General features: G+C 63.0%; 41 protein-coding genes. 10 read left to right on the top strand and 31 right to left on the bottom strand.

The window, feature by feature from the left end; all coding sequences use genetic code 11:
- Positions 1-19: 19 nt before the first annotated feature.
- Positions 20-307 (top strand): gamma-glutamyl-gamma-aminobutyrate hydrolase family protein, encoded by a 288-nt coding sequence (locus tag HGEM_RS03055; RefSeq protein ID WP_051008432.1) that lies wholly within the window; start codon positions 20-22, stop codon positions 305-307.
- A 215-nt stretch (positions 308-522) separates the two neighbouring features.
- Here HGEM_RS03055 and HGEM_RS03050 read toward each other — a convergent pair whose 3' ends face one another.
- On the bottom strand, positions 523-2,346 hold the full coding sequence (locus HGEM_RS03050) for a DEAD/DEAH box helicase (protein ID WP_019127933.1): 1,824 nt from the start codon (positions 2,344-2,346) through the stop codon (positions 523-525).
- Between the two features lie 369 nt (positions 2,347-2,715).
- Here HGEM_RS03050 and HGEM_RS03045 point away from each other — a divergent pair, with 369 nt between their 5' ends.
- The 6 genes from HGEM_RS03045 (at position 2,716) to HGEM_RS03020 (ending at position 8,904) form a co-directional block, all read left to right on the top strand.
- Positions 2,716-5,082, top strand: coding sequence for a heavy metal translocating P-type ATPase (locus HGEM_RS03045; RefSeq protein WP_019127932.1), 2,367 nt, complete (start codon positions 2,716-2,718; stop codon positions 5,080-5,082).
- 269 nt (positions 5,083-5,351) lie between these two features.
- Positions 5,352-5,567, top strand: a complete 216-nt coding sequence (locus HGEM_RS03040) for a heavy-metal-associated domain-containing protein (RefSeq protein WP_019127931.1) — start codon at positions 5,352-5,354, stop codon at positions 5,565-5,567.
- On the top strand, positions 5,568-5,840 hold the full coding sequence (locus tag HGEM_RS03035) for a metal-sensing transcriptional repressor (protein ID WP_019127930.1): 273 nt from the start codon (positions 5,568-5,570) through the stop codon (positions 5,838-5,840).
- 263 nt (positions 5,841-6,103) lie between these two features.
- Complete coding sequence (locus HGEM_RS03030; protein ID WP_019127929.1) at positions 6,104-6,577, top strand: hypothetical protein; 474 nt, start codon at positions 6,104-6,106, stop codon at positions 6,575-6,577.
- A gap of 543 nt (positions 6,578-7,120) precedes the next feature.
- Positions 7,121-7,891, top strand: a complete 771-nt coding sequence (locus HGEM_RS03025) for a hypothetical protein (protein WP_019127928.1) — start codon at positions 7,121-7,123, stop codon at positions 7,889-7,891.
- A 2-nt stretch (positions 7,892-7,893) separates the two neighbouring features.
- On the top strand, positions 7,894-8,904 hold the full coding sequence (locus tag HGEM_RS03020) for a hypothetical protein (RefSeq protein ID WP_051008431.1): 1,011 nt from the start codon (positions 7,894-7,896) through the stop codon (positions 8,902-8,904).
- A gap of 440 nt (positions 8,905-9,344) precedes the next feature.
- On the opposite strand, the gene HGEM_RS03015 is transcribed toward HGEM_RS03020, so the two are convergent.
- The 4 genes from HGEM_RS03015 to HGEM_RS03000 form a co-directional block, all read right to left on the bottom strand.
- Entirely contained in the window at positions 9,345-10,850 is a 1,506-nt protein-coding gene (locus HGEM_RS03015; protein ID WP_019127926.1) for a glutamate synthase subunit beta, read from the bottom strand.
- 198 nt (positions 10,851-11,048) lie between these two features.
- The gene (gene gltB / locus HGEM_RS03010; protein ID WP_019127925.1) at positions 11,049-15,740 is read right to left on the bottom strand and encodes a glutamate synthase large subunit; all 4,692 of its coding nucleotides are present in this window, start codon (positions 15,738-15,740) and stop codon (positions 11,049-11,051) included.
- A gap of 230 nt (positions 15,741-15,970) precedes the next feature.
- Positions 15,971-17,185 carry a tyrosine--tRNA ligase gene (gene tyrS, locus HGEM_RS03005; RefSeq protein WP_019127924.1) on the bottom strand — a complete coding sequence of 405 codons (1,215 nt, stop codon included), beginning with the start codon at positions 17,183-17,185 and terminating at the stop codon, positions 15,971-15,973.
- Between the two features lie 219 nt (positions 17,186-17,404).
- Complete coding sequence (locus tag HGEM_RS03000; protein WP_019127923.1) at positions 17,405-19,087, bottom strand: hypothetical protein; 1,683 nt, start codon at positions 19,085-19,087, stop codon at positions 17,405-17,407.
- Between the two features lie 186 nt (positions 19,088-19,273).
- Between HGEM_RS03000 and HGEM_RS02995 the strand changes: the two genes are divergently transcribed.
- Positions 19,274-21,460 (top strand): transglycosylase domain-containing protein, encoded by a 2,187-nt coding sequence (locus HGEM_RS02995; RefSeq protein ID WP_035100611.1) that lies wholly within the window; start codon positions 19,274-19,276, stop codon positions 21,458-21,460.
- Between the two features lie 125 nt (positions 21,461-21,585).
- Here HGEM_RS02995 and HGEM_RS02990 read toward each other — a convergent pair whose 3' ends face one another.
- The 26 genes from HGEM_RS02990 to HGEM_RS02855 all read right to left on the bottom strand — a co-directional run bounded on the left by HGEM_RS02990 (position 21,586) and on the right by HGEM_RS02855 (position 44,859).
- Positions 21,586-22,023: an arginine repressor gene (locus HGEM_RS02990; protein WP_019127921.1), complete on the bottom strand. Its 438-nt coding sequence runs from the start codon at positions 22,021-22,023 to the stop codon at positions 21,586-21,588.
- Positions 22,024-22,221: 198 nt separating this feature from the next.
- On the bottom strand, positions 22,222-23,292 hold the full coding sequence (locus HGEM_RS09920) for a glycosyltransferase family 2 protein (RefSeq protein ID WP_143349785.1): 1,071 nt from the start codon (positions 23,290-23,292) through the stop codon (positions 22,222-22,224).
- A gap of 220 nt (positions 23,293-23,512) precedes the next feature.
- Positions 23,513-24,331 (bottom strand): tRNA pseudouridine(38-40) synthase TruA, encoded by an 819-nt coding sequence (gene truA, locus HGEM_RS02980; protein WP_035101114.1) that lies wholly within the window; start codon positions 24,329-24,331, stop codon positions 23,513-23,515.
- A gap of 78 nt (positions 24,332-24,409) precedes the next feature.
- On the bottom strand, positions 24,410-27,439 hold the full coding sequence (locus HGEM_RS09665) for an energy-coupling factor transporter ATPase (protein WP_019127918.1): 3,030 nt from the start codon (positions 27,437-27,439) through the stop codon (positions 24,410-24,412).
- A 271-nt stretch (positions 27,440-27,710) separates the two neighbouring features.
- Positions 27,711-28,214 carry a 50S ribosomal protein L17 gene (gene rplQ / locus HGEM_RS02965; protein ID WP_019127917.1) on the bottom strand — a complete coding sequence of 168 codons (504 nt, stop codon included), beginning with the start codon at positions 28,212-28,214 and terminating at the stop codon, positions 27,711-27,713.
- 32 nt (positions 28,215-28,246) lie between these two features.
- Positions 28,247-29,191 (bottom strand): DNA-directed RNA polymerase subunit alpha, encoded by a 945-nt coding sequence (locus HGEM_RS02960; protein WP_019127916.1) that lies wholly within the window; start codon positions 29,189-29,191, stop codon positions 28,247-28,249.
- A 33-nt stretch (positions 29,192-29,224) separates the two neighbouring features.
- The gene (gene rpsD, locus HGEM_RS02955; protein WP_019127915.1) at positions 29,225-29,821 is read right to left on the bottom strand and encodes a 30S ribosomal protein S4; all 597 of its coding nucleotides are present in this window, start codon (positions 29,819-29,821) and stop codon (positions 29,225-29,227) included.
- 21 nt (positions 29,822-29,842) lie between these two features.
- The gene (gene rpsK, locus HGEM_RS02950) at positions 29,843-30,250 is read right to left on the bottom strand and encodes a 30S ribosomal protein S11 (RefSeq protein WP_019127914.1); all 408 of its coding nucleotides are present in this window, start codon (positions 30,248-30,250) and stop codon (positions 29,843-29,845) included.
- Positions 30,251-30,264: 14 nt separating this feature from the next.
- Entirely contained in the window at positions 30,265-30,639 is a 375-nt protein-coding gene (rpsM, locus tag HGEM_RS02945; protein WP_019127913.1) for a 30S ribosomal protein S13, read from the bottom strand.
- 15 nt (positions 30,640-30,654) lie between these two features.
- On the bottom strand, positions 30,655-30,768 hold the full coding sequence (rpmJ, locus tag HGEM_RS02940; protein ID WP_006363204.1) for a 50S ribosomal protein L36: 114 nt from the start codon (positions 30,766-30,768) through the stop codon (positions 30,655-30,657).
- Between the two features lie 123 nt (positions 30,769-30,891).
- Complete coding sequence (gene infA, locus HGEM_RS02935; protein ID WP_019127912.1) at positions 30,892-31,110, bottom strand: translation initiation factor IF-1; 219 nt, start codon at positions 31,108-31,110, stop codon at positions 30,892-30,894.
- Positions 31,111-31,285: 175 nt separating this feature from the next.
- Positions 31,286-32,074 (bottom strand): type I methionyl aminopeptidase, encoded by a 789-nt coding sequence (map, locus tag HGEM_RS02930; RefSeq protein WP_019127911.1) that lies wholly within the window; start codon positions 32,072-32,074, stop codon positions 31,286-31,288.
- Positions 32,071-32,697: an adenylate kinase gene (locus tag HGEM_RS02925; protein WP_019127910.1), complete on the bottom strand. Its 627-nt coding sequence runs from the start codon at positions 32,695-32,697 to the stop codon at positions 32,071-32,073. Before HGEM_RS02925 ends, map begins: the two co-directional genes overlap by 4 nt.
- 18 nt (positions 32,698-32,715) lie before the next feature.
- Positions 32,716-33,984: a preprotein translocase subunit SecY gene (secY, locus tag HGEM_RS02920; RefSeq protein WP_019127909.1), complete on the bottom strand. Its 1,269-nt coding sequence runs from the start codon at positions 33,982-33,984 to the stop codon at positions 32,716-32,718.
- The gene (gene rplO, locus HGEM_RS02915) at positions 33,978-34,427 is read right to left on the bottom strand and encodes a 50S ribosomal protein L15 (RefSeq protein ID WP_019127908.1); all 450 of its coding nucleotides are present in this window, start codon (positions 34,425-34,427) and stop codon (positions 33,978-33,980) included. The genes secY and rplO overlap by 7 nt, the downstream gene beginning before the upstream one ends.
- A gap of 3 nt (positions 34,428-34,430) precedes the next feature.
- The gene (gene rpmD, locus HGEM_RS02910; protein WP_019127907.1) at positions 34,431-34,613 is read right to left on the bottom strand and encodes a 50S ribosomal protein L30; all 183 of its coding nucleotides are present in this window, start codon (positions 34,611-34,613) and stop codon (positions 34,431-34,433) included.
- A gap of 2 nt (positions 34,614-34,615) precedes the next feature.
- On the bottom strand, positions 34,616-35,146 hold the full coding sequence (rpsE, locus tag HGEM_RS02905) for a 30S ribosomal protein S5 (RefSeq protein ID WP_019127906.1): 531 nt from the start codon (positions 35,144-35,146) through the stop codon (positions 34,616-34,618).
- 14 nt (positions 35,147-35,160) lie between these two features.
- Positions 35,161-35,523: a 50S ribosomal protein L18 gene (rplR, locus tag HGEM_RS02900; protein ID WP_019127905.1), complete on the bottom strand. Its 363-nt coding sequence runs from the start codon at positions 35,521-35,523 to the stop codon at positions 35,161-35,163.
- Positions 35,524-35,592: 69 nt separating this feature from the next.
- On the bottom strand, positions 35,593-36,129 hold the full coding sequence (rplF, locus tag HGEM_RS02895) for a 50S ribosomal protein L6 (protein WP_019127904.1): 537 nt from the start codon (positions 36,127-36,129) through the stop codon (positions 35,593-35,595).
- Positions 36,130-36,161: 32 nt separating this feature from the next.
- Complete coding sequence (gene rpsH / locus HGEM_RS02890) at positions 36,162-36,560, bottom strand: 30S ribosomal protein S8 (RefSeq protein WP_019127903.1); 399 nt, start codon at positions 36,558-36,560, stop codon at positions 36,162-36,164.
- A 120-nt stretch (positions 36,561-36,680) separates the two neighbouring features.
- Positions 36,681-36,866 (bottom strand): type Z 30S ribosomal protein S14, encoded by a 186-nt coding sequence (locus HGEM_RS02885; RefSeq protein WP_022349923.1) that lies wholly within the window; start codon positions 36,864-36,866, stop codon positions 36,681-36,683.
- 80 nt (positions 36,867-36,946) lie between these two features.
- A complete protein-coding gene (gene rplE, locus HGEM_RS02880; protein WP_019127901.1) occupies positions 36,947-37,504 on the bottom strand; it encodes a 50S ribosomal protein L5 in 558 nt (185 codons plus the stop codon).
- 1,026 nt (positions 37,505-38,530) lie between these two features.
- Positions 38,531-40,396 (bottom strand): ATP-binding cassette domain-containing protein, encoded by a 1,866-nt coding sequence (locus tag HGEM_RS02870; protein WP_019127899.1) that lies wholly within the window; start codon positions 40,394-40,396, stop codon positions 38,531-38,533.
- Positions 40,397-41,188: 792 nt separating this feature from the next.
- A complete protein-coding gene (locus HGEM_RS02865; protein WP_019127898.1) occupies positions 41,189-42,214 on the bottom strand; it encodes a dipeptidase in 1,026 nt (341 codons plus the stop codon).
- Between the two features lie 134 nt (positions 42,215-42,348).
- Positions 42,349-43,644, bottom strand: a complete 1,296-nt coding sequence (locus HGEM_RS02860; protein WP_019127897.1) for an MFS transporter — start codon at positions 43,642-43,644, stop codon at positions 42,349-42,351.
- Positions 43,645-43,653: 9 nt separating this feature from the next.
- A complete protein-coding gene (locus tag HGEM_RS02855; RefSeq protein ID WP_019127896.1) occupies positions 43,654-44,859 on the bottom strand; it encodes a MalY/PatB family protein in 1,206 nt (401 codons plus the stop codon).
- Between the two features lie 310 nt (positions 44,860-45,169).
- Here HGEM_RS02855 and HGEM_RS02850 point away from each other — a divergent pair, with 310 nt between their 5' ends.
- Positions 45,170-47,689: a U32 family peptidase gene (locus tag HGEM_RS02850; RefSeq protein ID WP_019127895.1), complete on the top strand. Its 2,520-nt coding sequence runs from the start codon at positions 45,170-45,172 to the stop codon at positions 47,687-47,689.
- A gap of 86 nt (positions 47,690-47,775) precedes the next feature.
- Positions 47,776-48,543 (top strand): RluA family pseudouridine synthase, encoded by a 768-nt coding sequence (locus HGEM_RS02845; RefSeq protein ID WP_019127894.1) that lies wholly within the window; start codon positions 47,776-47,778, stop codon positions 48,541-48,543.
- Positions 48,544-48,867 lie beyond the last annotated feature (324 nt).

Below are 48,867 nucleotides of genomic sequence, written 5' to 3'. Positions count from 1 at the left end.
GTCCATAACGAATATATGGATGGGCGAATTTCGCACATGGTCGAGGATCAAAGGCGAAAGCGTGTTGGGAGGTATCCTCGGCGAGAGCGAGCTCGCCGTGAATTCTCTCCACCATCAGGCGATTCGAGACCTCGGCGCGGGCTACACCGCGAGCGCCATCGCGCCCGACGGCGTAATCGAGGCCATCGAGCGCCCCGATGCCCCCTTTATGTTGGGCGTGCAATGGCACCCTGAATACTATGCGAGCAAAGAGCCCATGGCGCGCCTCTTCAACCGGTTTGTCGAAGCGTGCGCCCAAGCAAGATGATTCGCAGCGGAAACCGGCCCTAGGACCCGCAGTCCGCGGGGCAATCACGTGGCATGAGTCCACGGGGTGCAAACTTTCCTGCACCCCGTCGCTGCTTCCGGACCATCCAATCGCCGCAACCAAGGTATTCGCACATCGTCACGGTATGCAGGCCGCCCGCACTTTGTCGCGGCATCATAGACTAGCCGTTCTCCGTCGCTGCTTCCGGGCCGTCCCTACTTCCGTCGGCCGCCAAAATCGCCGGGACGGCGCGAATGGCCCGCGGGCTTACCCATGCGGCCCGAACGAGAGACGGTACCCGCCGCATGGCCACCCCTGCCGCCGCGACCCCGACGCTCATCGGGAAAATCGCTGTTACGCCAATCGTGGGAGAGCGCATCGCGCGACGAGGCGCCTCGCTGCGCGCCGCGGGCCCTGCCGCCGCGACTCTTCTTGGTCATCGCCTCGCCAGCCCCGGCGCCGCTTTGTCGGTTGGTGCGAGCGCCCCGGCCCGAACGATTCGCCCGGGCGCTGCGCGGCTCGTCATGGACGAGCTTTTCATCGTGCCCGCGCCGTTCGGAATCTGCATCGTTCGAGCGAACGCGCGCTCTACCAGGGCGTTTGGGACGGGCTGGACGCGGCGCCTTCTCGCCCGCACCCGCGGCGGGGGCGGCAACCTTTGACCTAGAGCCATCCCGCTGCACGCCCTCGCCGCTCGCATCCGAACTGCCCGGGGCAGTGCGGCCGTGCGCGCCGCGCCGAGCGGAACCGTGCGAACCCGTGCTGGAGCGCTTCTTCTTGGACGTCGACTTGCCGCGCTTCGTCTTCTTCTTGGCGCGCGAAGCCGGCACGCGACCGGGATCGATGATGGGCGGATGAGCGCCCAGCTCGAGCCCATCGGCGTCGTAGAGGTCTGCCGTCTTTCCCATGAGCGCTTCGATGTCGAAGAACTCCTCTACATCGAGCTCCGTCACGAACGTAAGCGCCCAACCAACCTCGCCGGCGCGACCGGTCCTGCCGATACGGTGGATGTAGTCGGTCGGCTCGCTCGGCACGTCAAAATTCATCACATAGCGAACGTCGGTGATGTCGATACCGCGCGCGAGCACGTCGGTCGCCACGAGCACGTCGACCTCGCCATCGCGGAACGCCTTGAGTGCGCGCTCGCGCTGCGCCTGGGTACGGTTGCCATGGATGGGCGCCGCCTTGATGCTTGCACGGGCGAGGCGCCGGCAGCAGCCGTCCGCGCGATGCTTGGTGCGCATGAACACGATCACGCGCTCCGGCCCCTCGCGCTTGAGAACGTTCGCAAGCAGGGCGTTTTTCGCTTCGGAGGATACGGGCAGCACGTACTGATCCACCGTGTCGGCAGTGCTGCGCGGCGGTGCGATCTCCACACGCGCAGGGTCGCGCACGAGGTCGGTTACCGCACCCACGGCCTTCTCGTCCAACGTGGCAGAGAAGAGCAGGGTTTGGCGATCGTCCGGCGTGGCCCCCACGATCTTGCGCATATCGGGAAGGAACCCCATGTCGAGCATGCGATCGGCCTCGTCAAGCACGAGCACCTGCACCTCGCTCAGGCTGCAGCTCCCTTCGCCAAGAAGGTCGACGAGACGCCCCGGCGTGGCCACGAGGATATCGCAACCGTTTTTGAGGGCGCTCCTCTGAGGGTTGTAGCCAACGCCTCCCACGACGGTTACCGCGATATGCCCCGTATGCTCGGCCACGCGCGCGCAAACATCTTCAATCTGCTGGGCAAGCTCGCGCGTCGGCGTCACCACGAGCATGAGCGGCCCGCGACCGCGAGCACGCCGACGGCGCTCGCCGCGCGGAGCCACATGGCCCAGGCGGCACATGGTCGGAAGCAGGAACGCCGCAGTTTTACCCGTGCCCGTCTGCGCAGCGGCAAGGAGATCGCGGCCAGCGAGCACCTCGGGAATTGCCGCTGCCTGCACCGGGGTGGGCTCGGTGTAGCCGAGGTCGTGCACGGCGGCGAGCACCTCGTCCGAAAGGCCGAGGCCATCGAAGCCGAGGAGCTCGGCTGCGTTACTTGAATCCATGTTGTATGTCCATTCTATGCGCCATGCGCGACGCCGCATGGACGACGCGGGCAGAGCGCCGAACGGGCAACGGCGCATGGGCGCGTCGGTAGCAGATGTTGTATCAATCGGGCGAATCGCAGGGCGCGTGGATGCGGTCGCGCCGTAATCTGCGATGGAGCAGGTTCGCCGCAGGCAAGTATAGGGGGCGAGACGGCCGCGCGGCGCGAAAACCAGATTGCCACATGTGAAGACCATAGCAGCATGGCGGGGCGGGCGTTGTGCCGGCAAATGAGAAAGCTATTGTCCCCTAGTGCTTGACACCCCCAGGGGGTATAGGTGTATAAAGAGTATGACATGGATAACATGCCTCAATTGAAGGGACGCCCCATGGCACATGAAGCATTTGACGTGGGAGGCATGACCTGCGCGGCATGCCAAGCCCATGTGGAAAAAGCCGTCTCAAAGCTACCAGGCGTGACGAATGTCGCCGTCAACCTGCTATCTGGCTCGATGACCGTAGATTTCGACGAGAGCGCACTCACCGACGACGACATCTGCACCGCCGTGGATCGCGCCGGCTACTCCGCTGCGCCCGTCGCGGAGGCAGCCGGCCCCGGTAGCGCAGCCGCCGGCACCTCCCCCGCCCGCGCGGCGCGCCTCGAATCCCCCACCAAGAAGCTCGAGGCCACCGCGCGCGCCATGAAGACGCGGCTCATCGTCTCGCTCGCATTCTGGATCCCGCTCTTCTACATCGGTATGGGGCACATGCTCGGCTGGCCGGTGCCCGCGGTCTTCACCGACCCCGCACACGGCATGACGCTCGCCCTCACCGAGCTCGTGCTCACCATTCCCATCGTCTTCATGAACCGCTCCTACTTCGAGAACGGCTTTAGATCATTGGCACACGGCGGCCCCACCATGGACACACTCATCGCTATCGGCGCCGCGGCGAGCATCGCTTGGTCGGTCTACGCAATGTTCCTCATGGCCGACCAGCTTGCCGCAGGCACGTCCGCGGGGCTCCACGCAGCGCATGCGACGGCGATGGACAACCTCTACTTCGAGAGTGCGGGCACGATTCTCTCGCTCGTCACGGTGGGCAAGTACCTGGAGACGCGCAGCAAGTCCAAGACCGGCGGCGCGATCGAGAAGCTCATCGACCTCGCACCCAAGACCGCCACCATCGTGGACGAGGAGGGCGGCGAGGCCACCGTGGCCGTTGAGGAGATCCAGCTCGGACAGACCATCCTCGTGCGTCCCGGCGAGGCGGTGCCCGTCGACGGCGTGGTGCTCGAGGGGTCCTCGGCGGTAGACGAGAGCGCGCTCACGGGAGAATCGATACCCGTGGAAAAGGCGCCGGGCGACACGGTGAACGCAGCGACCATCAACCGCACGGGCTCGTTCACCTTCCGAGCCACCCGCGTGGGCGCAGACACGGCTCTAGCCCGCATCATCCGGCTCGTCGAGGACGCCAACGCCACCAAAGCGCCCATCGCGCGCCTGGCCGACAAAGTCGCCGGTGTGTTCGTACCCGTGGTCCTCGGCATCGCGGCGGTTACCTTCGTCGCGTGGCTCGCCCTCACGGGCAATCCCAATGAAGCGCTTACCTCGGCCGTTGCCGTGGTGGTCATCAGCTGCCCATGCGCGCTCGGACTTGCCACGCCGCTCGCCATCATGGTGGGCACGGGCAAGGGCGCCGAGATGGGCGTGCTATTCAAGAGCGCGGAGGCGCTCGAGACGCTGCAAAAGGTCGACACCGTGGTCCTCGATAAGACGGGCACTATCACCAAGGGCGCGCCCGCGGTAACCGACATCCTGCCCGCCGAGCGCCCAGACGGCACCCCCGCCATGAGCGAGAAGGCCCTCATGAAGCTCGCCGCGGCACTCGAGAAGAAAAGTGAGCACCCCCTCGCCGAGGCCATCATGGCGCGCGCGGACGAGATGGGCATCGCGGCGCGCACGGTCGAGGACTTCACCGCGCTTCCCGGGCGCGGCGTGACGGCGCGTGAAGGGGCGAGCATCGTCGCAGCCGGCAACGCCGCCCTTATGGAGGAGCTGGGTATCGAGGTGCCGACGGAACAGCTCGAACAGTTCGCGCGAGCCGGAAAGACGCCGCTCTTCTTCGCCCGCAACGGGCGGCTCGCGGGGACCATCGCCGTCGCCGACGAGGTCAAACCCACAAGTGCCGCTGCCGTCCGCGCGCTCGAGAGCCTCGGCATCAAGACGGTCATGCTCACCGGCGACAACGCCCTCACGGCAGGCGCCATCGCGCGCAGCGTGGGCGTCTTAGATGTGGTGGCCGACGTCATGCCCGCCGACAAGGAACGTCATGTGCGCGCCCTGCAAGACGAGGGGCGCAGCGTGGCCATGGTGGGAGATGGCATCAACGACTCCCCCGCACTCGCCCGCGCCGACGTGGGCCTCGCGATTGGAACGGGAGCGGACATTGCCAAGGAGGGCGCCGACGTGGTGCTCATGAGGAGCGATCTCATGGATGTGGCGCGGGCGATCGAGCTCTCGCGCGCGGTGATCCGCAACATCAAACAGGACCTCTTCTGGGCGCTCTTCTACAATGCCTGCGGCATCCCGCTTGCGGCGGGCGTGTTCTTCCCGCTGCTGGGCTGGCAGCTCTCGCCCATGTTCGGCGCGGCAGCCATGAGCCTCTCGAGCCTCTGCGTCTGCGCGAACGCGCTTCGCCTACGCAGGTTCAAGCCGAGCGCGACCGACCGCATCGCGCCAATCGCGAGACACTAGGCAGCGCCGCTGCACGGATTGCCGTCTCGAACGGGAGCTGGCGACTCGTGCGGGAGAAGCCCGTCGCCCGAGAAGCCTCTTCTGGGTACCTTCGTTTCACTTTTGGGAATATCTTTTTTCGAGAGGGACGATATCGGCCAGATAGAGAAGCGTTTTCCCAGGTCGCCGATACGCGGTCTGCTCGTATCAGCGCCGTGCCCAAAACGAAGTTCCCAAAAGTGGAACGAACTATTCATCGTCGTGTCGTACTGAAAAGAAAGGACGTTACCATGCAGTACATCATCAAGACCGAAGGCCTTCACTGCGGCCACTGCGACGCAAGCGTCGAGACCGAGCTCATGAAGGTCGCGGGCGTCACCGACGCCGATGCAGACCACGAGACGAACACTGTGCAGGTCGAGACTGAGGGCGAGGTAGCGGCCGAGGCGCTCGCCGGTGCCGTTGTCGCGGCGGGGTTCAAGGCTCTTTCCGTCGAGGCCGCCTAGATGCAGGCCGACCGCGACAAAACCCTCCGCCTGCTCAAAACCGCGCGCGGGCAAATCGACGGCATCATGCGCATGGTCGAGCAAGACCGCTATTGCATCGACATCTCGACCCAGCTCATGGCCACCGAGTCGCTGCTCGCACGCGTGAACGCCGATGTTCTCAAGTCTCATATCGAGCACTGCGTGCGCACGGCAGCAGAAAGCGGCACGCCCGAGGAAAAGGAAGAGAAACTCGAAGAGATCGCGCGCATCATCGATAAGCTCAATCGGTAGCCGAGAGACGGCAGCGCGAGGGGTGCCCTGGAGAGTGCCCCTCTCGGGGGCGAGCGCGCGGCAAGACGCCACGCTCAGAGGCTGGCGCATGACAGGTTTCCCCGGACGGCAGGCCCGCAGTAGAAGGCATCGCCTTTTTATTAAGATTTGGTTCATCTGCCGCCTCGTGGGTAGAACAGAGCAAGACATGCCGCGCCCGCGCCCATCTCGACGCGCGGGCGCGCTTGACACACGCGAAGCAAGACTGGAGAGGAACCCTCGGCATGCAAGATTTCATGAAGGATCGCTATGGCGTCGACGACCTATCATGCGCCCTCGGCGCGCTTGGTGTGGTGCTTACGCTTGTTGGGACCATATTCAACCTGCGCGCCGTCTCGATCGTCGCACTCGCTATCCTCATCGTTGCCCTCCTGCGCTCCTTCTCCAAGAATCGCGTTGCGCGGCGCGGTGAGAACGCAGCGTTTCGCCGCATGATGGCCAAGCTTCCCATCGTAGGGGAGCGTTTCGGCGGCGCCGGCAGCGGATACCGTGGGGGAGGCTCTTCGCGCGGCGGTGCGGGTTCTGCCGAGCAGCTTAAGCGCCAGGCGCGCACCGCCAAGAAGATGTGGAAGGAACGCAAGACGAAGGCCTTCCTCAAGTGCCCCAACTGCGGGACGATGCTCTCGGTTCCCCGCGGCAAGGGGAAAATCATCGTCACCTGCCCTAAGTGCCACGCACGCATGGAAACCAAATCGTAGTATTCGAAGTACAGCGTTTGCGAACAGAGACGCGAGCATAGCCGGCGCCGGAACTACCGGAGCCGGCTTTTTCCGTTTGCCCGCCCCCGGCGTCGCGCTCACAGTGACGACGCGCCCGCCAGCATCTCTGCGCTTGGCCGTTCTCCACATTCACCTGATCTCGCTCTTCTCAGCGCTGCCGCACCCATGCACGTTGCTTCGCCTGCCTGTTTTTCGCACTCCCAACGACGATGCGCACGCCAGTACTTCCGCACCTACCCGCTTTCCGCATTCCGTTGCTTTTTCTATGGATGAGAAGTGGCAACACACCAACTGTTGCGCATGACGCAGTGGCTCAACCTTGCGATTTGCCACACGGGACCAGCTATTTCACAGACGGTGTTCAGAAAATGCAGGAAGCATCCGCGCCATTTGTTCACCTGCCCCATAGAAGCTATGGGCATGCAAGGCCGGTGAACCTGATGCGATTCCTTTGCAACGCGGGATCAATCACGCGCGAATCTGCGCGCGGGACCGGCATCGAGGTGGTGCAAGGAGCAAACCATGGACGAAAAACGAACAGCAAGCAATGCCACTGCAGGGCGACGCGACATGCAGAAGCAGGCGGCGTGCGTAGCGGGTGATATCGACGCCGTGGCCCGCTACTGGGCAATCCGTAAGCAAGAACTGCTGGCCGACGCTGCCAGCGCGTTCATCTCGTTCGTGGAGCCCGCGTTTCTCTACGACATGCCTCCCTTCATCGAACCGGATTCCTTCAACGTCATGTTTACGGAATGGATGCTCTTCGAATATCCCTTCCGTAACGACAGAACGCCCCTTGAGGAATATGCAGCCCATCCCCCGGCGGGAGCGAAGGCCCTGCACCTTGACCACGTGCGGCAAATCTGCGAGACGCAGATCTTCTCTCGCTTCATCATCCACGACAAGGACACATGCAGCGGTATAGCCGCACTCGAAGATATCCAGACCGCTCGACGCTACGACGTCTACGACCCCGAGCTCTGCAAACGAGCCCGCTGGAGGAGCGGAACCATTGGCGAGAGAATTGCCTGCGTCGACGGGCTCTGGGTTCCCCTAGCCAACACCAGGCTTTACGACCGCGCCGCACCTGCAGACACCACCCTCGATGGACCCGGGTTCTTCCATCCCGAAGACCGTGTGCGCAAGCCCGAGGCGGAGCATGCTTCGTTCTACCTGCGCCTCGTCCGCGACATCATCGGCATCGACGGAAGATACCGGCACACCGCAACCATTCCGCCAGATGAAACACGAGATAGGCCGGCGAACGTCGGCACGCAACCGCAGGGTGAGTGACCATGGGCGGTCTGCATGCTTCGGTTCAGCGACGAATCGACGCGCTGCTCGACGTCGCGGAAGCCTCGCGAACGATTGTCGTGGCGAGCCACGGAGATGCTGATGCGCTCAAGCGACGGGCGAGCCGCGGGCAGCTTGCCTCGCCAGCGAAGAACCTGTACGCGCGAGATGCATACTGGAGCGGCCTCGATCCTGCAGAGCGAGCCCTCCACCTCATGCGAGCGGAGGCCTCACGGCATCCCACCTGGCGCTTCCGTTCGTACAGCGCGGCGCTCGTATGGGGCCTCGATGTTCCGCATGCGCTCGTCGATGCGCTGCACATCATCGCGGACCGTCCTCCGAACGCGCCCCATTGCCGGGCACGCAGGCCATCCTCCCGCGACGACTATGCGCTGCGCGACGGCATGAACGTCACCTCCTTTTGGCAAACGGTTGCCGAGTGCCTCTGCGAGGCGCCCTTTAGCTACGGGCTCGCCATCGCGGACTCCGCCCTCCACATGCGCGGCACGACCAACGAGGAGCTTCTCGACCGGCTCTCCATCGCCGACGATCGCGCCGGCATCGCCCAGGCGCGCCTCATCGCTTCCTGCGCGGACGGGCGCGCGGAAAACGGCGGGGAATCCCGCGTGCGCGCCTACCTGATCGCGCAGGGTTACCAAATACCGGAGCTTCAAGTCGAGTTCCCCAACCCCACCGATCCCGCGCATCCCTATCGTGTCGATTTTTTCTGGGGGCTGATCGGGCCGCGTGGCACCATCGGCGAGTTCGACGGCATGGGAAAGTACCGGGATCCTCAGCTGCTCAACGGTCGAACCACGATCGAGGTGCTGGTCGCCGAGCGTCAGCGCGAATCCCGGCTGACCTTGTTGGGGCATCCGGTCCTACGGTTCACCTATCAGGACCTTCTCCATCCCATCCGGCTAAGTCGGGCGCTCGAAAGCGCTGGCATACCCCGGGACCACGTGGAGGCGCGTCGCTGGCACGATGCCTGGGATCAGGTAAAGCGTCACTGAACACGGCACCGGATCGAGGCGGCCCTAGTCGGCGCACGTTTTCTCGTCGCGTTTGCCGCTGCGCCTCCGTCTGGGCTTTCGCCCGCGCCTCCCGCCGCGCCGTCCGCCGTGTACATTTTGCAAGAAAAGATTGCAACATTCTGCAAGACAGGGCGCTCAAAACCAGTCCTTTTCTTGCAAATCGTTGCAGTCTTTTCTTGCATTTTGTCAGGCGGATATCGCCGAGTGAAAATGGCTGCGCTGCGCACCGCGCGCATCTGGCACGATGACAGGCCAAGGCACAGCATGTGGCCCGGACATGGCACTAGGACCAAACGCGTCACCTGGCTCGGACACGGCACTAGGGTCAAACGCAGCACCAAGCCCAGGCCGGTGCCAGAGCCAAATACGACGCCAGGCCAAGGCGGGGCCCTGTTCGAGATGTCTCCAGGCCGATTCTGTTACAGGCCAAGATGCTCGACAACCTCGGCAACGCATGTGAGGGCATCCGCGATGGCAGAAACGACGAGAGACGAGCCGTTGCGAGCGTCACCGGCGGCATAGACCGCAGCCGAGGCGGGCGAAACGGCGTCAACAAGCTCGCAGCGATGGCTCTCGGCAGACATCATCCGAGGCAAGGGGCGCCCCTTCCCCGGCGCGGGCATCGCCACGCCGAAAGCATCGAACACGCCGCGCTCCGGACCGGTGAAGCCGCAGGCAATCAAGACGAGCTGCGCGGGCAGCTCCCGCTCGCTCCCCGCAAGGCGCTCGGGCCTACCTGCGGTCCAATCGAGATCTGCGACCCGCAAGCCGCGCGCGGCACCCGCATCGTCAAGCAGCACCTCAAGAGTGTCGACACCCCACGAGCGCATCTCTTCGCCCATGAGGTCGATAGCCTCTTCCTGGCCGTAATCCGTCTTGCGGACGTTTGGCCACTCAGGCCAAGGATTGCCCGGCAGACGGCGCTCCGGCGGCGCGGGCATGAATTCGAGCTGGCGCACGCTCTTGGCGCCCTGGCGCACCGCGGTGCCCACGCAATCGTTGCCCGTATCGCCGCCGCCGATGACCACGACATCCAAGCCAGCGGCCGAGATGGCAGGTGTAGCGGGCGCATCGGGGGTGCCTTCGAGCACGGCGCGCGTTGCAGCGGTCAGGTAGTCGACGGCGTACACGACTCCCGGCGCATCGATGTGCTCGGCGGGAAGCCCGCGCGCAGCCCGAGCGCCCGCCGCCACGACCACGGCATCGAACTCGGAACGCAGATCGGCGGCGACCGTCGGATCGGAGGCATCGACTCCCAGGCGGAACACGATTCCAAGCTCGTTCATAAGGGCCACGCGGCGCTCGACCACGTCTTTCGGAAGCTTCATGTTGGGGATGCCGTACATGAGCAGCCCGCCGGCGCGGTCGTCGCGCTCAACGACCGTCACCTGCGCCCCGCGCCGCGCGAGCTCCCATGCGGCAGCAAGTCCCGCAGGCCCCGAGCCCACCACGGCAACCCGCGGCGCATCCTTGGAAGCCGGCTCAAACCGGCGCGGACCACCGTGCGCCCATTCCCAATCGGAAATGGCGCGCTCGTTGTCGTGGATGGTCGTGGGCTCGTCGCTCACCCTGCCAAGGTTGCACGCAGCCTCGCAAAGGGCCGGGCACACACGGCTCGTGAACTCCGGCAACGGAGAGGTAAGCGCGAGACGCTCGGCGGCCTCGGCCCATCGTCCGCGATACACGAGCTCGTTCCACTCCGGGATGAGGTTGTGGAGCGGGCAGCCGCTTGGGCGAGCGACGCCAAATGCACCGCCCATCTGACAAAACGCAACCCCGCACATCATGCAGCGGCTCGCCTGTCGGCGCTGGGCATCTTCATCGAGGTTCACGTAGAGCTCGTTGTAGTCGTGAACGCGCTCGCGCACCGGGCGCAGCGTATGCGCCTCGCGATCCCGCTCAAGAAATGCTCCGGGCTTCCCCATCGATATCCCCTCTCAAACCTTATCGACTGCGGGCAATCCGCCCCGCATCAAATCCGTCCCCTTGTGACGTCCCCTTGTGGCCGAAAACGGTCAAAATGAACCCGTCCCATAATGACCGACCAAAAACGGTCAAAACAAACCCGTCCCATAATGACCGACCAAAAACGGTCAAAACAAACACGTCCCATAATGACCGCGCTACGCCGTGATGGCCTCGAAAGCCTCCTCCAGCGCTTGCTCACGCGTGGCGCCCCGGCGCTCGGCCTCCTCCACGATCTTCAGCGCGCGCTCGTAATCGGTGGGAACCACCTTGACGAAGCGCCTCGACGCCGTGGCGAACTGGTAGAGCAGCTTGATGCCGCGCGGGCTCGCCGTATAGCGGACGTGCTCCTCGATGAGGGCGCGAATCTGCTCGAGCTCGGCCTCCGATGGCGTGCAGAGCCGCACCATCTCGGTATTGCAGCGGGCGGCGAGCGTGCGACGCTCGTCATACACATAGGCGACACCGCCCGTCATGCCCGCAGCGAAATTCTGCCCGACCTCGCCTAAGATGAGCGCGCAGCCGCCCGTCATGTACTCGCACCCGTGTGCGCCCACGCCCTCCACCACGAGCGTCGCACCGGAGTTGCGCACGCCGAAGCGCTGGCCGGCGAGGCCGTTCGCAAAGCCGCGCCCTCCGGTTGCGCCATAGAAGGCCACGTTGCCCACGATGATGTTCTCGTCGAACTTGAACGTCGCGCCCTCCGGAGGACGAACCGAGACGACGCCTCCCGAGAGCCCCTTGCCAAAGTAGTCGTTCGCATCGCCGCGAACGTTGAGCGTGACGCCCGCTGGCAGGAAGGCCCCGAAGCTCTGCCCGGCAGAGCCGTCGCAATCTATGGTGATGGCGCCGTCCGGCAACCCCTCGGGATGGGCCTTCGTGACCTCGTGGCCCAGAAGCGTGCCCACGCAGCGGTTGACGTTGGCAATGTCCGCGCGGAAGTGCACCGGGCGCAGGTGCGCGCGGGCATCCTGCGTATACGGCACGAAGAGCGTCGCGTCGAGCGTGCGCTCCACCCCTTGGTCCGCAGCCATAGCGGGCAGGTAATGCGGGGCGTCGGCGCCCGGGATATCCGCGCCGAACTCGCACACCGCGGGCGCGAGCACCGGAGCAAGGTCGATGAGCCCGGCCTTCCAATTGCCCGGCGCCTCAACCTGGCGCAGGCACTCCACATGGCCCACCATCTCGTCTACCGTGGCGAAACCAAGCCGGGCCATGACCTCGCGCAGCTGCTCGGCCACGAAAAGCATGAAGCGCTCCACGTGCTCCGGCTTGCCCGCGAAGCCCCGGCGCAGGCGACAGTTCTGCGTGGCGATGCCCGCAGGGCAGGTGTCCTGCTGGCAGTCGCGCTGCATGAGGCAGCCCATGGCGATGAGCGGCATGGTGGCGAAACCGAACTCCTCGGCACCCAAAAGACACGCGACCGCGACGTCGGTGCCATCCATGAGCTTGCCATCGGCCTCGAGCACCACGCGCGAACGCAGACCGTTGCGCACGAGCGTCTGCTGAGCTTCCGCGAGGCCGAGCTCGAGCGGCAGGCCCGCGTGCCAGATGGAGTCGCGCGGAGCGGCGCCCGAGCCCCCGTTGTGGCCCGAGATGAGGATCTTGTCGGCCGCGCCCTTGGCCACACCGGTCGCGATGGTGCCCACGCCGGCCTCGCTCACCAGCTTCACGCTCACGCGCGCACCGGGATTGGCGCACTTGAGGTCGAAGATGAGCTCCGCCAGGTCCTCGATCGAATAGATATCGTGGTGCGGCGGCGGGCTGATGAGGCCGATGCCGGGGGTCGACCTGCGCACCTCGGCAACCCAAGGGTAGACTTTCTTGCCAGGCAGGTGCCCGCCCTCACCGGGCTTGGCGCCCTGAGCCATCTTGATCTGAATCTCCGTCGCCGAGCACAGGTAGCGGCTCGTCACGCCGAAGCGCCCCGAGGCCACCTGCTTGATAGCCGAGTTCTTCGAGTCGCCATTGGCGAGCGGGGTCTCGCGGCGCGGGTCCTCGCCGCCCTCGCCGGAGTTCGATCGGCCGTGCAGGCGGTTCATGGCAATCGCCATGCACTCATGCGCTTCTTGGGAGATGGACCCGAACGACATGGCGCCGGTGTTAAAGCGACGCACGATTGAGCGGGCGCTCTCGACCTCGTCAAGCGAGAGGGGCGCGCGGGCACCCGCATCGAAATCGAGCAGGTCGCGCAGGCGCACTGGGCGCCCGGGCACGTGCAGCCGTTCGCTATAGGAACGGAAGAGCTCGTAGCTGTCCTCGCGGCAAGCGCGCTGAAGCGTGTAGATGACCTGCGGGTCGATGAGATGCTCCTCGCCGCCGAGCGGCCGCCACTTGGTGAGGCCCAAGGTGGGCAGCTGGCCGGGCGCGGGGCTCTTCTCGGTTGCGAGCGCCTCGTCATAGCGTTGGCGCAGCTCGCGCTCCACCGCTTCCGCGTCGAGCCCGCCCACGCGGCTCACCGTACCGGTGAAGTAGCGGTCGATGAACGCGGGCGCAAGGCCCACCGCTTCAAAGATCTGGGCGGAGTGGTAGCTCTGTACCGTGGAAATGCCCATCTTGGACATGATCGAGACGATGCCCGCCGTCGCCGCGCGGTTGAAGTTCGCCACGCCCTCTGCTGCCGTGAGCGCACGCCCGTCCTTGGCAGTAAGGTCGCCCGCGTCCGCAAGGCGCCCGATCACCGCATGGGCGGCATACGGGTAGATGCCGCTCGCCGAGTACCCCACGAGCGCCGCGAAGTCGTGCGCGCTGACGGCGTCTCCGCACTCCACCACGAGGTCCGCGAACGTGCGCACACCCGCCCGGATGAGGTGGTTATGAACAGCCGAGACCGCCAGAAGCGACGGGATGGGGACCTCGCCCTCCCCTGCTCGGTCCGAAAGCACGACGATGTTCACGCCATCGCGTACCGCAGCCTCTACCTCGCGCGCCAAGCGGTCGAGCGCCTCCTCGAGGGCGCAGGCCCCGGCGGGCGCCGCGTTCGCGCTGCCGAGCACCTCGCCCGCGCCACGCTGCGCTCCGCGGCCATACACGAAGACGGCGCGGAAGCGCTGGGCACGGAACCCCACGCGGTCGATGGTGCAGATGCTCTCGAACTCTTCGCGCGTAAGCAGCGGCCGTTGCAAGCGCACGAGCTGGCAGGATGCGCGCGAGTCTTCGAGCAGGTTGCCGTGGTTGCCCAGATAGAGCACCGTCGAGGTCACGAAGCTCTCGCGCAAAGCGTCGATCGGCGGGTTCGTTACCTGGGCGAAGAGCTCGTAGAAGTAATCGAAGAAGGACCGGTTCTTCTTGGAGAGGCATGCAAGCGGCGCGTCGATGCCCATCGAGGCGAGCGGGGTCGCACCCGTGCATGCCATGGGGCGCAGCACCTCGTCCACGTCGTCCCAATGGTAGCCGAGCTTCACGAGGCGCACCGTCTCGGGCACGGCGGCATCCTCGGCAATCGGCGCGCGCTCAGCCGAAGGAGCCGCGAGGTCGCGGACGTCGATCGTCTCCTCGGCGATCCAGTCGCGATACGGCTTCTCCTTGGCGAACGCGCCGCGGAGCTCGTCGTTATAGACCACGCGGCCCGCCGCCATATCGACCTCGAGCATCTCTCCCGGCCCCAAGCAGCCCGCGGTGAGCACGTTGGCGGGATCGACCTCGATGGTGCCGACCTCGCTCGAAAGCAGGAACCGGTCATCGCGCGTCACGTAGTAGCGAGCCGGGCGCAACCCGTTGCGGTCGAGCGCGGCGCCGAGCGTGCGGCCATCCGTGAAAGCAATGGCAGCAGGCCCGTCCCACGGCTCCATGAGCATCGACTGGTAGGCGTCGTAGGCGCGACGCTCCGCCCCAAGCGCTTCGTTATGGTCCCATGGCTCGGGAAGGAGCATGCTCACCGCACGGGAGAGCGGGCGGCCGTTCATGACGAGGAACTCCAGCACGTTGTCGAGAATCGCGGAATCGGAGCCCTCGCGATTGATGATGGGGAGCACCCGCGCAAGATCGCTCTGCAAAAGCGGCGAGTAGAGGTTGGGCTCCCGAGCCCGAATCCAGTTGACGTTGCCCTTCAAGGTGTTGATTTCGCCGTTATGAATGATGATCCGGTTAGGGTGAGCCCGCTCCCAACTGGGCGTGGTGTTGGTGGAGTAGCGCGAGTGCACAAGCGCCACGGCGGTCTTGACGGCGGCATCGTTGAGGTCGATGAAGAACCGGCGCATCTGCGTGGCAACGAGCATGCCCTTGTAGACGATGGTGCGGCTCGACATGCTGCAGATGTAGAAGATCTTGCCCTGGAGCGCATGCTCCGCGTCACCCGCCTTCTCGATGGCGCGACGACACACGTAGAGCCGCCGTTCGAAGGCGTCTCCCGGCTCCGTTCCCTCGGGCAGGCCGAGGAACGCCTGGAGGATCGTGGGCATGCATGCACGCGCCGTGTTGCCGAGGTCGTGCGGGTCAACGGGGACCTCGCGCCAGAAGAGCACGGGAACGCCGCAAGCCGCGCAACCGTCCTCGAAGACGCGCCGCGCATCGCGCACGCCCTGCTCATCCTGCGGGAAGAAGAGCATGGCCACGGCGTAGCGTCCCTCATCGGGAAGGATGTGGCCGCACTTCTGAGCCTCCTTGCGGAAGAAGTGGTGCGGCACCTGGAAGAGGATGCCCGCACCGTCGCCGGTGTTCTTCTCGAGGCCCGTGCCCCCGCGATGCTCGAGGTTCACGAGCACCGAGAGCGCGTCGTCGAGCATCTGGTGCGACCGCTCTCCCGTGATACTCGCCAGCGCACCGATGCCGCATGCATCGTGCTCGAACTCAGGGCGATAAAGGCCGCTTTCCGCGGCGTTCGATAGGGTGGCTGTATGGCACGTGGGCATGGCGACCCTCCCGGTTCTGCATGGATCGAAAAGCGCAGGGCAAGCCGGCGCGTCGTGGCATCATACGGCGCGCGCGTTGCGCAACCGTTGCGCCGGCGTTTCGACCATGTTTCGAAACCGAGTGGCAACATGGCGGTACATTCGCATGAAAAAGCGGGCCCGAACCCGTCGCGATGACAGGTCCGGGCCCGCTCGAAACCGCTCGTTGCAGGCAGGCTGGGCGAGACGCGTTAAGCGAGACGCGCGTACTTGCGCTTGCCCACCTGGAGCACGCAGCCGGAGTGCAGAAGCGCCGGATCGATGTTGTAGGTCTTGGGCGCGACCGGCTTCTGGTCGATCTTCACGCCGCCGCCGTCGATGAGCCGGCGCGCCTCGCCGGCAGACGGGGCGAGCCCAGCCTCCTTGAGCACGCCCGGAAGGTAGATAAGGCCTTCATCGTTGGGGGTCAGGTCGACCGAGACCACGGCGATGTCCTCGGGCAGCTGGCTCTCCTTGAACACCCGGTCGAACTCGGCCTGCGCCTCATCGCCCGCGCCTGCGCCATGGTAGGTATCGCAGAGGTCGCGACCGAGCGCGCGCTTGAGCTCGTACGGATCGGCGGAGCCGTCGGCGAGCGCAGCCTCGATGGCATCGACTTCCTCGGGAGTCTTGGAGCTGGCCAGGCGGTAGTACTTCGCGATCATCTCGTCGGGAATGGACATGGTCTTGCCGAACATATCGGCCGGCTCGTCCGTGAGGCCGATGTAGTTACCGTAGCTCTTGGACATCTTGCGCACGCCATCAGTGCCCTCCAGCAGCGGCATGGTGAGCGCGACCTGCGGCTCCATGCCCATCTTCTCCATGAGCTCGCGACCGGCGAGCAGGTTGAAGAGCTGGTCGGTACCGCCCATCTCAACGTCGGCCTTGATGACCGTGGAGTCGTATGCCTGCATCACGGGGTAGAGGAACTCGTGGAGCGCGATGGGCGTCTGCGACTGGTAACGCTTGGTAAAGTCGTCGCGCTCTAGGATGCGCGCCACGGTGAACTTGCTGCAGAGTTCGAGCAGGCCCTTGAGGTCGAGCGAGAGGATCCAGTCGGCGTTGTGCACGATGGTGGTCTTCTCGGGGTCGAGGATCTTCATGGCCTGGTTGACGTAGGTCTGCGCGTTTGCCTCGACCTGCTCCTGCGAAAGCTGCGGACGGGTGGAATTCTTACCGGACGGATCGCCGATGAGCGCGGTGCCGTTGCCGATAATGAGCGTGACCGTATGGCCCAGGTCCTGGAACTGGCGCATCTTGCGCAGGGGCACTGCATGGCCCAGATGGAGGTCGGGGCTCGTGGGGTCCACGCCCAGCTTGATGTTGAGCGGCACACCCCGCTCGAGTTTCTTCTTAAGATCCGCCTCGGGCACGATCTGCGCCGCTCCCGAGGTGATGATCCGCATCTGCTCTTCGACTGACAGCACTTCTGTCCTCCTGATATCTAGCACCCTCGCCGACGGCATCCCATAGGTCTTCTGCGCGCTGGCGGTGCTTGTTTTCTCGGTAACTGTATTAGTGTAGCCGAAAACCGGGCAACGGGACACGATGACTCCGCACGCCGAGCACAGCCCGCCACAACATGTTTACGGGCAGGATTTCGATGTATGGCGCCACGTAAAGGACGGCGGGCGAGATCCGAAGCATCACTCCTTGGAGCTCGAAGGCGTGTAGCCGATCACGGAGTCGCGCCCATACCACTGAGCTAGGCGGAAGTTGATGTAGTTATCCATGTTGTCGCGGATATCGCCCATGAAGAGCACCTTGGGACCCACGGTGTAGAACGGCACCTGGATATCTGCCGATGGGCTCTCCGTGAGCGTGGTAATGCGTGCCCACACCTGGTCGTCGTATTCCTGAGCCTCCCCCGAGATGAGCGACGACGCGGCAGAGATCGAGACGAAGTCGTCGCGGTGCCTCTCGTCGATGGCGAGCGCACCGACCATGAGCGCAAGCACCGCGAACATGAGTGCGGCGTATGCCGGCCAGACCCGCCCCAAGCTCTTCCAGGGCACCGCAGCCGTGCGCCCCGACCGCTCGAGACGACGAACGCACCATCCGCAAAACCAGCCGATGCAGAGAAATGCGAGCACCACGAAAAGGTCGTAGCGAATGTTCTGCACGCGGCCCGGGCCCACCGTGCCCATGGAGTAGAACGTTGGCGCGAAGCTCGCCATAAAGAGCAGCACGGATGCCACGGCCGGAACGCCCGGCAGCGCGAAGGAACAGGCCGAGCGCCGCGCCGTCCACACCATCACGGGCACCGCGAGGGCAAGCGCCAAGACGAACAGGCCGTTGGTCCACAAGACGATGTACTCGATACCCGCAAAGGCGCTCCGCAGAAGCGTCATGAAGACGCCGAGATTATCACCGGGAAACTGACTCACCTGACGCTCCACGTTTCCCGGTGCCGCCATCGAGAGCGCGAAGCCGGCAGCGAAGACCACGAGCGCCGGAACGAGGGCGAAGCCGCGTCGGTTGCCCCGTGCGATGCACGCCACCGTGGCGGCAAAGAGCGCCGTGCCCGCGACGAGCCCCGTTACGAAATTACCGCCCGCCAGTATCGCCGCGAGGAGCGTGAGCCCCATCGCGCGGCCCACCAGCCCAGCTCGCCCGATGGGCCCCCGGCGCGTGCGCCCTCGAACAATGCGCACCGATAGCGCCGCAGCCACAAGCATAAGCGCATGGTAGAAGGTGTAGTAGATAGCCGAGTTGTACCACCAGAACCCTTCAACGGGGCTCGGTAAAAGCTGCGTCTGCAGCAAAAGAACGAGACAGGTGAGGGCGACCCACACCGCGGGCGGCGCGCCGAGCAGATCGCACACGACGACACTCGAGGCATACGCCGTGGCGAGCACGAGCGCAACGATGATGAACACCGCGCCCAGGCCGTAGAGCTCCTCGGCGAACACGCCCGGCTGAAGCGCCATGAGAAAGATTGCTGAGTAGGTTCCCTGCCAGGAGAAATAGGTATCGACGACCTCCTGGGCCGCCGCCGCAACGGCTCCGAACACGCCGCGCCCGGCCTCGAGCGCAAGGTGAGCATCGACGCCGTAATGCCAATCGTCGGCATAGCTGTGATCGAAAAACGAGATGGCGACCATGATGCCCAACGTGACCACAAGGGCAAAAGCGAGCACGGCGGCTATGGCCACGAGGGCATGGGGCTCGGCTCCGCTCCCCCGCCCTGGGCGGTGAGCAATCGCGGGCCGTGCTGCATGGCTGGCAGCCGCTTGCCGCGGTGCCACCATGTGCGCCGGCTGCGCCTCACCGCCGACAGGGCTTCGCGTGCCTCCGTGCGCCGGCTGCGCGCCCTCGATCGAACCCATTGGTCGCTCCCATCTAGCCTTGCGAACACGCCGCAAGGTATGCAGTCGGTCTGGAATTTGGCTTGAACAAGCATACCCAAATTCCATCAACGAGCGTGTTGAGGTAATGTGTGCTCTATCTATGTTTGACGATTTGCCCGCATCTGCGCGCAAGCACACGCGAAGCTTCAGCAACAGGAGGTCTATATGGGTCCTCGTCAACGCCATAGTCGAAAGCGCGCGAAGACGCACGCTTTGCCCATCATCATCGCGTCGTTCTTCGGGTTCCTGCTCCTTGCGGGTACCGCTTTCGGCATCGGCATGATCGGCGTCGTGGACACCTGGCTCCAAGACCTGCCCGACTACACCGACACCGACCTCTACCTCATGAGCGAGCCCACGACGGTCCTCGACGCCGACGGCAACGTGATCGCCAGCTTCTATACGCAGAACCGCACCACGGTCTCGCTCGACCAGATTTCCGACTATGTGATCAACGGCACTGTCGCCACCGAGGACGAGCGCTTCTACGAGCACGGCGGCTTCGACCTCGTAGGCATCATGCGCGCTGCGGCCTCGCAGATCACCGGCGGCTCCGAGGGCGCATCGACCATCACCCAGCAGCTCGTGCGCAACACCATCCTCTTGGACGAGCAGTTCGACATCACCCTCGAGCGCAAGGTGCGCGAGATCTACCTCGCCGTCAAGATGGAGGAGATCTATTCCAAAGACGAGATCCTCAACATGTACCTCAACGTGATCTACTACGGTCACGGAGCGTACGGCATCGAGGCCGCCGCGCAGACCTACTTCTCCAAGAGCGCGAGCGACCTAACCCTGGCCGAGGCGGCCCTGCTCGTGGGCCTGCCGAATGCCCCTTCGCAGTACGATCCCACCATCAACCCCGAGCTCGCCGTCCAGCGCCGCAATACGGTACTCGACCGCATGCTCCGCAACGGCTACATCTCGCAGGAGGAGCATGACGCCGCGCAGGCCGAGGAACTCCAGCTCAACGTATCCGAGACCTCGGGCACGGGCGTGGATATCAACGCCTACCCCTACTTCGTCGACTACGTGCGCTCCCTGCTCTCGGATGAGTTCGACTACGACCAGATTTTCTCTGGCGGCCTCACCGTTAAGACCACCATCAAGCCGAGCGTGCAGCAAGCAGCCGAGGCATCGGTGCAGGACCAGCTCAACAAGTTCGACGAGGACGGCCTTGAAGCCGGCATGACGGTGATCGATAACGACAACGGCTACATCGTGGCCATGGTGGGCGGACGGGACTACTACGCCGACAATCAGCACACCAACCATGCCATCACGCAGCGCCAGACGGGCTCCGCATTCAAGGCATTCACCCTTGCCACCGCCATTGACCAGGGCATGAATCCCAACATCATCATCAACTGCAACTCACCGCAGGCCTTCGACGACGGCTCGTACAAGGTGAGCAACTACGACAACCACTCCTATGGTTACATTTCGCTCGCGCGGGCGACCGAGGTTTCGGCGAACACGGGCTACGTGCAGGTTGCGAAGGCCGTGGGTATACAGAACGTGATCGATATGTGCCATAACCTGGGCATCGACGACGAGATGAATGCGTATTCGTCGCTCACGCTGGGCACCAAGGAGCTCTCGACGCTTCAGATGGCCGAGGCATACTCCACCTTCGCCATGGGTGGCGAGCATCGCGATGCCGTGGCGATCACCGAGATTCAAAACCGCAACGGCGAGGTTATCTACCAGCATGAGGACAGCCCCGAGCGCGTCCTCGATGCGAGCGTTGCCGCCGAGATCAACGATATCTTGCAGGGAGTCATCTCCAGCGGTACGGCCACGGGTGCTCAGCTCTCGGTGAACCAGCCCTTCGCCGGCAAGACCGGTACCACCGAGGCCCCGTCCGACTTGTGGTTCTGCGGATACACCCCGCAGTACACCATGGCCGTTTGGACAGGCCATAGCGGCAGCAACCAGCGCATCACCGTCAACGGACGGCGCGGGCGCACCTCCGACCTGCCCATCCCTATCGCGCGGAACTTCTTCAACACCGTGCTCGACGGCGTTGAACGCGAGGAATTCCCGGCAGCCGACGGCCAGATTACCTATCAGGACAACTCGGTTTGGGAGGTTGACGGCAAGCCGCTTTCCGGCGGCGGATCCGAGGCTATAACGCCCGAGACCGAGACCGTGGTGGAAAACGAGAATCCTTCGACCGATTCCGGCACGGGCGACGGTGGAGACGGCGGGAACACGGGCACCGAAAGCCCCACCTCCCCAACCAACCCTTCCACCGGCGAACCGGAATCGCCTACGCCACCGACGTCGGTCACTCCGCCAACGACCGATAGCGGCGGCGGGAATGAAGAAGGCGGCAGCGTCGTAGAATAGAGCCAAAATGAGACAGTTGTGCCAGGTACAAGTGTCTCATTGATAGCAAAACGGGGAGCTCGCAGGGGCTCCCCGTTGCTTTTGGGTCCTAAACACATGAGACACTTGTACCTGGCACAACTGTCTCATCGATGAGGGTTGCAGAGCTTCGAAATGAGGGTCTCGAACCGCTCGCCGTCGTCGTCGGTCCGCGCGACCACCAGAATGGTGTCGTTGCCCGCGAGCGACCCGAGCACGGCGGGAAGTTCCGCGGCATCGATAGCGGCGGCGATACCGGACGCCGTACCCGGCTGCGCTTTCACAAGCACGAGATTGCCCGTGCGCACGACCTCTACGACGAGCTCCGAGACCATGCGCTGCAGATGCAGATCCTCGGCAAGCACGTATACGCCCTCGGGAAGCTTGCGCAGCCCCATATCGGCGATATCGCGCGAGACCGTGGCTTGCGTGCAGTCAAAACCAAACGTCTTCAACTCGTCGACGAGCATGCGTTGCGTGCGAACGTTCTTGTTGCGAACTATTTCCCGGATGGCATCCTGCCGGCCGTTGCGCTTCTTCGCCATTTCGCTGCACTCCCCTTTGCCACGTTCCTGCTAGATATGCGTGAAGTACGCATAGTGTACTCAATTACGCAGGAGAATGGCGATGTGTAATCAAATTGAAGCATATCCTATACGATTTATGCTTCTTTTCATGCGCTGAAGGTCATTTGAGGGGACGCTTTGGCAACGATTTCCCGTACGCGACGTACGACGGAGCGATCAAGCACACGAAAGCATGACGCCCGTTCGCGCTGCGAAGGGAAGATGCGAGATGCGCGCGAGTATCGAAAGTCGGGCGCTCAGACAGCAAGCGGTCACGTTTTTGCGGACGATGGAACCGTAGATGAAGCCGAATTCACGGCTCGTATCACCGAGCACTGCCACCGAAGCCCGCGTGCTCGGCGCCTCGATCATGTCGCGAACGCGCGCGTTGCGCTCGATAGCAGAAATCTCGCGCGACGAGCAGACGCCTTCAATGCAAGAGATAATCCCGCGCAGATGTAGGCGATGGACCGCAGCCAGAAGCGCTTCGTCGCGGTCACGGTGCCATGTCGAAATGAGTTGCAGGTACCGCTCGTGGTTCCGCTCACAGCAGGCATATGCGGCCATGTTGAAATGATCTAGCATCTCTTGTTGAGCCACATGGCAGACGGCTTGACCCGCCACGCCCACGCGCTCGATGTCCTCAAGGTAGGCGGCAAGATAGGCGACCTCGTTACCGCAAAGCTGCATACGCAAACCGAGCGCGTCGGCACGGTCGCGGTCCAAGACCTTGCCCTTGAGCGCGTTGAAGATGCCGTCCGCCAAAAACAAGGGCGCTTGATCGCGAAACTCATCTTTCGTGCGCGTCGGCGTAACATCGAAGCTTAGGCGATGCGAGCTAAGCTCGCCGTTGCCAGAATCTTCGTCAACCGAAAGCGCGAGGATGGCAAGCTCAAGATCATGCTCGGTAAGCAATGCGTGAAGGTGCTCGAGAGCGCGCGGGGCCAGCCAATCGTTCTGTCCGAGTACGAGCACATAGCGGCCACGCGCCACGCCAAGAGCACGGTCGAAAGCAAGGGAACGGTCGGTATCTTCGAGCTCGATGACGTCGAGCCTGATCTCGCGCTCCGCACAGCGACGGCAGATGGCAGCAGTCCGATCATGGGAGGCGCAGTCGCACACCACGAGCTGAACGTCGTCGAAGTCCTGGTCGAGCACGCTCTCCAGGGTGCGCGGCACATGGCGCTCGGCATCGTGGGCAAGCACGATAACCGAGATGAACGGGCGCTTCACCATACGACGTGCCACCGCTCAACCTCCCCCGGGAGTCCTGGACTGCAAGTCGTATTACATGGTATCACCGGGCGTTTTCACCGGACTCGAAGTGCTTGGCTGCACGTTCTGTACAAATGTTCTGCAACAACACAACACATCGCGACGGTCTATGAAAGCGGTGTGGCGTGCAATTGGTGTGCACCATGCGCACGGGGCACCAAGCAATCAGCGCGCCCCGTCCGGACAGCGCACCCTATGCGAGCGGCGTGAGGATACCCGGCGGGTAGGCAACGTCCACGAACGTGAGCCCGCACGCCGGCGCCGTTGGGCCCGCTGCTCGGCGGTCACACGCTGCAAGCACCTCAGAAACCCAGCTGGGCTCGCGCCGATGGAGCCCCACCTCCACAAGCGTCCCTACGATGGTGCGCACCATGGAATGCAAGAAGGCATTGCCGGTGATGGTGAACGCGAGCACTTCTTCCCCAAGCTCCTCGGTTCGCTCAAAACCCACGCTCATCACATTTCGACAGGTCGGTTTCCCCACCGCAGAAGCCATCTTGCAAAAGCTCTTGAAATCATGTTCCCCTACGAGATGCTGCGCCGCAATACCCATGGCCTCTTCATCGAGCGGCATGCGCTGCCACCACACATGATCGCGCGTGAGCACCGGGCGATTCGGCCGATCGGCGATGCGATACGTGTAGGTGCGTGCCAAAGCATCAAAGCGAGCGGAGAAATCCGAATGCGCCTGAAAGACCTCCTGAACGGCGATATCGCGCGGCAAGAGCGCATCCATGGCGCGCAGCCAGCGCGTCTGGGCAATCGAGAACTCGCCATCGATGGCAGGGAAGCTCACATACTGGCTGAGCGCGTGCACACCAGCGTCTGTACGGCCGGCGCAGGTAAGGTCCACCTCACGGCGCAGGAAGGTTTCCAGCGCCTTCCTGAGCTCTCCCGCGACCGTGCGCACCTCGGGCTGCGTCTGCTCGGCAAACCCGCTATAAGCTTCCCCTGAATACCCCAGGCGCAAAACAATGGCGCCCGCGCATGAGGGCAACCCATCATGGTCCATGGCCTCCTGTGCCCTCGCCTTGTCCTCCATCGCGCCCCCTATCGTCTCGCGCGCCAGCATATCGGCACGCCTTTCCTATCAGATACTATACGAAAGCACCGTGAGCACCGCCATGACTACGAGCCCGCCGAGAAGAACGAGCTTGTCCGCAGGTTGCAAAGATACGCGTCTATGCTGCCCAGAGCTCCGCTGGCCGTAGCAGCGGGCATCCATAGACTCCGCCACGCGATCGGCGCGCCTGAAGAGCCCGACCACGAGCGGCGTGAGCACCGCCGCCCATGCCCGCACGCGCCTGAGCACCGACCCTTCGTCGAAGTTGACACCGCGTGCCCGCTGCGCGAGCCTGATGCGCCCCGCCTCTTCGGAGACAACGGGAATGAACCGCAGGGCCATCGATAGCACAAGCCCGACGTCTTCGATCGGCACCCCGATATGACCGAGCGGCCTCATGAGACTCGTGCAGGCGTGTGCGAGCTTGGTTGGCGTTGTAGATGTCGCGACCGAAAGCGCAAGACATACGAGCATGATGATCCTCGCCACGGCGGTGGCGGCGCGCGCGGCACCCACCGTGCTGATACCAACACTCCCCGCGATGGCAACGTCGGCGCTTCCGTCGCAAGAGACAAGATTTGCGCAGACGATGAACGCGAAGAGCAGGGCGACCGGCTTCAGGGCGTGTGCAACGGCCTTGCCCCCGATGCCGGATGCGCGCAGTACCAACAGACAGAGCATTGCCCACATGACAAGTGTCCAAGGAGCCCTCGCGGCAAAGAGCGCGGCCGTCGCGACAAGCAGAAGGGTCACTTTTACGCGCGCGTCGACGCCTTCCAGCCCACGCCCTGCCGTGTCCTTCCGGCTTGGCCTGGCCGCGACATCCGATCCGTGCGAGGATGGCTCTTGTGTGGCAGCGCCTTTCAGCGTCCGCGCGACTGTGGCCTTCGGTCCTTGCGCTGCCGTGCTCTTCGAATCTCGCGCCGCCGTTGCCCTCGGCTCTTGCGCCTCCACGCCCTCCGGGCCGCGCGCGGCACCGGCCTCTTGGTCCCGTGTGGCTGTTTTCGCTGACGTGGCCCCGTTCACGCCTGCAGAATCGCGCTTCTCCGCTTGTGCGAGCAGCTCACGAAGCTGCCAGGATTCTGGCGGCTCAAGCCCCGCCCGCGCAAACGCATCCATATCCGAAGCGAGTGCGCCTGGCGTCCCTTGCCATGCAATCGTGCCGTCTGCAAGCAGAACCACCTGATCTGCGGCAGCGAGCCACTCTTCAAGATCATGACTCACCACGAGAACCGGAAGCCCCTTGCAGGCAAGATCTTGCACCAAGCGGTGGAGCGCCGCGCGAGCCGGAGCGTCGAGACCGGCTGTGGGCTCGTCGAGAACAACCGCGCGGGGGCTGAGCGTGAGAATGCTTGCAAGCGCCACCCGGCGAGCCTGGCCCCCCGATAGGCAGAACGGATCGCTTGGCAGCAGTTCCTTAATCTCGAGCTGTGAGGCCGCATCGCTCACGCGCCGAGCAACCTCCTCATCCGAGCAGCCAAGATTACGCGGTGCGAAGGCGAGTTCGTGCTCTACCGTCTCGAGAAAGAGCTGCTGTTCGGGATTCTGGAACGCTAGGGCAACTTCGCCCGGTACAGGTGCGGTGCCGCCAAGCAGTACTGAGCCCGACTGCGCCTTGGTGAGTCCGGCCGCCAGACATGCGAGCGTAGTTTTGCCCGCACCTGAACGACCTGCGATAAGCGTCACCCGTCCGGATGGAATCGAAAGCGAGATATCGTTCAGCACTTCCGCGTTTTCATAGGCAATGGAGACGTGGCTGAATGCCAGGGAGCTCGCTTCGCGCGCAGGCTCGCCTTCAGTTCCACGATCGTTTCCGGATATCGCGCTGAAAGCCCCGGCGCCATCAGACGGAATCGAGGAATTGGAAGCGTACTCGGGCATGATTCGGATATTGATTCCGTTGTCGGGCGAGATTCGTACATTGGCGCCGTTTTCGGGCGGAATTCGGACACCGCCCCCGTTGTCGGACTGAATTCGGACATTGGCTCCCTTGTCGGGCGAAAAATCGCCATTTTGAGACACCTGAGTGTCCGATTTACGCCCGGAAACGCTGTGAGTGTCCGAATCTCGCCCGGAAACGCCGCAAGCGTCCGAATTGTGCCCGAAAACAGAGGCGCTGTCCGAATCTCGCCCAGCAACGATGACATCGTCCAGATTTCGCCCGACAACGATGTGGTCGTCCAGATGCCGCCCGGCAACGCGACCGATACCAGAATCTAGGTCGGCATCGAGAGGGGACCCCGCACCGGAGCGCACATCTGCTCGAACGCTGCGAAGCCACGTGGCAAGGTGAGCCGGAGCAAACCCACCGGCAAGATCAAAACCATCGGCAACGGCACACCGCAACGCGTCGGCATAGTCATTCGGGGGCAAAACCCAATCCCAGAGATCACGATAATTGACCAGAAGCGAACCCGGAGCCCCCGACCAGATCACCTTGCCAGCATCGAGCACGAGCACCCGGTTGCACGAAAGCACCTCAAGCGGATCATGGGTGACGAGAACCACGCCAACGCCACGCCCAGCAAAACGCGCCACCAGGCTCCTGAACTGGGACCGGAAGGTGCTATCGATCTGAGAAGTCACCTCATCGAGCACGAGATAGCCAGGCTCCATTGCGAGCACAGAAGCCAGCACGAGGCGTTGGAGCTCTCCGCCAGAAAGCGATGACACCTCACGGTCCTCGAAGCCCGCAAGCCCCACAGCATCAAGCGAACTCGCAACTCGCTCTGCAATCTCCCCTTCCGCGCAACCGATATTCCATAGACCAAAAGCGAGTTCGTCACTCACGATGGTCGACACGGTCTGGTCAGCAGCATTTTGGCCAACATACCCAACCAGACGGCGCACAAGGGCACGCCCCGGCACATTGGCGGTAGACGCCCCATCGACGCAAACTGTACCGGATTGAGGCAACTGGGCCCCACACACAAGTCGCCCGAGCGTCGATTTGCCGGAACCATTGTGTCCGATGAGCGCAACGACCTCGCCGCGCTCGACGCAAAGCGAGACGCCGTGAAGTGCGCCGTCGACAATGGCATCTACTACCTCAATCATTCGACGCCTCCCTCCAGCATCGAGCGAGCTTTTCATCTTTTGAGCCATGAGCGCAATCGCGCGCCCGCCCATCCATCACCTATTGCATCGAACACGCCGACAGTATGAAATGAAGCGCGACCGCGTTTGAACTTCGGCATGCAATAACTCAACAGCAACAAAACACCAACGCCGTTACCGTCGCCAACGCAGAAGCAAGACGCCACCACCGTTAATGTGAAAAAGGCCCCGCAGAGCGGGGCCTTTGCAAAAGCTCACATGAGCCTGGGCGCTACTCGGCAGCGCTCTCCTCGGCGGGAGCCTCGGTCTCGGCGACCTCAGCCTCAGCGGCGGGAGCCTCCTCGACAGCCTCGGCCTTCTTGGGGGCAACGGGCTTCGGGGCGGGAGCAGCCTTCTTCACCTTGGGGGTGCAGGGCTCGGACACGATCTCGATGATGACCATCGGAGCGTTGTCGCCCTTGCGGGGGCCGAGCTTCATGATGCGGGTGTAACCGCCGTTACGGTCGGCCCACATGCCCTGAGCGGCCTTGTCGAAGATCTCGGCGACGAGGTCCTTGTCACCGAGCTTGGCGATGGCGAGACGACGGGAGTGCAGGTCGCCCTTCTTGGCCCAGGTGATGATGGGCTCAGCATAGCTGCGGAGCGCCTTTGCGCGGGTCTCGGTGGTCTTGATGCGATCGTTCTCAAAGAGCGCCTTGGCAAGGCTCTTCTTCATGGCCTTGGTGTGGCTCGCATCGGTGCCGAGCTTCAGGCCCTTCTTCTTGTTGTGACGCATGGTCTCGTATCTCCTCTATATGAAAGCTCGAGCTACTGCTTCAGGCTTAGGCCCATAGACTCAAGCTTGTCCTTGACTTCCTCGATCGACTTGACGCCGAAGTTGCGGATGTTGAGCAGGTCGTTCTCGGAGAACTCCACGAGCTGGCGCACAGAGTGAATGCTCGCGCGCTTCAGGCAGTTGTAGGAGCGAACCGAGAGGTCGAGATCCTCGATCTGCTTATCGAGCTCGGCGTTGTCGCTCGCGGCCTCAGGGGCGAAGATCGAAACCTCTTCCTCGACCTCGGGGGTCTCGGCAAGGTTCATGAACGCAGCCATGTGCTGGTTGATGATGTTGGCAGCCTGAACCACCGCGTCGCGCGGGGAAAGGGCGCCGTTGGTCTCGATCTCAAGCACCAGACGGTCGTAGTCGGTGTGCTGACCCACGCGGCAGGCCTCGACGAGCTTGGCGCAGCGGCGCACCGGCGAGAAGAGCGAGTCGACGTGGATGATGCCGATGGGATCGGAATCGCGCTTGTTGCCCTCGTACGACACATAGCCGCGACCATGACCGATGCGCATGGACATCGTAAGGTGCGCGCCCTCATTCAGGGTGGCGATGTGCTGCTCGGGGTTGACGAGCTCGAAACCAGCCGGAATGAAGAAGTCGCCGCCGTTGACATCGCACGGGCCCTCGACGTTGATGGTGGCCTCGGCCTCGGACACCGAGGTGCCCGTGGCGCGGAAGACCAAGCCCTTAACGTTGAGGACGATATCGGTAACATCCTCAACCATGTTGGGGATGGTCATGAACTCGTGCTGGGCGCCATCGATCTTGATCGCCTCAACTGCCGCACCCTCGAGAGAGGAGAGCAGGACGCGACGGAGCGAGTTGCCGAGGGTGTCGCCGTAACCACGCTCGAGCGGCTCGACGGAGACACGAGCGGACGTCTCGTTGATCTCTTCGACCTGAACCTGAGGCCTAATGAATTCTGACATGTATTAACCTCCAGCCTCAGCAGCCCTGATGGACTACTTAGAGTAGAGCTCGACGATGAGCTGCTCTTGGATATCGGTGCTGATCTGCTCACGCGTGGGCAGCGAGAGCACGTTACCAGAGAGCTTCTCGATATCGACCTCAAGCCAGCCGGGGACCTCGAAGCGCTCGGACTGGATGAGAGCCTCCTTGATGGGGAGGAGGTCACGGTACTTCTCGCCCACCGCGATGACGTCACCGGGCTTGACGAGATAGGAGGGGATGTCGACGCGGCGGCCGTTCACGGTGAAGTGACCGTGGGAAACCGTCTGACGGGCCTCGCGGCGGGTGCGGGCGAAGCCAAGACGGAACACCACGTTGTCGAGACGGGTCTCGAGGAGAACCATCAGGTTCTCGCCGGTGACGCCGTTCATGCGACGGGCGCGCTCATAGTAACGGTGGAACTGCTTCTCGAGCACACCGTAGATGAACTTAGCCTTCTGCTTCTCGCGCAGCTGGATGCCGTACTCGGATTCCTTGCGGCGACGCTTGGGCTGACGCTTCGATTCCTTCTTGCTGCTGTAACCGAGCTCGATGGGATCGACCCCGAGCTGGCGGCAGCGCTTAAGAACAGGAGTCCTGTCGATTGCCATAGTAATGCGATCCTTTCAGAGTTACACGCGGCGACGCTTCTTGGGGCGGCAGCCGTTGTGCGGGATGGGGGTCTTGTCCTGGATGCTCGTGACCTCGAGGCCGGCGGCCTGGAGGGAACGGATGGCGGTCTCGCGACCGGAGCCCGGGCCCTTCACGAACACGGCGACCTTGTGCATGCCGTGCTCCATAGCGGCCTTGGCGCAGGCCTCGGCAGCCATCTGGGCGGCAAACGGAGTGCTCTTACGAGAGCCCTTGAAGCCCACCTGGCCCGCCGACTTCCAGGCAATGACGTTGCCCTGCGGATCGGTGATCGAGATGATCGTGTTGTTGAAGGTGGAACGGATGTGAGCCTGTCCCACGGAGATGTTCTTGCGGTCGGCGCGCTTGACGCGAGTAGCGGCGCCGCGCTTGTTCTTAGCAGTAGCCATCAGTTAAGCGCTCCTTATTTCTTCTTCTTGGCACCGATCTGGCGCTTCGGACCCTTGCGGGTACGAGCGTTGGTGTGGGTGCGCTGGCCGCGGACGGGAAGACCCTTGCGGTGACGCAGGCCACGATAGCAGCCGATGTCCATGAGGCGCTTGACGTTCTGGTTACGCTCGCGACGGAGGTCGCCCTCCACCATGATGTGGTTCTCGTCGATGTACTTACGGATGACGTCGACCTCTTCTTCGGTAAGGTCCTTGACGCGGGTATCCGGGTTGATGTTCGTGTCGGCGCAAATCTTAGACGCCGTGGTGCGGCCGATGCCGTAGATGTAGGTCAGACCGATCTCGACGCGCTTCTCACGCGGCAGATCGACACCGCTAATACGGGCCAACTTGGATCTCCTCTCTTAACCCTGACGCTGCTTGTGACGCGGGTTCTCGCAGATAACGAGCACCTTGCCATGGCGCCTGATAATCTTGCACTTGTCGCACATCTTCTTGACCGAAGGACGTACCTTCATCGTTCTTCCTTTCGGTTGTGCTCAAACCAACAAACCTACTATGTACTCGTCCAGCCGCAGACGTGAATTACCTGGCTGGTTGCGCACACGACAGCTGAGCGGTCTGTCGCGCGCGTGCGCTGCCTATTTATAGCGATAGGTGATGCGACCACGGGTGAGATCGTAGGGCGAAAGCTCCACCACGACCTTGTCACCGGGAAGGATGCGGATATAGTTCATACGGATCTTGCCCGAGATGGAGCAGAGAACCGTGTGACCATTACCCAAATCGACACGAAACATCGCATTGGGAAGCGGCTCGGTGACCGTACCCTCGAGTTCGATTGCGTCTTCCTTCTTCACAAGCACATCTTTCTCTCGAAACGACAGCAGCGACTAATGATACCGCAGAGCGGTACCACCTCATGTATTTTTCGTCAACGCTCCACATTCTTCCTGCAGAGCGCCCTTTCGCACTCCCCTAAACAGATGCTGGGGAGGTTCTAGAGTGATAAAACGAACCGGGTTCGTTTTATCACTACATCACACCGCCCTGCAGGCTACACCACGGGCCCTGAGCATCTTGGGTGAGAACAACCGGTCCATCGTTGGTGATGGCGATGGTGTTCTCGTAGTGGGCAGCGGGCAGATGGTCGTTCGTGGTCACGATCCAGCCATCGGGCCCCACGCTCACGCGATGCGTGCCGAGCGTGATCATCGGCTCGATCGCGATGACCATTCCGGCTTCGAGCGTGATGCCCCTCCCCTTCTTGCCGTAGTTGGGAACGTTGGGCTCCTCGTGCATCGCACGGCCCACGCCATGTCCCACGTACTCGCGAAGCACGCCGTAACCATGGCTCTCGGCAAGGCTTTGAACGGCATGACCGATGTCGCCGATGCGGTTCCCCGGCACGGCCTGCTCGATGCCCGCCTTGAGGCAGTCGAGGGTGACTTCGCACAGCGCCTTGACCTCGGGTGCGGGGTTTCCGACGTAGAACGTCCAGGCGTTGTCGCCCACCCAACCGTCGACGATGGCTCCGGTGTCGATGGAGAGGATATCACCATCGCGCAGGATCACATCGGGATTGGGGATACCGTGCACCACGGCATCGTTCAGCGATGCGCAGATGGTGCCCGGGAACCCGCCGTACCCCTTGAACGCGGGCGTGCCGCCGTGCATGCGAATGATCTGCTCGGCAAGCTGATCGAGCTCAAAAGTCGAAACGCCAGGGCGCACCATGGCACCGACGTGCCGAAGCACCATCTTGGACAGTGCTCCGGCCTTCTTCATCTGCTCGATCTCTTCAGGGGTCTTGATCTTGATCATAGACCGAGCGCTTCCTTTACGTCAGCGTAGACCGCTTCCATGCTCTGGGCGCCGTTGACGCTCTTGAGCAGACCCTGGCCGCGATAGTACTCCACGAGCGGGCTCGTGTTCTTCTCGTACACATCGAGGCGGTTCTGGATCGTCTCGGGCTTATCGTCATCGCGCTGGTACATCTCGCCACCGCAGGCGGGGCAGACGGTCTCGGTCGCGGTACCGGTATGGCCGCAGGCGCGGCAGGTGCGACGCGACGAGAGGCGCTCGATGATGATCGCGGGCTCGACGTCGATGAGCAGAGCGCAGTCGATGGTGCGACCGAGCCCGGAAAGCTCGGAGTCGAGCGTCACGGCCTGCATGGTGTTGCGCGGGAAGCCGTCGAGGATGAAGCCCTTCTGGGCATCATCGGCAGCGAGGCGCTCCTTCACCAGATCGATCACGAGCTGATCGGGCACAAGCTCGCCGGCATCCATGTACTGCTTCGCCTGGAGGCCGAGCTCGGTGCCGCCCTTCACGGCAGCACGCAAAAGATCGCCGGTCGAGATGTGCGCGACGCCGTAATCGGCGACGAGCTCCTGGGCCACGGTGCCCTTACCGGCGCCGGGCGCGCCCAACAGAACGATATTCATGGGTGACTCCTCTCCGCCCTACTTGAAGAAGCCGTCGTAGTTATACATCTTGAGCTGGCTCTCGACCTTATCGACCGTATCGAGCACCACGCCCACCATGATGAGCACCGAGGTGCCACCGAAGGCCTGAATGAGCTGGTTCCCCGTGAAGGAGAAGATGATGGACGGCACGATCGCGATGACCGCCAGGAAGACGGCGCTCGGAAGCGTGATCTTGTTGAGCGCGTTCTTGATATAGGCAGCGGTGGCACGGCCCGGGCGAACGCCGGGGATAAAGCCACCCTGACGCTTGAGGTTCTCCGCGGTGTCCTCGGGATTGAAAATCATCGAGGTATAGAAGTACGCGAAGAACACGATCAGAACGACGTTCAAGATCCAGTTGATCCAGCCCGAGGCAAGCGCGTTAGCCACGGCCAGCACCCAATCGACGTTGGGGAAGAAGACCGCGATCTGCGCAGGGAAGTACAGAAGCGCACTCGCGAAGATGATCGGCACCACGCCGGCGGTGTTGACCTTGATGGGAAGGTAGGTCGACTGACCACCCATCATGCGACGGCCCACAACGCGCTTGGCGTACTGCACCGGAATGCGGCGCTGGCCGCGCTCGAGGAAGACGATGAACGGGATCACGCACAGGATCACGACGAAGATCACGACGGTGACGACGATGCCCATCGTGCCCTCGCCAAGCGAGGAGAAGATGGACTGCGGCAGGCCAGCCATGATGTTCGCGAAGATGATGAGCGACATGCCGTTGCCGATGCCGCGCTGCGTGATGAGCTCACCGATCCACATGATGAGCATCGAGCCCGCGGTGAGCGTGCCGACGACCATGATGTCGAAGATGACCTCGGGAGCGCTGGCCTCGGCGAAGCTGATGCCGTAGCTCTTGAACAGGAACAGGTAGCCGATCGAGTTAAGGATGGACAGGCCGAGCGTGAGATAGCGAGAATACTGCGTGATCTTGGTCTGGCCGACCTCGCCCTCTCGGGCAAGCTCGTGGAGGCTCGGAATCACGCTCTGCAGGAGCTGCATGATGATGGAGCTCGTGATGTAGGGCATGATGCCAAGCGAGAAGACCGAGACGTAGCTCAGCGCGCCACCGGAGAAAAGCGTAAGAAGCCCCATAGCGCCATCGGTCGGCAAAAGGCCCGCCATCCCCTGGAAGGGGACGCCGGGCACAGGAACATGTGCACCGATGCGGTACACAATGAGCATCGCTATGGTGAAGAGAATCTTGTCCCGAAGATCTTTGATCCGGAACGCGTTCTTCAGGCCAGTTAGCACGGGAGCTCGACCTTTCCGCCGGCCGCCTCGATCTTGGCCTGCGCGGCAGCGGAGACCTTGTCGACGCGGACCGTGAACTTCTTGCTGGTCTCGCCCTCAGCAAGAATCTTCACCGGCTGGAATTCCTTCTTGATGATGCCGGCAGCCTTGAGCGCTGCGCCGTCGATCACCGCGCCGTCCTCGAACTTCTCGTCGAGGCGGGCGATGTTCACGGGAGCGAACTCGATGCGACGCGGGTTACGGAAGCCCGGGAGCTTGGGCAGGCGCATCGCGAGCGGGGTCTGGCCGCCCTCGAAGCCCGAGCCCTTGCCGCCGCCGGAGCGGGAAAGCTGGCCCTTCTGGCCGCGACCCGCCGTGGTGCCGTGACCAGAGGAGTTGCCGCGGCCGATGCGCTTGCGGCGGTGAGTCGACCCCTCTGCGGGGGTGAGGTCATGAAGCTGCATTGCTTACTCCTCTACAATCTCAACAAGGTGCTTGACCTTGAAGATCATTCCGCGGACAGATTCGTTGTCGGGAAGCTCGCGGGTGCGGTTGATCTTCCCGAGGCCGAGGGCCTTGATGGTCCTGACCTGGTCCTGCTTGCAACCGTTGGTGCTGCGGACCTGCTTGACGGTGATGGTATCGGCCATGCTTACTGCTCCTTCTTGCCCACGAACATCTCGCTGACCGTGAGGCCGCGGCGAGCCGCGACGTCCTCGGGGCTTGCGAGCTCCTTGAGGCCCTCGGCAGCGGCCTTGATGATGTTGAGGCCGTTATCGGTGCCGAGCGACTTGGAGAGAACGTTCTTGATGCCAGCAAGCTCGAAGAGGGGGCGCACAGCGCCGCCGGCGATAACGCCGGTACCCTCGACAGCGGGCTTGATGATGATGCGGCCGGCGCCGAAGTGGCCCTCGACCTCGTGCGGAATGGTGCCCTCTTCGGTCACCGGCACGTGGAACATGTGCTTCTTGGCATCGAGCGACGCCTTGGAGATGGCCAGGGGCACCTCAGCGGACTTGCCCATGCCGATGCCGACGTTGCCCTTGCCGTCGCCAACGACGACGAGCGCGACGAGGGACATGCGACGGCCACCCTTGACGGTCTTGGCGACGCGGTTGATGAAGACGACGCGCTCCTCGAACTCGGAGGCCTCGCGCTGCTTGTTATCTCGATTACGAGCCATGTGCTTCTAACCTCCTAGAACTCGAGACCGGCGGCACGAGCGCCGTCGGCGAGGGCCTTGACGCGCCCATGATAGATACGGCCGCCACGGTCGAAACGGACCGCCTTGATGCCAGCCTCGATGGCGCGCTTGCCCACGAGCTCGCCGACCTTCTCCGCAGCCTCCTTGTTGGAGGTGTGGGTGCCCTTGAACTCGGCCTCGAGGGTCGAAGCGGACACGAGGGTCTTGCCCTGGGTATCGTCCACGATCATGGCATAGATGTTGGCGTTCGTGCGAACCACGCGCAGGCGCGGGCGCTCGGGCGTGCCGAAGATCTTCCCGCGAACGCGACGCTGACGGCGCTTGAGGCCGGCTGCCTTCGCTTTGTTCTTATCCATCTGATAACTCCTTAGAGGATCTTGCCCGTACCTAACGGGGTACGGGACTTACACGGTGTGCGTCTGCTACTACTTAGCGGCCTTACCGAGCTTGCGACGGATGTGCTCGCCAACGTAGTGGATACCCTTGCCCTTGTACGGCTCGGGCGGACGCTTGCCGCGGATCTCGGCGGCAACCTGGCCGACCTGCTGCTTGTTGATGCCCTTCACGTTGATGTGCGTGTTGTCGGGCACCTCGAAGGTAATGCCCTCGGGGGCATCGTACAGGACGGGGTGCGAATAACCGAGCGACATCTCGAGGTTCTTGCCCTTGAGCTGCACACGGTAGCCGACGCCAGCGAGCTCGAGCTGCTTGGTGTAGCCCTCGGACACGCCGATCACCATGTTCTGGATGAGCGCGCGGGTGAGGCCGTGACGGGCGCGGGTCTCGCGCTCATCGTCGGGACGGCTCACGACGAGCTCGTTCTCCTCGATGGAAATGCTGAGCTTCTCGTAGAAATCAAGCTCGAGCTGGCCCTTGGGGCCCTTGACGGTCACGTGCTGACCATCGACTGCCACCTCGACTCCGGCGGGAATCTGGACAGGCTTCTTACCGATACGGGACACGGTGTTCTCCTTCCTTCTACTCGCCAGTCGTCTTACCAGACGAACGCGATGATCTCGCCGCCGACGTTCGCCTTGCGGCAGTCGCGGTCGGTCATGACGCCCTTGCTGGTGGAAACGATAGCGGTACCAAGACCACCGCGAACGCGGGGGATGTCGGCGACGCCGGCATACTTGCGAAGGCCGGGCTTGGAAATGCGGCGGATGCCGTTGATGACCTTCTGCTTCTTGGGGCCGTACTTAAGCGTGATGGTGAGGGTCTTCTGGGGCACGGTATCCTCGACCGTGTAGCCCTCGATGTAGCCCTCCTCATGCAAGACGCGCGCGATCTCGATGAGCTTCTTCGAGCTCGGCATGGAGACGGCGGCCTTGTTCGCAGAGTTGCCGTTGCGAATGCGCGTAAGCATGTCTGCAATCGGGTCTGTCAGGTTCATGCAGATTCTCCTTCGTTCTAGATGAACTCGTGCAACCGGTCCTCGGTCACCCATAGCGACCGAGCCTGCCGTACACGATCTTCCCTGCCGGGGCTGCACACCCCGTGCACTGGTAGTGACTTACCAGCTGGCCTTCTTGATGCCGGGAAGCTCGCCCTTGAGCGCCAGCTCGCGGAAGCACACACGGCACAGGCCGAACTTGCGGTAAACCGAATGCGGACGGCCGCAACGCTGGCAGCGGGTGTACTTGCGGGTCGAGAACTTCGGCTCGCGCTGCTGTTTGACGATCATCGATGTCTTAGCCACTTACTTACCTCCTATCACGGATTATCATGCACCGGTCGGGCCGCACACGAACCGCGCGGCCCGGAGCCGGAGCGAATGAACTACTTCTTGAACGGGAATCCAAAGCCGTCGAGAAGGGCACGGCCCTCTTCGTCGGTCTTGGCGGTGGTGACGATGGTGATGTCCATGCCGCGCTGGCGGTCGATGGAGTCGAAATCGATCTCGGGGAAGATGAGCTGCTCGGTCACGCCCATGGAGAAGTTGCCGCGGCCGTCGAAGCTATCGGGCGAGATACCGCGGAAGTCGCGGATACGGGGGATCGCCACAGCGGTGAGACGGTCGAGGAACTCCCACATGCGGTCGCCGCGCAGGGTGACCTTGGCACCGATCGGCATGCCGGCGCGCAGGCGGAAGGACGCGATGGACTTGCGGGCGCGGGTAACCATCGGCTGCTGGCCGGTGATGGCACGCAGGTCGCGCACGGCACCGTCGATGGCCTTGGAATCGGTGGCCGCCTCGCCGACGCCCATGTTCACGACGATCTTCTCGATCTTCGGGATCATCATGACGTTCTTGTACTGGAACTTCTCCTGAAGCTGGCCCTTCACCTCGTTGAGGTACTTGGTCTTAAGACGGGGCACGTACTTCTCTTCAGCCATGTTCACTCCTTTGGGGTTTTAAGCACGGGGCTTGGCCACTCCCAGATGCGAAAATAGGACAGAGGAAATTTTGCATCCAGTCGGGTTGTCCTCGTGCCTCCTGCCGTCATCGGACCGCGCTGGCTGTCGCGGCACGACGAATCACCGACAGGAGCCGGGCAATACGGTCGCTATGATACGCGTCTGCGGGACGAATTGCCAGAAGAACTTCTGAAGCCCCTTGGCAACCTGCGGAAATCCACATTTTCAAGATGCTTGCAGTGTGGAGGTTGCTGAGCTGGCAGCCCCTCGGTGCTCATCCCGGTGCATGGCGCGAACGGGGCCTCCCGATGCGCCCCCTAGCGCGCTGCTTCTCGGGCGAGATTTGACGCTCGCGCGGTTGTCGGGCGCAATCCGGACACTCCCTCCGTTGCCGGGCGACATCTGGACGTTTTCGAGCCTCCGAGCGTACGAAAGTCGCCCAAGAAAAGCCTCCCATCTCCAGGGCTTTTTAGTCCAAGAAATGGGAGACGGTTCACTTCAGCACGCTGCTCCAATATTAGCGCTGTATCGCTCAATAGACTGTACTACGCCTCATATCACCCCGTACGCCTACCATACAGAATACGTATATTGATAGATATAGACGGTACCCGTGTGATTGTATTGGCACTGACCGCTCACAGACCAGCTGTTTGTCAAGCGTGATCCGGTGCAAGAATATCCGTTGCTATAACGAAGAGATTTATAGCTAACGTTGTACTTTGACCCATTGTGAGCTCCGTTGTTGTGGCATAAGTACACACGATAAGTGTCTTCCACCGTATCTATGTATGCGCGGGGCTCAATGGTTCCCGAATCCTCCGCCACACTATCCAAGCCTACCGCAACTTGCGGCACCATGAAGCCGAAACAGATGGCCAACAAGAACACGGATACAATCCCAAAGGCTTGCTTCTTCAAGTACAGCAACATCCGCATTATAGTTCCTTCCATCGTTTCCTTTTCCTCCGCATTTTTTCTTGTGTCTAACCCTCCCTCCTCACTTTACGGAAGCACGTTTCCAGAGGCCTTTTCAAACGTCTCCGCATAGTAATCTGCCACGGTGCCATCAGGGCGCTTTGAGCAAACGGCGCCATCTTCAATAAATAGGTAATCGTCGCAGAGGCCCTCGAGCGTGCTGAGAATATGGGATGAAATGAGCACCGTTCCCCCTGCATTCGCATACTGACGAAGCGTATGGGAATGCCACTTTACATGAGTGGGGTCAAGGGCGTTCATGCTTTCGTCCAAAAGAAGGCAGCGGGCGCCCGAAACATATGCAAGGGTCAAGGCAACTTGCTGTTTCATGCCCTGCGATAGCTTGCGAACAGCTTTATGTCCAAACTCTGCAAGTTCGGAGCACGCATCATCGTAAACACGACCCGCCGCCTGCCCCCAAAAGGCTGTGACGAGCGCCAGATGCTCATCCGGCGAAAGGTGTGAGTACATCCAGTCGGCATTCCCCGGGACAAGAAACACACACTGCATGTATTGGGGATTGCGCGAGCAGGGAACACCGGCTATTTTGATGCTTCCGGATTTCAACAATGACGCGTTGCCAGCCAGAACCTCGAGCAACGTCGTTTTTCCGCATCCATTAGGAGCGACCAGCCCAACGACATGCCCGGGGTCGAGGGAGAACGATGAATCGCTGAGAACGGCTTGGCGACCCCGCGCTACCGTTATCCGAGACGCACGGACAAATCCGCGGGAAGCGTCCGCACCTGTCGCCTGGGACCCAAGCCTGTCGCGACGAATAGACACTCCTCGAACGAAAACGTCAGCGATAAAGGCGGCTATCAAGAGAATCGCGATGAGAGCCACTATCAGCATAAGGCCACGCCCGAAGCTTGCGCCTTCGACGGGAAAGACATCCGATGAAGGATTGTAGCTAAAGAAGCCCGCAGACGATGGCATATAGAAATAGATAAACGGACACCAGAGAATCCAATCGCCCCCCTCTTGAGCAAGCAAAGCCTGCAGGAGCATCGGGGAAAGGAACACTACCGCACCCGTCAAAGCTGCCACAGTAGAGTGGTTCACCATGCAATGAACAAACTGACAAAACAGAGATATAGCAATGGTCAGAAGCAGGTAGAGCAGAGCCACGCGCGCCGAAGACTCTAACGCGGTAAGATGCATAAGCTCGCCGCCTTGGTAGAACACGACGGGATACGACACATCGCCGAATCCATTCCTCAGCAACGCGAAAACAAGCGGCACCAGCAGCGTGATGGCGACGCACGCCGCACCAAGCACCAGCTGCAACGTGAGCAGGATCGCAAAACGCTGCACGCCGGATACGGGTGCCCTGCTAAGCAAACGGCCCGCATCGAATAACCGCAATGTAATGAGGCCGACAAAGACGCCCGGTAGCAACCAGACAATATAGGGAACGTGCGCGCTTATGAAGCTTAGAACCAATACAGCCGGCAACTGCGAGGAGGTATCGTACGCCTGCGGGCTCGCTAACCGGCTCATCCCATCGAAAAGCTCTGCAGATTGGCGCAGCGCAGGCTCGTCTGCCACCAGATACCCCGCATCGAGCATGCGTAGCTCAACGTCATAACATGCGCTTGCAGAACGAATCAAATTGGCATCCGACTCAGCAGATGCCATCCGCTCGAGTGCATCTATACGTTCCTGTGTAAGTTGTTTAAGGTCATCTGGCATGGTTGGATCGTCCAGGCTTGCCCGTGATTGGCCAACAAACTGAATGTTGGATTCGAACTCAATGCGCCGCCCTGCAAAACCAGTTTGGAAGTCAAGCAGAATATACATAGAAAACGACAGGGAGACGAACAAGAGCATCGCATAAAGCGCGAGCTGTTTGCCCGAGCAACGAATCAATAACGCAATCTGACGTCCCATAAGATGACCCCCATCAATGCGCTAACTTACATTTTAGACTATCATATATTCAGATATATGTATATATCTATGCAGCATTTCTTTGCGCTTGGCAATTCATTCCGAACGCAGTTGTCCTTGAGCAGAGGCTGTCCACGGCACCTTGACACGATGAAGCTTGCAGCCACGGCTTCATCAGGAGACAACCGTCACCGAGCGTTGCCTCCGTCCACCGCACCGACCGTGAGATTGACGGGGTCAACGAGAACGACAATGAGCCACTGAGGCAACACTTACCCAAGGACATCTTAGCCTCGACAACGTATTCGGCGAGAAGGCCGCGGTGGCGCACGTTTTCAAGATACTCGTAGCATGGAGCTTGCTGGGTCAGATGAATCCATCGGCGCTCATTCCGGCGCATCGCGCGGACGGGGCCTCCCGATGCGCCCCTAGCGCGTGGCTTCTCGGGCGCAATCCTGACACTTGTCCCGTTGCCGGGCGCAATCCGGACACTCCCTCGGTTGTCGGGCGATATCTGGACGTTTTCGAGCCTCCGAGCGTACGGAAGCCGCCCGAAAACGGAATGGATGTCCGAAAGTCGCCCGGCAACGGAGCGGGTGTCTGAAAGTCGCCCGAGAAGCACGCAGATGGCGGAAACCCGCCCGAGAACGGGGCGGGCGTCCGAAATATGCCTGAAAGCGAATCAATCGTTTAAATCTCGCCCGAAAAAGCGCCTACGAACAAGCTCGACAACACGAGCAAAACGACGACGCCGCGCCCGGCAAGCGACGGGCCTGCGCCGGCAGCGCCTCCTTACCGCCCGAACCGTTCAAAGAACGCAAGCGCGTTTCCGCCGCAGAGCGCCTCGGTTACCTCGGCGCCGAAGCGCTGCTCAAGGTGCTCTTGGAAGGCGGGCATCTTATCCGCGCTCGCGATGTCGGGCACCGGGTCGCACCCGTCGAAGTCGCTTCCCAGCGCCAGCACCCGCTCGCCGCCGAGGTCGAGCCAATGCTCGATGTGGCGAGAAAGGTCGTCGAAGGTGGGTGGCATGGCCGCAGGGTCGTCCACGACGAACAGGTCCGCATAGTTGAGCCCCACGATGCCACCGCGATCGCGGATCTCGGCGAACTGGGCATCGGTGAGGTTCCGCTTGTGCCCGCAGACGGCCCGCGCGTTGGAGTAACTCGCTACGAAAGGACGCTCGGCCAGGCGGGCAACCTCGTCGAAGCAAACATCGTTGAGATGCGAGACATCGAGGATGACGCGCTCCTCCTCCATGCGGCGCAGGGCTTCGCGACCAGTTGCGGTGAGCCCGCGCTCCGGAGCATCGTGGCCGCTCGCAAGCGGACCCGGGGCATTCCAGCTGAGGGACGCCATGAGCAGGCCCCGCTCGGCGCAGGCGTGCACCAGTTCGATATCGTGCGCGAACAGCCGAGCGTTCTCGATGGTGCGCACCGCCGCGATACGACCTTCCGCAAGCGCTGGTCGAATGCCGGCCGCCGAGCGCACGCCCGAGAAGCGATTGCCGTACCGCATCAGTTCGCGGTCGAGGCAGCCGGATACGTGCTCCCAGAGCGCCGCGGCAGAGGCGGGCTCGAAGGCGTCGGGGATGAAGCAGGCAAAGCACTGTGCCCAAGGCGTGGCACCGATCTTTTCCGCGGTGAGCTGAAAACCGCCGGCAGAAAGGTCCACGGCGGCAGGCGGCTTGGGAAGATCGGGAGACGCGGGCGGCTCGCCCTGCCCCGACATGCCAGCTGAAGCCGCGAGCTCTGCGGGCATGTTCTGGAACGCGAGCATGGTCGCGGTATCGCAATGAAGATCGAATACGGGATAACTCATGATGCCTCCTAAAGGTTGATGTTCGACTCCAGAACCGGCGCGTGCGCTGCGCCCGCGGCCGAGCGCTGCGCTTGCGGCCGCTTGCTACGTCCATAGCCGAACGCCACATCCGCGCCGCTCGCTACGCCCGCTTGCTACGCCCGCTCGCGCAATCGCACCACGCCGTTCAGGCGCTCGCCCGCCACCACCATGACTACCAGGAAGAGCACGAGGTACCACGGATAGACCCATGCGCCGACGAGCTGCGCGAGCACGCCGAAGAGCGGCGACATGGCGAGCGACCCGATATAGGCGAACGCCATCTGCATGCCCGTGAGCTCGAGCGCGAGCTCCTCCCCGAACCGTGCCGGCGTAGCGTGGATCGTCGAGGGGTAGATGGGAGCGCATCCGCAGCCCATGAGCACAAGCCCCGCGAAGAGCGCCGTGTCGTCCGGCATGAGCACGCATACGAACGCAACCGCGATGAGCGCCTGACCGAGCCGGATCATATTGCGGTCGTTCACCTTGAGCGAAATGAAGCCGCTCACGGCTCGGCCTGCGGTGATGCCCATATAGAAGAGAGCGGCCCAGCTCGCCGCTGTCTGCGCATCGATGCCACGTGCAAGCGTGCAGAAGGTCGCCGCCCAGTTGCCGCAGGTGGTCTCGAAGGCGCTGTAGCAGAAGAAGCTGACGAGCACTGCCTTTACACCGGGAATGCGAAGCAACTGGGCATGGGTGCGCCGAACAGGGCGTTCCCCGCTCGCACCGCACTCCCCGCCGCCTCGCCCGGAGGGCTGCACGCGCGCGCCGCTCGCCCGGGGTTCCCCGCCTCCGCACTCGAAGGCGCGCTCCTGCCCCTCGCCCACGCACGAGCCTCCGTCACCCGGGGAGCGCCGCGCAGGCAGCTTGCGGTCGCGCCAGAGCGGCAGAGAGAGCGTGAGCACCACGGCGATTGCGACCTGGATGCCCCCGAGCACGAAGAACCCCGTCGACCAGTCGCTTCGCTCGAGGCACTGTGCCATGATCATGGGACCGCCGCTCGCACCGACTCCCCACATGCAATGAAGCCAGCTCATATGCTGCGACTCGTAATGCACGGCGACATAGGCGTTGAGCGCCGCGTCGACGGCCCCCGCCCCAAGGCCATAGGGGACCGCCCAGAGGCAAAGCTGCCAGAACGCCTGGGACTGGGAAAAGCCCACGAGGGCCGCCGCCGTGAGCGCCACGCTCGCCACCGTGACGCGCCCCGTGCCGAAGCGCTCCACCACGCGCACCGACATAAGGCTCGAAACGATGGTTCCCGCCGAGATGATCATGGTCACCACGCCCACCCATGAGATGCCCGCACCAAGGCTGGGGGCCATCGTGGGCCACGCAGACCCGATGGCGGAATCGGGCAGGCCCAAGCTGATGAACGCGAGGTAGATGATGGGTAGAAGTCCTGCAGGCATGAAGCTCACCTACGCGCCGAACACGTAGCGGCTCAGGCGGTCGAACGCCTCTTCGACGCGGGCGCGCGGCAGGGCGAGGTTCATGCGAATGTGGCACGGGCCATGGAACGGGCGGCCGTCTTGCCAGGCCACGCCCACGCGCCACCCGGCGCGAAGGAGCTCTCCCACATCGCAGCCGTGCTGCTCGCACCACGCGGTGCAGTCGAGGAAGAGCATGTAGGTGCCCTGCGGCTTCACGACCCGCACGCCCTCGAAATGCTCAGCGATATACGCGCACACCCAATCGATGGTGTCGCCGAGCACCTCGGTAAGCTCGTCCACCCACACGCGTCCCTCGGGGCTGTAGGCACCCATGAGGGCGTGCATAGAGAGCACGTTCATGCTGTTGTAGTGGCACTTGGACGCCTGCGCGAGCACGCGGTCGCGCAGATAGTCGCCGTAGATGATGTGGTAGCTCCCTACAAGCCCCGCAAGGCTGAAGGTTTTGCTCGGCGCATAGAGGGCCACGGTGCGCTCGCGTGCATCGGCGGAAACGGACTGCGTGGGCACGTGCTTGTGGCCGGGCAGGATGATGTCGGACCAGATCTCGTCCGAGACCACCACGCAATCATATGCGCGGTAGAGCTCCATGGCCCGCTCGATCTCAGCGCGCTCCCACACGCGGCCGCACGGGTTATGGGGCGAGCAGAACACCGCAACATGGATCTTGTTCTCGGAAAGCTTTCGCTCCATATCGTCGAAATCCATGCGCCAGATACCCGACTCGTCGAGCTTGAGCGGCGATAAGACAATCTTGTAGCCAGCGTTCTCGATGCTTTTGGTAAATCCGATATACGTAGGGCTGTGCAAGAGCACTGCATCGCCCGGCGCCGCGAAGGCCTGGAGCGTGGAGACGAGACCGCCGAGCACGCCGTTCTCGTATCCGATATGCTGCGGCTCGAGCCCGGTCACGCCGTTACGGTCGCGCTGCCAGGCAATGATGCGCTCGAAGTACTCGTCCCGCGGATCGAAATAACCGAAGTGGGGTTCCTTCACGCGCGCGACGATGGCGTCTTGGATGGCGGGGAGCACCGGAAAGTTCATATCGGCCACCCACATGGGAATGGCGTCGAACCCCTCCTGCGGGGCCTCCGGGGCACCGGGCGCGCCCAGACCGTCGACGGCCACCGCATCTTGCCCGTGACGCTCCATGATGCTTGTGAAATCGTAGGTCATAGCGGCTCCTTTGCACGCATGATGGTATCCAGACAAGAGCTGCGAGCGCAGGGCTAGAGCCTCGTGCATTCCCTATAATAGGAACATTCGCCGATTCAGCAATGCCCGCTGCCAAGATAAGGCCAAGGCCCAAGCCCTGGGACCTCTTCGAGTGGCCCGTGGTTCGCAGACACCCGGTGTCTACGATTCACAAACCACCCGAACATGAATCATGGGCACCGGGTGTCTGCGAACCACGGCACGGGCATCAACGATACCGCAACGGCATTTCGAGACAAGCGCGCATCTTTGCCGTTTCAGAGAGGAAACCATGGCCGATCGCCCAACTCAACAAGCACCGTCCCTTGCGCGACGTGTGGAGCTCCTCGCCCCCGCAGGCGGCCCCAAACCGTTCGCAGCGGCCCTTGCGGCGGGTGCCGATGCCATCTACCTCGGCATGGGAACCATGAACGCGCGACGCAAGGCCGAGAACTTCACCGACGAGGAATTCGCCCGCGCGTGCCGGACCGCGCACCTTGCTGGCGCACGCGTCTATGTAACCACCAACATCGTCATCAAAGACGACGAGATGGACGAGGCGGTCGAGCTCATCCGCCGGTGCACGGCGCTCGGCGCCGACGCCTTCATCATTCAAGACTGGGGCCTCTTCTCGGAAGTAAAGCGGCTTATGCCCGAAATCGAGACGCACATCTCCACCCAGGCAAACATCCATGACGCACGCGGAGCCGCATGGTGCGAGCGCCTGGGCGCCGACCGCGTGACGCTTTCGCGCGAGCTCTCCCTGGGCGAGATCGCCGCCATCCACGAGCAGTGCGGCATCGACCTCGAGGTGTTCGCCCACGGCTCCATCTGCTTCAGCTATTCCGGGGTATGCCTGCTCTCGAGCTTCTGCCAGGCCGGGCGCTCCGCCAACCGCGGCATGTGCGCGCAGCCGTGCCGCCTACCCTACGAGCTCATTGACGAGCAGGGGCGCGAGATCTCGGCACCCGGCCGCGGTCGGCCGCTCTGCCCGCGCGACACCTGCACGACCGACCTGCTCCCCCAGCTCGTGGACACAGGCGCCTCGGCACTCAAGCTCGAAGGTCGCATGAAGGCCGCCGACTACGTCTTCTCGGTAACGGATGTATACCGCCGCGAGCTCGACGACGTTCTTGCAGGGCGGAATGCGGGCGAAAAGGAGCAGGCGGCTCGTAAGCGCCAACTCAAGCGCTGCTTTAACCGCGACTTCACGCACGCGTACCAAGACGGCACCTCCGACGACGACATGATGAGCTACGAGCGGTCGAACAATCGAGGCGAGCTCGTGGGCCGCGTCGCCGGGTTCACCGCGCGCGAGCCCCAAACCAAGGGGGAGCGCCTGCGAGCGGCTATCAAGGGGCCTGCGGGCACCGCCCACCTCGCACTCGACGCGCCCGTTGGGACAGGCGATCTCCTTGAGCTGCGCGACGACGATGATCCGGACACGTTCCTCACGGCCCTCGCACGCCGTGATACCGCCGCCGGCGAGATACTCGATGTCGAGCTCCCACGACCGCCCGGGAAGCGGTGCCGCGTGCGCATCATTCGTAGCCAGGCGGCAATCGACCGTGCCGACGACGTGCTCAAGCGCGCCTACCCCCGCAAGCGCCCCGTCGATGTGCGGGTGCGCGCCCGCCGGGGCCAGCCGTTCGAGGTCGAGCTCTCTTGCTGCGACAACCCCTCGCTCACCGCATGCGCCCAGGGCTTCATCGTCGAGGAAGCGCGCACTAGGCCCGTCTCGTCCGATGACCTCGTAGAACACGTTGGCCGCATGGGCTCGAGCCCGTTTGAGATGCGGACCTGCTCCGTCGAGCTCGATGAGGGCTGCGGCATGGGCTTTTCCGCCGTCCACAAGGTGCGAGCCGCCGCATGCGACTTGCTCGAGGAAGCCATTCTCGCTCCAAGCCAGCGTCGCGCGGAGCTGGCCGAACGCTTGGACATCCCCTCGCACCGCGGCGTCGCGGACTCTGCGAACGAGCACAAAGACGCACGGGGCGCGGAGGCGATGGTTTGCGCGCTCGCCACTTCGCTCGAGGCGGCAGATGCTGCGCGCCGCGCAGGCGCCGACCGAGTCTATATGGCCACCGACGACCTCGACGCGGCGGGTATCTCCCCCGCCCAAGCCCGCGAGCTCGGCCTCATTCCCGTGCTTGACGAGGTCTGCCGCGCAGGCGACCGCGAACGGCTCGATTCCTGGGTCGAAACCGGCGCCGCCGTCGCCGTCGGCAATATCTCCGAACTTGCCCTTGCCGCGGAGCGCTCGGCGCTCGCCGAAGTGCGTTCGTGCATCCCCGCACACAACCGGCCGTGCCTTGAGCTCCTTGCCCGAGAAGGCGCCCGCGCCGCCTGGCTCTCCCCCGAGCTCTCGCTTGCCGAGATTGAGCGCATTGCCCCCGCGAGTCCCCTTACGCTCGGCATCTGCGTATACGGAAAGCCGCGCGTCATGACGAGCGAACATTGCATCCTGCAGGTCGCAAACGCATGCATTCACGACTGCGCCCGCTGTTCGCTACGCATGCGCAAGCTCGCGCTCCACAACATCGACGACAAGATGCTGCCCGTCCGCACCGACATCCACGGTCGTTCTCGCTTGTACGACGCCTATCCCCTGGACCTTACGCCCCAGATGCCCGCGCTCCTTTCCGCTGGCGTGAGGCGCTTCCTCGTCGACGGAACCTTGCTCGAGCCCGAGGAGCTCTCCGATCAGACCGAACGCGCCCGCCGGGCGCTTGACGCCGCGCGCGCCGGACGCAAGCCCGCGCCCCGGCAGAAGGGCTCTTCGTCGGGCTGCCTGTTTGTGGGCGTCGATTAGCCATGGGAAACCAGACTTTCGCCCATCGTTCTTCACGCGGAGATGGCGCACACGGAGGCAGCACGCCCGCTGCACCCAGAAATGCCATGCGCGGAAGTGGACCGTATGCCGCGCAGGAAAGCGCCACGTGCAGGCGCGATGCACCAGCCGATCTCTCCCCTCGCGTGCTCTACGTCAGCGAAACGCTGCTCGCGGTCGACAAGCCCGCCGGCATCATCGTCCATGGGGACGGGACGGGTACAAAAACGCTCACCGACTTGGTGCGCAACACCGTAGAACGAGGAGCCATAGACCACGTTGCGCCCACATGTGCACCAGAGATCCAGGCGCTCCAGCGGCTCGACCGCGACACGACCGGCATCGTGCTCTTTTCGATTTGCAAGCACACGCAAGGTGCCTACGATGCGCTGATCGCCGCACACGGTGCGCGCAAGCACTACCTTGCCGTCGCAGAGGGCCACGTACCTTGGGATCAGCGAGATATTCACGTACCGATTGGCAGGGACCGGCACGATGCGCGGCGCATGCGAGCGAGCCGCACAGGCAAAGACGCTCACACGGAGGCGACCGTGCTCGACCGAAGGCGCATCGACGGCCGCTGGTACACCCTCCTCGACCTTAGGCTATATAGCGGTCGCAAACATCAGATCCGCGTTCATCTTGCACACGAGGGCTTCCCGCTCGTCGGCGATGCCTTATATGGCGCGGGCGATGCGCGTGGCTTGATGCTCCACGCACGGCGATTCGCCTTTACCGACCCTGTTTCTCGCTCGCTGGTGGACATCCACGCGCCCATTCCCATGCGTTTTCGCAATCTATTCCCCCGCTCGTGCGCGCGCCTCTTCGACATGTAGCAAGATAACGGGCACGAAACGGGCGGCTTGCTCATTGAGGCCTTTCTTTCTGGCTAAAAATGTCGATTTATGGCAATCCGCGCGTGCGTCGAGGGGGCGTCGCGGCCTTCATGAAACCCTCTTGGCGGATAGGAGACGCATGTTCTACCTGCTAACGGTCTTGCAGCCCCACAAATAGTGCTATGGAGCGAGCTCGCCCCATCCAACTTCTCTTCCTCAATCGCCAGAAATCGACATTTTTAGCCAATTTGGCCCTTCTCAGGTAGAATTCGCCAATCGCGCAAGCGCAACGCGGCTCCATAACAATCAGAACCACCCGCATAG

The organism is Enorma massiliensis phI (genome assembly GCF_000311845.1).
Taxonomy (GTDB): domain Bacteria; phylum Actinomycetota; class Coriobacteriia; order Coriobacteriales; family Coriobacteriaceae; genus Enorma; species Enorma massiliensis.
This window is presented reverse-complemented; position numbering and strand designations above follow the sequence as displayed.

Coding starts and splice junctions, on each gene's coding strand:
- HGEM_RS03055 (WP_051008432.1), top strand. CDS start 20: ATGGGCGAATTTCGCACATGGTCGAGGATCAAAGGCGAAAGCGTGTTG.
- HGEM_RS03050 (WP_019127933.1), bottom strand. CDS start 2,346: ATGGATTCAAGTAACGCAGCCGAGCTCCTCGGCTTCGATGGCCTCGGC.
- HGEM_RS03045 (WP_019127932.1), top strand. CDS start 2,716: ATGGCACATGAAGCATTTGACGTGGGAGGCATGACCTGCGCGGCATGC.
- HGEM_RS03040 (WP_019127931.1), top strand. CDS start 5,352: ATGCAGTACATCATCAAGACCGAAGGCCTTCACTGCGGCCACTGCGAC.
- HGEM_RS03035 (WP_019127930.1), top strand. CDS start 5,568: ATGCAGGCCGACCGCGACAAAACCCTCCGCCTGCTCAAAACCGCGCGC.
- HGEM_RS03030 (WP_019127929.1), top strand. CDS start 6,104: ATGCAAGATTTCATGAAGGATCGCTATGGCGTCGACGACCTATCATGC.
- HGEM_RS03025 (WP_019127928.1), top strand. CDS start 7,121: ATGGACGAAAAACGAACAGCAAGCAATGCCACTGCAGGGCGACGCGAC.
- HGEM_RS03020 (WP_051008431.1), top strand. CDS start 7,894: ATGGGCGGTCTGCATGCTTCGGTTCAGCGACGAATCGACGCGCTGCTC.
- HGEM_RS03015 (WP_019127926.1), bottom strand. CDS start 10,850: ATGGGGAAGCCCGGAGCATTTCTTGAGCGGGATCGCGAGGCGCATACG.
- gltB (WP_019127925.1), bottom strand. CDS start 15,740: ATGCCCACGTGCCATACAGCCACCCTATCGAACGCCGCGGAAAGCGGC.
- HGEM_RS03000 (WP_019127923.1), bottom strand. CDS start 19,087: ATGGGTTCGATCGAGGGCGCGCAGCCGGCGCACGGAGGCACGCGAAGC.
- HGEM_RS02995 (WP_035100611.1), top strand. CDS start 19,274: ATGGGTCCTCGTCAACGCCATAGTCGAAAGCGCGCGAAGACGCACGCT.
- HGEM_RS02990 (WP_019127921.1), bottom strand. CDS start 22,023: ATGGCGAAGAAGCGCAACGGCCGGCAGGATGCCATCCGGGAAATAGTT.
- truA (WP_035101114.1), bottom strand. CDS start 24,331: ATGGACCATGATGGGTTGCCCTCATGCGCGGGCGCCATTGTTTTGCGC.
- HGEM_RS09665 (WP_019127918.1), bottom strand. CDS start 27,439: ATGATTGAGGTAGTAGATGCCATTGTCGACGGCGCACTTCACGGCGTC.
- rplQ (WP_019127917.1), bottom strand. CDS start 28,214: ATGCGTCACAACAAGAAGAAGGGCCTGAAGCTCGGCACCGATGCGAGC.
- HGEM_RS02960 (WP_019127916.1), bottom strand. CDS start 29,191: ATGTCAGAATTCATTAGGCCTCAGGTTCAGGTCGAAGAGATCAACGAG.
- rpsD (WP_019127915.1), bottom strand. CDS start 29,821: ATGGCAATCGACAGGACTCCTGTTCTTAAGCGCTGCCGCCAGCTCGGG.
- rpsK (WP_019127914.1), bottom strand. CDS start 30,250: ATGGCTACTGCTAAGAACAAGCGCGGCGCCGCTACTCGCGTCAAGCGC.
- rpmJ (WP_006363204.1), bottom strand. CDS start 30,768: ATGAAGGTACGTCCTTCGGTCAAGAAGATGTGCGACAAGTGCAAGATT.
- map (WP_019127911.1), bottom strand. CDS start 32,074: ATGATCAAGATCAAGACCCCTGAAGAGATCGAGCAGATGAAGAAGGCC.
- HGEM_RS02925 (WP_019127910.1), bottom strand. CDS start 32,697: ATGAATATCGTTCTGTTGGGCGCGCCCGGCGCCGGTAAGGGCACCGTG.
- rplO (WP_019127908.1), bottom strand. CDS start 34,427: ATGCAGCTTCATGACCTCACCCCCGCAGAGGGGTCGACTCACCGCCGC.
- rpmD (WP_019127907.1), bottom strand. CDS start 34,613: ATGGCCGATACCATCACCGTCAAGCAGGTCCGCAGCACCAACGGTTGC.
- rpsE (WP_019127906.1), bottom strand. CDS start 35,146: ATGGCTCGTAATCGAGATAACAAGCAGCGCGAGGCCTCCGAGTTCGAG.
- rplR (WP_019127905.1), bottom strand. CDS start 35,523: ATGGATAAGAACAAAGCGAAGGCAGCCGGCCTCAAGCGCCGTCAGCGT.
- rpsH (WP_019127903.1), bottom strand. CDS start 36,560: ATGAACCTGACAGACCCGATTGCAGACATGCTTACGCGCATTCGCAAC.
- rplE (WP_019127901.1), bottom strand. CDS start 37,504: ATGGCTGAAGAGAAGTACGTGCCCCGTCTTAAGACCAAGTACCTCAAC.
- HGEM_RS02870 (WP_019127899.1), bottom strand. CDS start 40,396: ATGGGACGTCAGATTGCGTTATTGATTCGTTGCTCGGGCAAACAGCTC.
- HGEM_RS02865 (WP_019127898.1), bottom strand. CDS start 42,214: ATGAGTTATCCCGTATTCGATCTTCATTGCGATACCGCGACCATGCTC.
- HGEM_RS02860 (WP_019127897.1), bottom strand. CDS start 43,644: ATGCCTGCAGGACTTCTACCCATCATCTACCTCGCGTTCATCAGCTTG.
- HGEM_RS02855 (WP_019127896.1), bottom strand. CDS start 44,859: ATGACCTACGATTTCACAAGCATCATGGAGCGTCACGGGCAAGATGCG.
- HGEM_RS02850 (WP_019127895.1), top strand. CDS start 45,170: ATGGCCGATCGCCCAACTCAACAAGCACCGTCCCTTGCGCGACGTGTG.
- HGEM_RS02845 (WP_019127894.1), top strand. CDS start 47,776: ATGCGCGGAAGTGGACCGTATGCCGCGCAGGAAAGCGCCACGTGCAGG.